Genomic DNA, 55,476 nt, shown 5'->3' with positions numbered 1-55,476 from the left:
AATCGTACTGGTGCTTGGTCGGCTCCTGCGGCTTGGGTTCGATCAGCAGGTCACCGGTGAAACCGATCTTGTGCTTGTGCTCGACCACCATGCGCATGAAGCGCCCGAGTTGTTCGCGCTCACGTTTCAGGTCGGTATTGAGCAGGGTTTCGTAGCCTTCGCGACCGCCCCATAGCACGTAGTTGGAGCCCTTGAGGCGATGGGTTGCGTTCATTGCGCTGAACACTTGCGCGGCGGCGCAGGCGAACACTTCCGGATCGGGATTGCTCGCAGCGCCGGCGGCGAAACGCGGATTGCTGAAGCAGTTGGCGGTGCCCCAGAGCAACTTGATGCCGCTTTGTTCCTGATGCTGTTCGAGGCGGTCGACCATGTGCGCGAAGTGTTCGCGGTACTCCTTCAGCGAATTGCCTTCGGGGGCGACGTCCGTGTCGTGAAAGCAGTAGTAATCGATGCCCAGTTTGCTGAAGAACTCGAATGCGGCTTGAGCCTTGCCGATAGCCAGTTCCATCGGTTCGCCACTGCGTTGCCACGGGCGTTTGAAGGTGCCGGCACCGAACACATCGGAGCCCGGCCAGACGAAGGTGTGCCAGTAGCAGGCGGCCATGCGCAGGTGTTCGCGCATGGGTTTGCCGAGGATCAGTTTGTCGGCGTCGTAGTGACGGAATGCGAGGGGCGAATCACTGTTCGGGCCTTCGTAGCGAACCGGCTCGATATTGGGGAAGTACTGCATGGACCTTGTCCTTGTTGTTCTTGGCGGTGTCTCGATACTAGCAACGCCCCCGTGCCCGCTGATTATGAAAAGCCTCAACTGCGAGTGCGATTTTGCGTATTGAGCTTCAGCGCGCGCAGGCCTAGTCTGTGTCCATCGTCGCCGCGACGAAGCGACCCGGAACAGCATAAAAATAATGAAGAGCCTACCGCCCGTGCACCGCATCGCCCTGTTGTTCAACGGCAGCAAGATCTACGACCGTGGCATCATCAGCGGCATCGGCAACTACCTGAGCAGCACCCGCGCTTCCTGGGACCTGTTTCTGGAAGAGGATTTTCTCTGCCGCCTGAAAGGCATCGAGCGCTGGCAGGGTGACGGGATCATTGCCGACTTCGACGATCCGCTGATTGGCGAGGCGCTGGCCGACATTCATTTGCCGGTGGTGGCGGTGGGCGGTTCCTACGAGGATGCACGCGCTTATCCAAAAGCGATTCCCTACGTTGCCACTGACAACAACGCATTGATCACGCTGGCTTACTCGCATCTGGTCGAGGCGGGGTTGCAGCGCTTTGCCTGTTTCAGCCTGCCGGAAGCGCAGGCCAATCGCTGGGCGCAGGAGCGGGAAAAAGCCTTTCGCAAACTGATGCAGCGCGACGGTCTGCACGCCGAGATCTATCGCGGCATGGGCACCAGCGCGCCGCTGTGGGACAGCGCCGTCGAGCAACTGATCGCCTGGCTGCACAGCCTGCCCAAACCGATCGGCATTATCGCCGTCAGCGACGCCCGTGCCCGGCAGTTGCTGCAAGCCTGCCTGACCGCCGGCATCGCCGTGCCGGAGCAGGTCGCGCTGATCGGCATCGACAACGACCCGCTGACCCGCAGCCTGACGCGTGTACCGCTGAGTTCGGTGATTCAGGGCACCGAAACCATGGGCCGCACCGCTGCGCAATTGCTGCACCAGATGCTCCACGGCATGCCGTCCACCGGCACGCAGATTCTGATTCCGCCGGACGCGGTCAACGTGCAGGTGTCGAGCCTGCACCAACCGCTGGGCAATCCCTACGTCATGCAAGCGCTGCTGTTCATCCGCCAATATGCCTGCCAGGGCATCAAGACCGCACAGGTGGCTGCGTATGTCGGGGTGTCGCGTTCATCACTGGAAGCGCATTTCCGCGCTGAGCGCGGTTGCAGCGTGCATGACGAGATTCTGCGTTTCAAACTGGCGGCGGCTACCAGCGGTTTGAAGAACACCGATGCGGCGATTGCCGACATTGCCCAGGCCTGCGGCTTCAAGTCTGCGCAGTATCTGCACACGGTGTTCCGTCGCGAGTTCGGCTGCACGCCCCGCGAATATCAGCAGGGCGGGGCGTAGCGCTGCGAAGACTTACGCCAGCGCAGCGGCACCGGCTCTGGAGCGCCAGGCGAACGTCAGCACCATCAGCAGGCCCAGACCAGCCATCGCCGCGCCGGCCAGGGAAATCGCCGGATAACCCAGCCCGGCATTGATCACCGCGCCACCCAGCGCCGCGCCGATCGCGTTGCCGAAATTGAACGCACCGATGTTCACCGCCGAAGCCAGATTCGGCGCGTCTTGGGCAGCTTCCATCACGCGCATCTGCAGCGGCGGCACCAGAGCGAAGCTGGCGATACCCCAGATCAGAATGGCCACGGCGGCCGGCAGCGGCCAGCGCATCAGCACCGTGAACGCCAGCAACACCACAATCAATGCGCTCAGCGACACGATCAGGGTGCGGTCGATCGAACGGTCGGCAGCCTTGCCGCCCCACATGTTGCCCAGCGTCAACCCGATCCCGAACAACACCAGCATGGCGGTGATGAACGCGGCGGATGCGTGGGTTTCGCTGCTGAGAATCGGCGCGATGTAGGTGAACACGGTGAACATCGCACTCGAGCCGACCACGGTCAGGGCCAGTGCGGCCAGCACCGGACCTCGGCCTAGCACACGAATTTCCGCCAGCGCACCCGCGCCTTGCTCTGCTTTCAGATTGGGCAGGGCGAACCACAAGGCGATCATGGTCAGCACGCCGAGGCCGGTAATGCCCCAGAACGCGGTGCGCCAGCCAAACAGGTCACCAAACCAGGCTGCCAGCGGCACACCGCCGATAGTCGCCAACGTCAGGCCCATGAACATCGCCGCCACGGCGCCGGCACGTTTCTCTGGCGCGACCACGCTGGCGGCAACCACCGAGCCAACCCCGAAGAACGCACCGTGATTGAGCGAGGTGATCACCCGGGCGACCATCAGGCTGGAGTAATCGGTGGCCAGCGCTGACATCAGGTTACCCAAGGTGAAAATCGCCATCAGCCCGATCAGCAGATAGCGCCGGGGGATCTTGCCAGTGGTCAGGGTCATCAGCGGCGCGCCGAGCAGCACGCCCAAGGCGTAGGCACTGACCAACAACCCCGCAGCGGGAATGGAAACGCCGAGATCGGCGGCGATGCCGGGCAACATGCCCATCGGCGCGAACTCGGTCACGCCGATGCCAAAGGCGCCGACGGCGAGTGCAACAAGTGGTGGATTGATACGCATGGAAAGTCTCCTCATCTATGCCGCCAATGCTACGATCCATCGTTTTCAGGCGGTAGATGGCGATTTTGGCAATCACCTTTGCGTAAGAGGCACGAATGGACTTCAACGGCAGATCAGGGGAAATGAGCGTGTTCGTCACCGTGGCGCAGGAGGGCAGCCTCTCAGCAGCTGCGCGCGCGCTGGGGCTGACGCCTTCGGCGGTCAGTCGGATCATCGCCCGCGCTGAACAGCGACTCGGCACTCGTCTGTTGCTGCGCACGACCCGCGCGCTGACGTTTACCGCCGAGGGCGAGGCCTTCCTGCGCGGTGCCCGGCGAATTCTCGCCGACATGGACGAAGTGGAAGGGGCCATTACCGACCAAGGCGTACCCAAGGGCCGCTTGCGTGTCAGTGCCGCCCTTGGCCATGGACGGCTGACCATTGTGCCGCTGGTCGCAGCCTTCACCGCCCGCTACCCGAACATCGTCGTCGACCTCAGCCTTGGCGACGAAGTCGTCGACATCCTCGCCGGCCAGGCGGACGTCGCCATACGCTTCGGCCATCTGCCCGACAGCCCGTTGACCGCACGCCGGCTCGGCCACACCGGCCAAGTCGTGGTCGCATCGTCCGACTATCTGAAACGTCACGGCACACCTCTCGAACCGGAAGACCTGCTCAAGCACAACTGCCTGCGCTTCAACTTCCGCCGCGCCGAAGCCAACTGGCCGTTCATCCGCGACGGCAAGGAGTTCTCGCTGAAAGTCAGCGGCAACATCGAATGCAGCAGCGGCGAAGCACTGGCCCAGTTCGCCAGACTCGGCGCAGGCGTTGCACGGATTGGCGAGTTCACCGTCAGGGAAGACTTGCAGCGCGGCACGCTGATCCCGCTGCTCCAAGCGTTTAACCCGGGCGATGAGGAACCGATTCATGCGGTGTTCGTCGGCGGCGCGGCGATGCCGGTGCGGGTGCGCTTGTTTGTGGATTTTTTGCTGGAGCAGCATCGGATGTAAGCGTGCCGGTCGGATTCAGCGAGTCATCCTTGACCCGCAGGCTGGCGGCTAAATGGTCGGGATGGTGCCGCCGTCGATCACAAATTCACTCCCGGTGATCGATGCCGCTCGCGGCGATGCCAGGAACCCGATCAGCTCAGCCACTTCAACTGGCGTCGACGGGCGGCCGAGCGGGATACCGCCCAGGGCCTGCATGATGATGTCCTTGCCACCTTGATAGTCAGTACCTGCCTCCTGCGCGAGTCGCTCGGCGAATGCCACCGACGCTTCGGTTTCAACCCAGCCCGGCGATACCCGCACGACGCGAACCCCCTTGGGTGACACTTCTTTCGACAGGCTTTTGCTGTAGGTCGACAGCGCAGCCTTGGCCGCCGCGTACGCTGTGGTGGATTCCGGCAGTGGCAGCCGACTCTGGATGGATGTGACATGGATCACCACGCCATTACGACGCTCGAGCATGTCCGGGAGCAGGGCGCGATCAAGGCGCACCGCCGGCAGCAGATTCAGGTTGAGCTCGCGTTGCCACTGTTCCTCGTCCAGCGCTGCAAAACCACCACCGGGGGCCGACGAGCCACCCAGGACATGAACCACTATGTCGACGCCGCCCAGTTGCTGTTGGACCGCTGCGATGAGTGCGTCACAACCTTCCCGTGTCGAAAGATCAGCCGCGACCAGCAGTGCGCCCGGCATTTCGACGTCCACTTGCCGAGCCGAGGTGATGACCTTTGCGTCCTCGGCCAGGAACCACTCGACCACTGCTTTGCCGATTCCCTTGGTGCCGCCAGTGACGAGCACCCGTTTGCCAGTCAATCCTGAATTCAGCATGGCGAGATCTCCGAAGCACGGAATCGATCGATTGCGTCGTAGATTTTGTTCGCATTGTTAACCGTGACATACGTCTGCACGGAGGCGGGAAGTTGAAGGTTCATTGGCTGACTCCTGATTGATGAACTGGAGTCATCTTGCTGCGCCGCAGATAGTTTGTTCAACTGGGACAAACCTTAATGACCTATCCCGAAAAACAGGACAATCCATGGTTCAGGATCGCTTGGCCCTCAATGAACTGGACGCCGTCATAGCCGTGGCGCGAAGGGGGTCGTTTCGCCAGGCCGCCATTGATCTCGACGTCTCCACTACCGCGCTGAGCAACACCATTGCGCAACTGGAAGCGCGCCTCGAATCGCGACTGTTCAACCGCACGACCCGTAGCGTCGCGATCACCGAAGCGGGGAGAGTGTTTCTCGAACAGGTGGGGCCAGCCTTGCAGGATTTGCGTGCGGCACTCGATGCAGTGCGCTCGCAAAACGCCGGACCCTCGGGCACGTTGCGTATCAACGCCTTCGCCAGCGCTGCGCGTTCGGCGCTGCTGCCACTGGTGATCGAGTTTTTGCAGCAGCATCCGAAAGTCCACATTGACCTTGTGACCGAAGGCCGGCTGGTGGATATCGTGGCTGACGGCTTCGATTTCGGCGTGCGCTCGGCAGGCCTGGTGCCCAACGATGTGATTGTGGTGCCTGTCGGCCCGCCGCAACGTTACGCGGTGGTCGGTTCGCCGGGGTATTTTGCACAACACGGCAAACCGCGCACGCCGTCCGAGCTGCTCGGGCATCAATGTATCCGTGTGCGACTACCGAACGGGGCTATTTTCCCCTGGTATTTCGAGCGGGACGGAGAAGTTACCCGTCTTGATGTGAACGGTCCGCTTACGCTGGATGAATCGAGCGTGGTCAAGGTCGCGGTGCAGGCGGGCATGGGGCTGGGCTTTTTCATGGAGCAGGACGTTCGTGACGAAATCCGCACCGGCGAGTTCGTACAGGTACTCAAGGACTGGACCCCGCCCCGAGACAGGTTGTGCCTGTACTACCCGAACCGCCGCAATCCCTCTGCGGCCGCCAGGGCATTCATTGAGTTGGCGCGCGCCAGTCAGGCTTGACCCCGGCACGGTATTCAGGCGATCAAGCCCATCGTCAGCCCCTTCAGAGTGGCGGCTGCACGGGTCGAGCATTGCAATTTGCGAAAGATGCTTTCCATGTGCGTGCGTACCGTGCTCGGACTGATAGCCAACAGTTGCGCGACTTGTTTGTTGCTGGCGCCACGGCTGATCTCCAGAAGAATGCGGCACTCACGGGCTGTCAGCAGCGAAGGCTTGGGTTGCCGCAGGCGGCGCTCGCCACTGGCGGCGGCAATGACCGCTTCGCAGACATCGTTGTCGAACAGGCCACGGCCAGCATCCTGTCTGAGTAGCGTGGCTGCTGCGGCTTCGTCGTGGGCTGTTCGCCATGGCCGGGCTTGCCTCAACGCTACCCAGGCGACCGAGGTGGCGAACAGCCGATGTTCGGCATTCAGTGCATCACCCGCCACGCCGCGAAAATAGCCGCTGCCATCGAGCCGTTCATAAGCGTGGGTGGCTATCTCGGCGGGCGCGGCCAGTTCCATTAACGGCCGGAGCGCCTGTTGCGTCCAGTAAGGCACCAGGCGCACTCGCTCTGCCGCACCGTAGGGCAGCGGCCCTGGGCTATTCCATAGGTGATTGGAAACGGCTGCGCGGCCGAGACCGTAAATCAGCGCGGACTTGCCAATGTTTGCCAAAGTCGGTTCACCCAGCCCCCACAGGCGTGCCGCTTCCACGGCAACATGCGCGACCTGACGTGAATGCCCGGCCAGCCATGGCAGCTTCAAGTCAATGATGTCTCCGACCAAAGTCAGTGAGACATGACGCTGCTCAGGCGCGGCTTCAACTTTTGTGCAAAGCGTTTCCAGATCCGCCAGCCAGGTCTTGGCATTGGCCACCAGCAACGACACCAGCGATGCGGGATAGCGCCGATCCGACTGCTCGCTGATCCAGCGCAGCGCCGCGTCCAGGCCATGGGCGCGGGTGAGAATGTCCAGATCACCGGCCATGACCACCTGATAGGCGACTTCCGGGATATGTTCATGCGCCACGCCGAGCGGTCGGCCAGTGCCGTCGTAGGTTTCGAACACCCGACACAGGCCCGCTTCGACGGCGGTTCCGAGCTGGAGGGTTTTGGCGATTGCACCGGACACTTCACAGTGCACCACGGCCAGCGGGGTTGCCTGATGCACCGCGTTCATCTGCTCACTGCCCAGGGTCAGATCGAGCATTGCGCGGCGACCATCGACGTCGTCGCCCAGCAGGTCGGCAAAGCCTTCGGCGTTGGCTGTGCACCCAGACCAGCGCAGCAAGGCAATCTGCTCTGCAACCTGCAGATGCTCACCGTCGCCGTGGCGTGCCTGCGCGAGCATCCGCGCCAAAGCGGCAACGCGCCGGGAGTGACCGAGCGGTTGCCCCATGCTGAGGTCACCGACCTGGGCGATGGTTGCCAATGCGCCGTCCAGTGAGATGTCCAGTTGCAAGCCACTATCCATGAAAAATGCCCCGGGGTCGGATAATTGACCGATGCCCACATCGCAGGCCGGCCAGCACACTCTGAACTCCCGAACAGGAGCTCATCCAATGAAAACAATCAAATCGAAATTCGCAACCGTCGCCTTTGCCCTGGCCAGTACGTTCATGGCTGGCGCCAGCCACGCGCAGGATACAACGCCTTCGGTGGTGATCGTACACGGCGCCTTCGCCGACGGTTCCGACTGGGCCAAAGTGGTGCCACTGCTGCAAGCCAAAGGCGTGGCCGTTACCGTTGTGCAAAACCCGCTCACCTCGCTGGCCGACGACGTTGCCGCCACGCGCCGCGCGCTGAACAACCAGCAGGGCAAGGTGGTGCTGGTCGGTCACTCCTGGGGTGGCACGGTGATCACCGAGGCTGGCAGCGACCAGAAAGTCAGCGCTCTGGTGTACGTCGCCGCCTTCGCGCCAGAGGCCGGGCAAACCAGTGGCGAACAGGGCAAAGGTGCGCCGACGCCGCCGGGCATCAGTCAGATCAAGGCCGACGGTAACGGCTTCCTCTATCTCACCGCTGAAGGCATGGCCAAGGACTTCGCTCAGGATCTGCCGGCCGCGCAGACCGCCGTCATGACCGCCACGCAAGGGCCGATCAAGGCCTCGGCTTTCGAAGATAAAACCACCGCTTCGGCCTGGAAAACCAAGCCGTCCTGGTACCTGCTCGCTACCGAAGACCGGATGATTCATCCCGACGTCCAGCGGTCTGCCGCCAAGCGCATCGGTGCGACCCTTGCAGAGGTGCACGCCAGCCATGTCCCGCAGCAGTCGCAGCCGGCGCAAGTCGCGGCGGTGATTCTCAAAGCCGTGCACAGCGTTGCTGAACAGTGATCGCGGCATCGAAGGGGAGCGGGCGTATGGACCCTCGAAGCGATCACGACTATGACTTCATTGTCTGTGGTGCCGGCACGTCGGGCTGCGTGGTCGCTGCGCGGCTTGCCGATGAGTCAGGCGCACGGGTTCTGCTGATTGAGGCCGGCGAAGACTATTCGGGCCCCGAGGTGACCGAACCGGCGCAATGGCCGCTGAACCTCGGCTCCACGCGCGACTGGGCATTCGAGGGGCAAGCCGATCCACGCCTCAACGGTCGACGGCTCCCGCTGAGCATGGGCAAGGGGCTCGGCGGAGGTTCGAGCATCAACGTGATGGTCTGGTCGCGCGGCCATCGCGCCGATTGGGAGCATTTTGCTGCCGAGTCTGGCGACCCGGCCTGGGGCTACGCATCGGTGCTCGATTACTACCGCAGGATCGAAAACTGGCAAGGCAGCCCGGACGCCACCCGGCGTGGTTCAGGTGGGCCGGTACATGTCGAACAGCCGGCCACGCCTCAACCCCTTGCGTGGGCAACGCTGGAGGCGGCCAGCGATCTGGGCATCCCCCGATTCGACAGTCCCAATGGCGAGATGATGGAAGGCGCAGGTGGGATCGCTGTCACCGACCTGCGCATCAAACAGGGCAAGCGCGAATCGGTTTACGACGCCTACATCCAGCCAAGGTTGCATTGTCCCGACCTGACGGTGCTGACCGGAGCCTTAGTGACCCGCGTGTTGCTGGTCGGCACCCGGGCCGTCGGTGTCGAAGTGTTGATCGCCGGCGAGCGGCGGCGCTTTCATGCCGCAGCTGAAGTCATCCTGTCCATGGGCGCGGTGCAATCACCGAAAGTGCTCATGCAGTCGGGCATCGGCCCGGCGGATGAACTGCGAAAACACGGCATCGCACCGGTCGTTCATTTACCCGGTGTCGGCGAGAATTTGCAGGATCACCTGGCTTTCGGCTGCACGTGGGAATACCAACAACCCCAAGCGGTCGCTGGCAGCGGATGCGAAACCACCTTGTACTGGAAAAGCGACAGTCGCCTGGAAGCCCCGGATCTGTTGCAGTGCCAGTTGGCATTCGCGGTACCGTCTCCGCCAGAGGTCGCCATCGAGCCGCCGGAGCATGGCTGGACCATGTTCGCCGGGCTGGCCAGACCTGCCAGTCGCGGACGCTTGCGGTTGTCGGGTGCTGGGCCGCTGGATGCACCGATCATTGAGCCGAACTCCCTGAGCGAGCCCGAGGACATGGCCGCAGCCCATGCGTCGATCGAACTGTGCCGCGCACTCGGCAACAGCCAGGCCTTCAATGGGCTGATCAAGCGCGAAGTGGTGCCCGGGCCGAGAGAACACCGCGCTATGGAACAGTTCATCCGCAACTCGGCGATGACCTACTGGCACCTGTCGTGTACGGCAAAAATGGGCCGCGATGCGCTGTCGGTGGTTGACCATCAATTGCGCGTGTACGGGATCGATGGGCTGCGCGTTGCAGATGCCTCGATCATGCCGCGCATTACCGTTGGCAACACGATGGCGCCGTGTGTCGTTATTGGTGAGCGGGCGGCGGATATGCTTCTGGCTGCGTATGGGGTGACGATGGCGAACACAATGCCTTGAAGGTAATGACCGTGCGGGCGGGGCGGCAAATCCCGGCCTGCCGTCCAGCTGGGTCGATGAGTCGAGTCAGTCGATTCAATTCATCGGCACGGCGAACACGGCACTGGCTCGCGCGACCGTTCGCTCACCGACGTGCAGACTGACGCCAGCAAACGCCAGTTGGCGGCCCTTTTTGGAGTGTTCAAGACGCACTTCGAGCCACTCGTTGATTTGCACCGCACCGAGATAATCCAGGGTCATGCTCGCGGTGATCAACGGCTGCGGCGGATCGCTGGAAAAGGCCATGGCGTAGCCCATGCCGACATCGGCCAAAGTCGCCAATACACCACCATGCAAAGTGCCGCGACCATTGGCATGGCGGGAGTCGGTCAGTAGGCCCAACTCCAATTGCAGGCCGTGGCCTCTGGCGTAGATCGGGCCGAGCAGATCCAGCAATGGGCTGCTGCGGGTGAATGGAGTGAAACCTTCGGGAATGGCCGTGGTGTTCATGATCCCATCCTGATGCAGGTGGCTGACCTGTCGTTTCAGCCTGCCGAATGTCGCATCCATCGCTGCTCGGTCATGGTCGAGCAGCCAGGCATAGTGTCGTTGATAAAGCTGCGAAAGCAGTTCGGTATTGGTCCCAACCACATCCATGCCTCGGTCGTCATAGGGAAAGACCATGACTCGCTTGGGCAGATTGAACAGGTAGACAGCACAGTTCGCACGCGGTTGGATAGCACCGAAGTCCTTGGCCAATGCGCACCAGAGTAATGCTTGAATGCTCGCCATAGACGCTTCGAAGGCGACGTTGACCCAATATTCCGGCTCTTCCTCGGTGAACCATTCCTCGTTATCTATTTCTTCGCTCCAGATGCACAGCGCTGATGGAGTATCGATGCCAGCAGATTTAAGGGCGCGAAGAGTGCTGCGGTGGGCGAATCGATTGCGACCGGAATGAATACGCAGACACGCTACAAACGATGCATCCCCTTGGAAAATGTCGCCGCAGATGGTGATGGATTTGCGCATAGCGGTCAGGAATTGCTCGATCATTCCGCCCGTTTCGGAGAGTTCGAAACGCAATCCTCCCGGCCAGGAATAGAAAAGCGGACGGGCGAATGCCTGGGGTCCAAATGCGTTTTCGATCTCAGCTCTCAGATTCACTTTCTTCCCTTCAATGTGGATTTCTGTTTGTTCAAGACGCGGGTGAAGTCAGTGCGAAGACACAAACGGCGAAGCACTCGTCGGTGCCGGAAGCGCATAGGCCTGTTTCATCCACGCCACTTCCGCTAGCGGTGTGCGGCCGAAGAGGCGTTTGAAGTCGCGGCTGAATTGCGAGGCGCTTTCGTAGCCGACCAGAAATGCAGTTTTTGCCGCGGTCAGGTCGTTACGCAGCATCAGCAATCGCGCCTGGTGCAAACGCGTCGATTTCAGGTACTGCATCGGCGAGGAATCGGTAACCTTGCGAAAGTGCAGATGAAAATTCGGCACGCTCATTTGCGCTTCCTCTGCCAGGGTTTCTACGTCGAGATGTTGCTGATAGCAACTGTGGATCTTGTGGATGGCTCGGGTCACTTTGCCGAACTGGCCTTGTTGGGCGATGGCGGCGCGCAGGGTGCCACCTTGTTCGCCGGTGAGGATGCGGTAGTAGAGCTCGCGCAGCATCGCCGGGCCGAGGATTTGCGCGTCGGCATCGTCGCTCATCACTTCAAGAAAACGCAGGGTTGACCGGCGCAGCGGTTCGTCGAGAGGCGAGGCGTACATGCCCATCGGTTGCGCTGTGGGAAATTCCCACCGCTCATCCACTTGCTGAATCAGCTCGCCGGCCAGGGCGAAATCCAGACGCACGTACACCGCGAGCATTGGCTCGGTTTCGCTGGCATCGGTTTCCATGGTGAAGGGTACCGGCACCGACACCACCAGATAATGCTGAGCGTCGTAGACGTAGACTTCATCGCCGAGATAACCGCGTTTACGCCCCTGACAAAGGATCACGATGCCCGGTTCGTACAACACCGGCGTGCGGGTCAGCGGTCGGTTGGAACGCAGGAACCGCACATCGCCCAGCGGGCTCAGGTTGTAACCTTCCAGCGGGGCGAGCTGGCTCATTAGCTGGACCATGCGCGTTGTGAGCGGGTCTTTCGGTTTCGGCATGGGCTGTGGGTTTCCTTGTGAAAAGGCGGGTTTGAACCTGTCTGGCTGATTGGCGGGGTGTCAGACAGAGCCCTCACCCTAGCCCTCTCCCAGAGGGAGAGGGGACTGACCGTGGTGCTTTCTGGTACTACGCCGACCTGTAATATCGTGCCGAACGCGGGGGTTGAATCCACCCGCGATCGGCTCCCTCTCCCTCCGGGAGAGGGCTGGGGTGAGGGTGCTTTTGATCTTTCAGCCATCCGTCGAGCGGCTAAGCGCTGCCCATTGCTCAATACTCTCCGCCGTGCGCTGCAACTTGTCACGCACCAGCGCCAGCGCATCACTGCCCAACAGCAGGTGAGCCGGTGGGTTTGGACTGTCGATGATCGTCAGCATGACCCGTGCAGCTTTCTGCGGATCGCCCAACTGATGGCCACTTTTCTCCTCCCGGGCCTTGCGCACCGGATCGAAGCTTGCGTCGTAGTCACTGATACTGCGCGGTGTGCGCTGCATCGAGCGGCCCGCCCAGTCGGTGCGAAATGACCCCGGCGCCACAGCGGTGACAAAAATATTGAAGGGCGCAAGCTCCTTGCTCAAGGTGTCGGAGATGCCCTCCAGAGCGAACTTGCTGCCGCAGTAGTACGCGATCCCGGGCAAGGTGATATGGCCGCCCATCGAAGTGATATTGAGGATATGCCCCGCGCGGCGCTGGCGGAAATACGGGACAAACGCCTTGGTCACCGCCACCGCGCCGAATACGTTGACGTCGAACTGGCGGCGCATTTCCTGCAGCGATGACTCTTCGAAAATCCCCTCATGGCCATAACCTGCGTTATTGACCAGCACGTCCACCGGGCCGTGACGATCCTCCACAGCCGCAACCACCCCATCGATGGCATCGAACTCGGTAACGTCCAAAACCACCCCATGCGCGCGCTCGGGCGACAGCGCTTCGAAGGCTGCCAGAGCGGATTCACTGCGCACTGTGCCGATAATCCTGTGACCTTGAGCGAGCGCTTCTTTGGCCAGCGCCTGGCCGAAGCCGCTGCTGACACCGGTGATGAAAAGAGTCTTCATGGATCTGTACTCCAGCAGGCAATTGGAGAGGCCATGCTAGGGCCGATAACGCTGGCGGACGATGCCGAATCGGATCGAAGTATTGCCTGTTCCTATCCATAGAGTTTTCGATCAGGTCTTGCCTCAAAAGACGGACAAGTCCTGCAGGTCTCAAACCCGCAGGACTTTTCCTGTCTCGGCAACACGCGCTTAAGCTGCGCGACGACCCGGTGTACGGTCCGATCCATCAGCGGCGAGGGCCTCACCCAGTGGGGTGCGGTCTGAGCCGTCGGCAGCGATGGCCTGGCCTTGTGGGGTCTTGTCATAGCCGTCTTCAACCAGGCCTTGTTCCTCGAGGCGGTTGCGGCCGTTTTCCGCCAGAGCCTGGCCCTGCGGCGTACGTTCCGAGCCATCGGCAGCAACAGTCTGCTGTGGTTCGCTGACCTGGGTGAAGAAACGATCTTCCTGATTGCTCGGTACGGCGAATGCGCTGGCGCTGAGGGCGAAGGTGGCGACGGCGATCAGTTGGCTTACAGTTTTCATGGCGGTGACTCCGGTCAAATTTCGATTGAGGTCCGGGTCGTTCAGATCAGTCTCTGGTTAACCCGTTGCAGTGGTGTGTTCTGCATGGGTTCAGATTAGGGGGCAGGGCGGTGTCGGCGTTAAGCGGATACTGTTCGCAATTTGCCTGATTCTGCTCGCTGAGATGGTTTTACAGACCTTCAGGCTTCAAGGCGAGATTCCGACACTGAATACCGATATTGCATTCGTTGATATTGAAAAGTGGCTTGGAAAAGCTAAGGTTCAGGCTTCCTCTCAAGGACGACCCTCCATGGCTTTGAATATCCGTACGGCGGCGGCAACCGATGCAGATGCCATCCAGCGCATTTATGCCCCAATCGTTCTGAATACTGCGATCTCTTTCGAAGAAACACCGCCGAGCATTACGGAAATTGCGCATAGGATAACTAAGACGCTTCAGACTTATCCCTATCTGGTGGCTGAAGAGCAGGGCGAGATCAAAGGCTATGCATACGCAAGTCAGCATCGCGCACGTCCGGCCTACCGATGGGCCGTTGATGTGACCGTGTACATCGCAGAATCAGTTCGTCGTCAGGGCGTCGGCCGAGAACTTTACGGGACCTTGCTTTCGATTCTCGAAAAGCAGGGATTTCACTCAGCCTACGCTGGGATCGCGCAACCAAATGAAGGCAGCGTGGGCCTGCATGAGTCACTAGGATTCACCCAAATCGGCATGTACCCGGAGGTAGGGTTCAAGCTTGGAAAATGGCACGATGTCGGCTACTGGCGACTCGGCCTGAACCAGGCGACTCCACCGCTGGAGCCAATCATCTTCCCCGAGCTTGAAGTCGCATCACAGTAAGTTCGCGCGAATTTGTCGGCGCGAGCAATCAGGTTCCGCCAGTGAGATAGCTTTGCACTTGCCTGACTACATCCCGGGCGGTGCGGGTTACGCCGATCAATGTGGCAGAAGCGAGCCCCGTCCAGTCGCCGTAACCCACCAGCCACAGATCGGGTACCGCAACGCTTCGGCTTTCGTCCACAATCACTTTGCCATCCCGGCCTACAATGTTCAGGTTGTTCAGGTGATCGAGCGCCGGAGCAAATCCCGTGCACCAGATGACAGCGTCCACCTTTGTCTCGATCCCCGATGACCACACAACCCCTGTCGAAGTAAAGCGCGTGAACGGCCGTACCGCGCTCAACACACCGCGCTCGCGAGCCTCCTTGACTGGTGGCACCATGACAATGTCGCCCAGTCCTCCAACGGGCTGTTGAGGCTCCACGCCATCCTGCTGCGCCTTCAGTCGAGCAGTAGCGCGTTCGAACAGGACGCGTCCATCCACCTCATCAGGTAGGAACGTTGGGGCCTGTTGCGTGACCCAGGTTGCCTGCGCCACTTTGGAGACCTCGGCGTAAATCTGGGCGCCGGAGTTGCCGCCACCGACGACAAGGACGGTTTTACCCGCAAACTCGTTCGGCCCGACGTAATGAGCGGAATGAAGCTGCCTGCCTGCAAACAATGCCTGGCCGGGATAGTCTGGTACGAACGGGCAGCTCCAGGTGCCTGTTGCACTGATAACCGCTTTGGCGTCCCAGTGGTTGTCCTTTGAGATAACACGCAAGCCGCCTTCGATCTTCTCGACACGGGTCACCCGCGTGGAGCGGATGATGGGGAAGTCATACCGGCGCTCGTACTGAGTCAGATATTCGACAACGTCGTCCCGCCCGGGCGTCCCCTCGGACAGGGCCGGCATCGGCCAGCCTGCAATCGAACTCCATGCCGACGGCGAGAAGAGCCGCAGCGAATCCCAGCCATGCCGCCAGGCGCCTCCTGGTCCCGGCTCGGCATCCAGCAGTACGTAAGACAAGCCTGTGCGCTTCAAAAAATAAGCGACAGTCAGCGCGGATTGGCCACCACCAATGACCACGACATCAAGTTTCGAATTCTGACTCACCAGCATCCTCCCGGCGCAAAGGCCTCAACGTGTGAAAGATCGTGGCGCGGCTCATACCGGTTCCGCACACGGGCATCAAATGGAACGCTGGTTGACTCGTCTGGACAGCTCTTCGGCGGATTCCTTGCGCTCGGAATAACGGTCGACCAGGTAATCCTGACGATCGCGCAAGAGCAGCGTGAACTTCATCAATTCTTCCATCACGTCCACCAGGCGGTCGTAGTACGAAGAAGGCTTCATACGTCCGGCCTCATCGAACTCGGTGAACGCCTTGGCCACAGAAGACTGGTTCGGGATGGTGAACATCCGCATCCAGCGGCCAAGTACCCGCAACTGATTGACCACGTTGAAGGACTGCGAGCCGCCGCAGACCTGCATCACAGCAAGGGTTTTGCCTTGCGTAGGTCGTACAGCGCCCAGCGCCAGCGGAACCCAGTCGATCTGCGCTTTGAACACGGCACTCATGGAGCCGTGACGCTCAGGAGAGCACCACACCTGACCCTCTGACCATTGCATCAGCTCGCGCAGTTCCACGACTTTGGGATGCGTGTCGGGTGCGTCATCAGGCAGCGGCAGACCCGCAGGGTCAAAAATCCTGGTTTCGGCGCCAAACTCCTTCAGCAGGCGTGCCGCTTCTTGCGTGACCAGGCGGCTGAATGAGCGCTCTCGCGTCGATCCGTATAGCAGCAGAATGCGAGGCTTATGCTCCGAAGGATTACGAGGCGACAGTTGCTCCAGCGAAGGAATGTCGATCAGTTCGGCATGGACGTTCGGCAATGTGTCTTGCATATAAGCTCCTACGGCGGCGCCTGGTTGGGTGCCGCCTCGGTTGATCTTCAAAGCGAACCGATGCGGTTCAGTTCAGCTTTCAACTGTTCAGCGCTGATGGTCTTCAGTGGCAGCGCAAGAAATGCGCTCACGCGCTCGTGGATTTTGGCGAGTGTGGTTTCAAATGCAGCGGTGATCTCGGCTTCCGACCCGCTAGCCTCAGACGGGTCGGCCAGCCCCCAATGCGCCTTCAGGGCTGGGCCGAAGAAGATCGGGCATGCTTCTCCAGCAGCGCGATCACAGACGGTAATGACGATGTCGGGAGGCGAGCCCTCAAAAGCATCCGAAGCCTTGCTGCTCAAGCCCGCCGTAGAGATGCCCGCCGCCTCCAGCGTTTGCAGTGCCCGTTGATTCACCCGGCCACTGGGAAAGCTTCCCGAGCTGATGGCTTCTAGACCCTCGGGCGCCAAGTGGTTGAAAAGCGCCTCGGACAGAATGCTGCGGCAGCTGTTGTGGGTGCACATGAACAAGATTTTCATCAGACGATTCCTTGATTCAGAAACTTAGGCGCAGTGCCAGGGCGGACAATGTGGCGACGAGGATGGGCAAGGTCAGCACGATCCCGGTCTTGAAGTAGTAACCCCAGCTGATCGTTATGTTTTTCCGGGCGAGCACGTGCAGCCACAACAGCGTGGCCAGGCTCCCGATCGGGGTGATCTTCGGGCCCAGGTCGCAGCCGATGATGTTGGCGTAAACCATCGCTTGCTGGACTACACCGTCGACTTCGGCGGCATGAATGGATAAGGCGCCTACCAGAACGGTGGGCATGTTGTTCATGATCGAAGACAGCAATGCGGTCAGCAGCCCTGTACCAAGGGACGCGCCCCAAACGCCATAACCGGCGAACTCGTTCAGGATCTGCGCGATGTGGTCGGTCAGGCCGGCGTTCTTCAGGCCATAAACAACCAGGTACATACCCAAAGAAAAAATCACCACCTGCCATGGCGCCTCTTTGAGCACCTTGCTTGTGTTGATGGCATGACCACGAGCCGCGATGACATAGAGAATGCAGGCACAGACCGCTGCGATGGCGCTGATTGGCACCCCCAATGGCTCAATGACAAAGAAGCCGATCAGGAGTAGTGCCAGCACCCACCAGCCGGCTACGAAAGTGGCACGGTCATGGATTGCCTCGTCCGGATTGTCCAGTTGGTTGAGGTCATAGGTCTTTGGTAAATCTTTGCGGAAAAACCACAGCAGCATGGCTAATGTCGCCGCCACGCTGACGATGTTTACCGGCACCATGATCGAAGCATATTCGTTGAAGCCGATATTGAAGTAGTCGGCAGAAACAATGTTGACCAGGTTTGAAACCACAAATGGCAAGCTCGCCGTATCTGCGATAAATCCAGCGGCCATGACGAACGCCAACGTCGCGGCGGGAGAAAAACGCAGCGCCAGCAACATCGCGATTACGATGGGAGTGAGGATCAATGCCGCTCCGTCGTTGGCGAACAGCGCCGACACAGCCGCACCCAGCAGGACGATAAATGCGAACAGCCTGCGGGTGCTTCCGCCTCCCCACCGAGCCACGTGCAATGCGGCCCACTTGAAAAAGCCTGCCTCATCAAGCAGCAAACTGATGATGATGACCGCGATGAATGTCCCAGTGGCATTCCAGACGATGCGCCAGACCTCGGGTATGTCTGCAAGGGTAACGACGCCTGCCAGCAGCGCCACGACGGCACCGAGCGTCGCACTCCAGCCAACCCCGAGTCCCTTGGGCTGCCAGATGACAAGGACGATGGTGGCGATAAAGATCAATACGGCAATCAGCATTTCATTAATCCGGTTGGGCGTGAATCAGTTGCACACGGCTTGGTTGATCGGACGGTCGCTCATGCCGCAAAGGCGCTTGGCCTCGGTTTCCAGCCATTGCTGATTGGCGTCTACCACTTCCTTCAAAACTGCAGCCACCCACGCGGGCAAATCAGGATTCACCCGGTAGTACACCCATTGGCCTTGGCGACGATCCAAGAGCAAACCGGCAGAGCGCAGCAGCGCCAGATGACGAGAAATCTTCGGCTGACTCAGGTCGAGCGCTGCCGTCAGCTCGCATACACAGAGTTCACCTTGGCTCACGACAAGCAGGGAAATTTTGGCTCGGGTGTCGTCGGCCAAGCACTTGAACAAGGTGGTGGGGGTCATGGGTTCTGTCATACGTCCTCCAGAAGCTTCTGTCTTGACCAAAACGAAGTGCCTGATGCGCTTGCGGATGTCGTGACGCGTAATGGTGAAAGGCGGCGGCATGATTGCCGAGCAATGGATACGGATAACCGAATATACGCATAGTCATATATCTGGTAAAGCGAATATAACAGCGGTTGAACCGTCGAGACTGATAGCGACGGACCGCGCGGATAGTGCCCGCGGTTTGTCTGATTCCAACTGATTGAAAATAGCCATTGACTTAGAGCGCGCTCAAACCTTTACGGTGATGACATGAATCCAGAACTGACAATTTCAAAGTTGGCCAAGCGCCTTGATTTGAGCGCTCACACGATCCGCTATTACGAGCGCATCGGGCTGTTCGACCCGGTTGGGCGCGGTGGCAATGGCCACCGGGTATACGCCGAGAAGGATGTGCTGTGGGCCGAGTTTCTGCTCCGGCTGAAGGCGACCGGAATGCCGATCCAGCAAATGCTGCGGTATGCCGAATTGCGTCGATCAGGCGACTCGACCCTGGCAGAACGCCGCGAGCTTCTCGAGCAGCATCGCCGGGACGTGCAAGCGCAGATCAGCCAGTTGAGCCAGTCCCTGGAGGTTCTGGATAACAAGATTCAGATCTATCACCAACTCGAGCAAAAGGAGCATCACCATGATCCGTAAACTTCCCGGTCTCAATCGTTTGCTGTCCGCCACATTGATCGGCGCCAGCGTGACCAGTGTGGCAGCGCCGGTGGAGATGACTGATCGTCGAGCGCGCGGAGAAGCCGCTCTGACGCAGATTACTGGCGGACCTGGTCAGGCAGTGGTTGATTCATTGAAGGATACTGCTCCAGAGCTTGCGGACTGGATTCTGAGTTTTGCCTACGGCGATGTCTTCGCCCGCCCCGGCCTCGACCACTGCACTCGTGAGCTGGCAACCGTTGCGGCACTGACCGCACTGGGCAACGCACAGCCACAACTGAAAGTGCATATCGGCGGCGCCCTGAACGTCGGGTGCACACCGGAGGCGGTGGTCGATGTGATCTTGCAAATGACCGTATACGCAGGGTTTCCCAGCGCCTTGAACGGTATAACGGCTGCGCGTGAAGTCTTTGCTGCTCGCGGGATCAGTGTTAAATCCTAGGTGCGCACGCTGCAGAAACTGCGCGATAAAGCCAGATTCAACCTTCCACCCACCCCGCATACAACTGCACAAACCGCACCTGCAGCCATTCGATAAACACCTGCACCTGCGCCGGCAAATGCGTGCGGCTCGGGTACAGCAGCGATACCGGCCGAGGCGTCGGGCGCAGCGGTTGCAGAATTTCCACCAGAGCACCGCTAGCCAAATGCTCGGCGACCGCGATGCCCGGCGCCTGGATAATGCCGAAGCCCGACACGCCACACTGCACGTAAGCGTTCGACTCGGTGACGGTAATGCCTTTGCGGCTGACGTAGCTTTTCTGTTTGCCCTCAACTGAAAACTGCCAGGGCAAGGCGCGGTTGTTCTGGCCCGAGAGAAAGTTCACGCCTTGATGGTTCGCCAGATCTCCAAGCGTTTCCGGCGTGCCGTGCTCGCGCAGGTATTCGGGCGCGGCGCAGGTGACCATGGTCGCCAGGGCGATAGGGCGGGCGATCAGGGTTGAATCGGGTAGCTCTCCGATGCGCAGCGCGCAGTCGATGCCTTCGCCGACCAGATCAACCGCACGATCGGTGACGCCCAGCACCATGTCGATGCCGGGGTAGGTGGCGGTGAATTCGCGCAGGCTCTTGATGAATTCCAGCTGCGCGAACGCAGTGGGTATGTCGATGCGCAGGCGGCCGGACAGCGTGGCTCCGGTGCGATCGAACATTGTGGTGGCGGCGGTGATCTCGGCCAGAATTTCCTGGACCCGCTGATAGAAAAGTTCACCCTCGGCGGTGGGTGCCACTTTCCTCGTAGTGCGCTGGAACAGGCGCACGCCCAGCGATGTTTCCAGTTCCTGAATATAGCGAGTGACCTGCGGCCGGCCGATGTCCAGCGACTCAGCGGCTTTGGTGAAGCTGCCCAGTTCCGCCAGTCGGGCGAACAGGCGCATCGATTGCAGTAATTCCATGACTTCTCGGCAAGTTTCAGCGTATGGATTTATTGCCTGAGGATAGAACAATCATGTCTTTTTCCAAGCATTTATTGCGCTGCTGTAAAAGCCAATCATGGCCCCAAGGCAAACCTGCTGAGGGTTTGCGGCCAATAACGCATTTGGAGACTCACCATGAAAGCGTGGTTACTGAAAGATTTCGGGCTCGACAATCTGCAACTCGGCGAGACGCCAACGCCGCAGCCCAAGGCTGGCGAGCTGTTGGTCAAGGTCGGCGCGGTCTCGCTGAATTTCCGCGACAAGGCCATCGTTGACGGCATCTATGAGCCGCACATGGTGCCAAAACCGTTGATTCCGGTCAGCGATGCCGCCGGCACGGTGGTTGCGATCGGCGACGGCGTGACACGCCTCAAGGTCGGCGACCGGGTCAATTCGCATCTGTACTCGCGCTGGCTTGACGGCGAGCCGGGGCCGAACGAGCCGGATTATTGCTTCGGTTCGCCGCTGCCCGGTGGCCTCGCCGAGTACATGATCATTCACGAGGACAGCGCCGTCGGCGCGCCGGCCAACATGAGCGATGAAGAGGCGGCGACGCTGCCCATCGCCGCACTCACCGCGTGGTACGCACTGGTGGATTTCGGCGCTATTCAACCGGGCCAGACCGTGTTGGTACAGGGCACCGGCGGCGTATCGATCTTCGCCGTGCAGATCGCCACCGCGCTGGGCGCCAAAGTCATCGCAACCTCAAGCAGCGATGACAATCTGCACGCGGTAAAGCGTCTGGGCGCGATCGCCGGTATCAACTACCGCAGCACGCCGAACTGGGCGGACGAGGTGCTGAAACTCACCGAGGGCAAGGGTGTGGATCTGCTCCTTGATGTGGCGGGAGGCAATGGCATCAATCAGTCGGTAGCAGCGACCAAGGCCTCGGGGCGGATTGCGCAGATTGGCTTTCTGACAGGGCAGACCGTCGAGCTGAACCTGATGCCGCTGATCTTCCGCCAGACCACCATTCGCGGCATTGCGGTGGCACCGCGTTCATCTTTCGACCGGATGAACGTGTTCCTCGCCGAGCACGACATTCGCCCGGTGATCGACCATGTCTATCCGTTCGAACAGGCGCGCGAGGCCTATGAGCATCTGGCGAAAGGGGCGTTTGGCAAGGTTGTGATCAAGGTAGGCTGACAACGAAAAAGGCGCCGATCAAGGCGCCTTTTTTGCTGGTCTGGTTTTTTACGGCTCGCCTCGCTCAACCATCGCGCGCCATTGCTGCACACTCGGACGTTGCTGCATGCGCGCGTGCCATTCGCGCAGTGCCGTGCAGTCTTCCGGGACTTCCAGCTCAACCAGCGCCGAGAAGATCATCCCGCCCAACACGGCGATGTCCGCCATGGAAAAACTGGTGCCGGCCACGAACGGCTGCTGACGCAGCAAGTAGTCGAAATAGCGCATGCCGCGCACAGCCTTGTCCCGCATGCGCATGCCCCATTCAGCGTTCTGGTACAGCTCCACTTCCGGGCCGAGTCCCGGGGTTGCATGGTGGAAATACACGCTGACGGCATCGAGAAATTCAATCTCGGCACGCTTGGTCAGCATGTGGATCCGTCCTTGCTCAACCGGTGTGCGGCCCGTGAGCAGGGGGTTGCCGTCGAGGACGTCCAGGTATTGCGTGATGGCCGTGCATTCGGCGAGCAGCGTGCCGTCTTCCAGCTCCAGCACTGGTAGCGTTCCGGAGTAGTTCAAGCGCAAAAACTCGGGGTTCTTGTGTTCGCCTTTCCACAGATTTACCGAGACGAATTCGGTGCGGGCCAATAGCGATTTTTCCGCCAGGGCGATGCGCACGCGGGCCGGGTAGGGGCCGTTGTACCAGTCGTAGATTTTCAATGCGGAAATGGAGTGAGCGTCGTTTTGAGTCGAGTTAGCGGTCATTTCAGTTGCCCTGCCTGTCAGTTGGTAGGCAAAGACTGCGGCCAGAATTTATTCCTGTCAATCCCCTACCTGCCAATTGGCAGGTAAATCTTTCGCGGGTACACTTCGCCCCATTGACCGATAGTCATCGAGGACACAGACATGAGCGTGAACGCACGCGAAGCGATTCTGGACGCCGCCAAAACAGCGGCGCAGACCCACGGCTACAACGGCATCAACTTCCGTAGCATTGGTGAAGTGGTGGGTATCAAGAACGCCAGCATCTACTACCACTTTCCCAGCAAGGCCGACCTCGGCGCGGCAGTCGCCGAGCGTTACTGGCAAGACGCGGCCAAGGCGCTGGACGACATTCGTGAGGCCAATCCCGAGCCGCAACAATCCCTGAAGTTGTACCCGTCGATCTTCCGCACTTCGCTGGAAAGCGGTAATCGGCTGTGTCTCGTCAGCTTCATGGCTGCCGAATATCAGGATCTGCCAGACCCGGTGAAGGACCAGGTGAAGAAGTTCGCAGAGGTCAATATCGAGTGGCTGACCCAGGTGTTGATCGCTGCAGGAGCTGCCGACGAAGACAGCTGCGAGGCGCGGGCGCGGGCGATTTACGCTGCGGTGGCTGGTGCGCAGTTGATTGCACGCAGCCGAGGGGATATTGCGTTGTTTGATGAGTTGATCGGCAGCTACGAAAGCGCCGGGCTGATTTCGGCGGATTTCGCTGAGTAGCTTGCCACTTGCGCTGAAATCCACTTGCGGCTGTAAGCCAGCACATGGTCAGCAGTGGCGGTGGGGAAGTGGATGAAGCCATGCGGACACTCCGGCAGCACGTACATCTCCACCGGCGCCGCGTGTTGCCAGTGCTCAGCAATGAGCCGCGTGTCATCCAGCAGCGGATCGAGGTCGCCGGCAAACAGCAGCGCTGGTGGCAGTCCGCTGAAATCGCCGTATAGCGGCGACAGCGGTGGCTGGCGTCGTTGTTCGTCGCTGATATCCGGCGTGAGCAGGCGCAACGCTTCGACCATGCCGGGGCCGTCGAGCACCAGAGTATCGGCGGGCGCGGTGCGCACGCTGGGTGTGCCGGTCAGGTCGTAGACGCCGTAATACAGCAGCGCGCCGCAGATCCGTTGCAGCCGTTGCGGCGAAGATTTGAGCGCGAGGAGGGTGGCCGCCGCCAGATGTCCGCCGGCCGATTCACCGACGACGACCACGGGCAGTCCGGCAAATTCGCCATCGTTCAAGATGCCGCGAGTCGCGCGCAGACAGTCGTCCAGCAAGCCCTCGATTGGCGTCGACACGGCCAGCCGATAATCAACCGACACCACCGCCACGTCGCAGGCGTTGACGATGGCGATGTTGAAGTTGTCGTTCATCTGCGCATTGCCGATCACCCAGCCGCCACCATGGAAATCCAGCACCACGCCTCTGGCTTTGCCCTTGGGGCGGATGATGCGCACGGGCACCGTGTCGATGATCTTCCGTTCGGCGGTCAGCCCATGCTGGCGCAGCTTGCCGTCGCCGCCGAGCTGACCCGCCCGCAGCAACGCCTGAATCAGCCGTGGGGTGAGGCGATTGCGGATCTTGAAACGCGGCAGCCAGGCGAGCTTTTTGTTGAACGCGCGAACCTGTGCCAGCTCGCGCTCGCCTTGCGGCCATGGGAAGTCGCTCACAGACGATTCTTCATCAGGATCGAGCAGTTCAATGCCGCCGCGACGCATAGCCACGCCAGATACGGGAACAGAATCAGCCCGGTGACCACGTCCAGTTGCAGGGCGAGCACGACCATCACCGCGACCACCACCCACAACACCGCCAGAATCACCAGCGCCGCCAGCACCTGATGCGCGCCGAAGAACACCGGCGTCCACAGCGTGTTGAGGGCGATTTGCGCAGCCCACAAGGCCAGCACCGTTTGGCTGCCGGGGATCAGGCTCAAGCGATAACCGGCCCAGGCCAGCAGCAGGTAGATGATCGTCCACGCTACGGGAAAGGCCCAGTTAGGCGGGGTGAAAGAGGGTTTGGTCAGCGATTCGTACCACGGGCCGGGTTTGAACATCACGCCAGTGGTTGCCGCCGCCGCGCAGGCCAGAAGGAAGATGAAAAAGGTCATTGCCAGTCCTTAGCTGTGATCAGCTGTTATGGAGAGTTAAGAAGAGGACGCTTCGCTGCGCAAAAAGTTTGTTTGCAAACGCAAAATGGCAGTCAGGTTGAACTAAAAGCTGACCGTCGCGTCAGGATAAACACTGCCTTTTCTCACCGACGCGGACGACAACATGTACACCTATCACATCGAATACCGTTTCAATGGCGAGCCTCGTACTTATCTGCTCGAACTCAAGGAAGCGCAACTGGCCGAGCACGACGCGGCGATGCATCTGCTGGAACTGCATCTGGGCGATGCGGAAAACAGCCTGGTCATGCCCACGGCGGATTCGACGCCAGAGCAGACTCTCGAGCAGGCCGAGCGGGTAGGGATTACACATATCCGGGTGGTCAGCCGGACCAATTGACGCCCGCATGCGGCGCAGGCGTTAGCAGAATGTGCTCTGAATTCAGGCCATGCGCCGCAATACCAGCACCATCCCCGCGCCCACGAGGCCCATGCAGGCGATCAGCACGGGAAAGGACATCCACCAGGGAACGCCGGACGTCATCATGCTGAACTCCGACATGCCACCGATGCTGGCGATCAGGTTCAAGGGAAGGAATACGACGTTGATCAGCGTCAGCTTGCGCAGCGCCCGGTTCATGCTGTTGTTGGCAAGGTTGCCGTGGGATTCGATGAGGTTGGCGAACACCTTGGCGTGAATTCTGGCCTGCTGGAAGCTTTGTTCGTTTTCCACGATCAGGTCATTCAGCGCAGCCAGTTGACCGTCGCTGAAGCCCTGACGCTGACCGTGGTTGCGCAGCAGGGTCAGCACCGCTCCGTTACTTTGAATCGCATTGACGTAGTACACGAGGCTTTCGCTCAGGTTGTACATCTGCGCCAATTGCTGATTGTCCATCGCCCGGGTGAACTGCTGTTGGATCTCCCGAGCGATCTGTTTGACCACGCGCAAATGCCCGAGATAGTGATGAACGCTTTCAGCGAGTAACGCCATCAGCACGTCCAGTGGCCCGGTCATTTGCGCATCGTGCTCAAGACCCGAGAGCAGCGAGTTGCTCGCACAAATGACCACCAAGCGTTTTTCGCTCAGCACCACGCCGAAGGACGAAACGTTGAATGCGCGCCCGTCGAAGCTTTCCGGGCGCTTCCAGATCATAAACAGGTGATCTGGCTTGACCTCGATGCGGGCCACTTCGTCAGGGTCCAGCGACGACTCTATCGCTTGTGGGCCAATGCCCAGGAGTCTGTGCAGATCCAGTTGCTCGGCTGCGTCCGGGGCGACACACAGCCAGACAGTCGCCTGTTCTCCAGATGTACTGTGCAGGGCGCCGCAATCAATGCAATAGCCTTCAATCATTGCTCACCACGCTTGGCCACGGTGTTTGAGCTCGAGCCTTTGCGTGAACGCTTGCAGCACGCGCCGATAAAGTTCGTCGCCCAGCACCGCGTCTTCGATACCCGCATCGAGGTTGGGGTTGTCGTTCACTTCGATGACCAGGACCCGATCGCCCGCCTGCTTGAGGTCGACGCCGTAGAGGCCGTCGCCGATCAGTCGAGCCGTCTGTACGGCGAGCTGCACGACTGCCGGCGGAGCTTGCTCGACGGGCACCGCCTCGCACATCCCGTTGATCTCGCCGGGCAGCGCCTTGTGGTTGTAAATCTGCCAATGCCCCTTGGACATGAAGTATCTGCAGGCATACAGCGCCTCGCCATTGAGCACGCCGACGCGCCAGTCGTATTCGGTGTAGCAGTACTCCTGCGCGAGCAGCAGCACCGAGTGTTCGAATAACTCCTGCGCGGCAGTGGCCAGCGCTTGTGCATCGGCGACTTTGATCACACCCCGTGAAAAGCAGCCATCGGGGATTTTCAGTACCAACGGGAAACCTAGGCGACGCCCTGCGTTTTCGAGTTCCTGCGGACGATCCTTATAGAGGATTTCCGTTGCCGGCATGCCCAGCCCGCGACGCTTGAGCAGGTCGGCCAGATAGACCTTGTTGGTGCAGCGCAGGATCGACGACGGATCGTCAATCACCACAAGGCCTTCGCTTTCAGCCTTCTTGGCAAACCGATAGGTGTGATCATCCACTCGCGTGGTTTCGCGGATGAACAGCGCGTCGAATTCGGCGAGACGCGCGTAGTCCTTTTTCTCGATCAGTTCGACATCGATACCCAGCTGTTCGCCTGCCGCGATGAAGCGCTGCAATGCCTCGGGGTTAGACGGCGGCAGGGCTTCGTCAGGATCATGCAGGATGGCCAGGTCGTAGCGGGCCACGCGTTTGGAAGCGGGCTGACGCCACGTTCTGCGATTGAAGGCATCCAGTGCGTCAGCGAAGACATGCTGCTGTTCGTCGCGAAGCTTGTGCAGCGCTCCGGCTTTGATGCCTGCGATCTGCCAGCTCTCACCACGGCGGAATTCCACCAGCAGGATAGGGCAGGGGAACGCCTCGAACAGTTGACGGCCGATCTCTTGCAGCGGCTCGATCGAGGCCTTGCCGAAGTACAGCGACAGCGTGAACGCCTCGGTTTCGCCGTATGGATGATTAGCCAGCGCCCGCTCCAGGGTGCGTTGCAGATCATTCAGCCCGACCCCGTAAAGCGCTTTGCGCGCCAGCTCGCTGACGGTGCGCACCGACGGAAAAACCTTGTGCCCGCGCGCCTCGGCGAGCAATGAGCAGTAATAGCCCTGACCGAGGTATTTGTAATTGCGGCAGAGGTTGATGACCTGGGTGCGATGAGGAAAATCATCGCTGTGTTCAAGGTAATCCTGAGCGAGCATCAGGCTCTCGCTGGGCAGGTAATCGGCCCAGTCATCTTTGCGTTCGACCAGTATGAGCAATCGACTTCCCGAGGGCTTGATACTGGGAGGTTCCTCGCTGAGGGAGATTGTCGAATGCTCAGTTTTGTCTAATACTTCGTTCACGTTGGCTTGCACCGCTGACATGAGTAATGAATCCCTGTTGAAGAAGACGCCGCTTCAATAAATCACGGGCCTTTCGGTCTGTCCCGGTTCGTTACTCAAACTTTACGGTGCGGTCATGTCTTTTGATTTTCGCTTTGCATCCACTGACGATATCGACGATCTGGTCGAATTGGAGCGGGTGTGTTTTACCCTCGACCGGTTGAATCAGCGCAACTTCAGCTGGATGCTCAGTCGAGCCAATGCCGCGTTGATTGTCGTCACCTCGGGCGCAATCCTCTGCGGTTATGCACTGGTGCTTTTTCACCGTGGCACCTCACTTGGACGCCTGTATTCGATTGCCGTCAGCCCCGCGTGGCGCGGACATGAGCTTGGCCAGCGTCTGCTGGAAGAGGCCCAGGCCTGTGCATTGGCGCGCAACTGCGCATGGCTGCGTCTGGAGGTGCGCGCTGACAACAGCGCTGCCATCCGCCTCTACGAAGCCAACGGCTACCAGCGCTTTGCCAGCGTCGAGGACTACTACGAGGACCACTGCGAGGCGTTGCGCTACGAGAAACGCATCCTGCGCGAAACACCGGCGCCCGCGCGCCAAGTGCCGTATTACCAGCAGACCACCGAGTTCACCTGCGGCGCCGCGTGCTTGCTGATGGCCATGTCTGCCATCGATCCGAGCCGCGCAATGACCCGAGCGGAGGAAATCCAGCTATGGCGCGAGGCAACCACCATTTTCATGACGGCGGGGCACGGTGGCTGTAGTCCTCAGGGTCTGGCATTGGCGGCCTGGCGGCGCGGTTTCGATGTGCGCCTTGAGGTCAGTCACGCGGGCTCGCTTTTTCTTCACGGCGTACGCAGCACGGAGAAGAAGTCGATCATGAAACTGGTCGAGGACGGCTTTGCCCAAGACCTGGCGGCCACGCAAGTCGAGCAGGTGCTGGGTGAATATCTGCAGATCGGCGAGGCGTTGGCGGCCGGATACAAACCGCTGGTGCTGATCAGCAGCTACCGATTCACCCGCTTGAAAGCGCCGCATTGGGTCATCATCACCGGGTGTGACGAGGACTTCGTTTACTTGCATGATCCTGATGTCGACCACAGCAAACTCAAGCGCGGCCTGGACTGCCAGCACTTGCCGGTCAGTCACCAGGAATTTCTGCGCATGACGGTGTTTGGCGTCCAGCGGGTTCGCGCTGCCGTGATGCTGCGCTGCCGTTGAGGAACGGTGGCTAGGCGCCGAGCACTTCCTCGCCGATACAGTAGCGATCCCTGCCTTTCTGCTTCGCGGCATACAGCAGTTTGTCAGCCGACTCGATAAGAGTGGCGGGGCTCACTTCATGTTCGGCCGGCTTGCCAACCGCAATACCTGCGCTGGCGGTGACGTGACCCAGCGGATGGGCTTTGTGCTCCATCCGCAAGGATCGAATGGCCTCGAGTATTTCCTCAGCCACAAGCGCCGCCCCGCGAATATCGGTGTTGGGCAGCAGCACGGAAAACTCCTCGCCGCCATAGCGCACGGCCAGATCACCCGGCCGTTTTACTGCTTGCGCAATCGCTTGGCCGACGGCGCTCAGGCAATCGTCACCCGCCGCGTGCCCGTAGCTGTCGTTGTAGAGCTTGAAGTGATCGACATCGATCATGATCAGTGAGATCGACGAACCCTGGCGTCTGGCCAGGCGAATTTCGTCAACCAAGGCAGTGTCCAGTCGCCGACGGTTGGCCAGTCCGGTCAGGCTGTCGGTCAAGGCCATGTCCTTCATGGCCTGATGTGCACGGCGCAAGTCCTTTTCCATCACCATGCGTTGACGCAGTTGCCTCAAGACAATCAATCCGAAGACCGTGAACGCAGTAATCACCGACATCAACACGAAACCGGTTTTGATCAGGTCCCAGCGCCACGGCGCAATGATCGATTCGCGGGAAAGGCCGGTTTCGACCACCAGCGGATAGGTGCTCAAAGCTCTGTAACCATACAGACGCTGGGTGCCGTCGACGACCGCTCGGACCTCGGCGATCCCTTGACTGGAAAAGGGCAGGTAGTTCTTGAACACCTCACTGTCGGCGAGGCTCTGACCGATGACCGAAGCGATGAAGGGACGACGCACGAGGATGGTGCCGTTGCGCAACGCCAGCACCAGGGCACCCTTGTCGTCGATCTTGAAATCGCCGTAATAGTCGACGAAATAACTGACCTTGATCGTCCCCAGCAGCACGCCGGCGAAGGAGCCGTCCGGGTTATTCAAGCGGCGGGAAATCGGGATGATCAGGTCGTCTGTGGATTTGCTCTTGACGACATCACCGATACGCACGTTTCGATCAGTGTTGGCGCGGTGATATTGGAAGTAGTCGCGGTCGGCGTTGTTCGCCGGGTCCGGGATCATTTCCTTGTCGGTGACGATCCATTTGCCGTCCGGGCCGTAGATAAACAGCCCATGCAACTGCGGCATCAAACTGGCTTGCTGGACCAGCAAGTTGTGGATGCGCGGCACGTCGATGTTTTGCAAGCCATCACCTTCGACGCGCTCGCCCAGGGCGGCGGTCAGCACATCGACCTGGCGGATGGCATCTTCGGCATGTTGCGCGGTTGCCCGCGCGAGGTTGGTGACCGAATCACGCGCCGACGAGAAGGCTGCATGATAGTCACGCCAGGTTCGCCAGCCCTCCACGCCGAGAAACGTCAGAATGACCGTCAGCATGAAGATGACTGTCAGGCGGAAAGCGGCGATCTCGCTGGCAGCTTTGATGGGAGCGGTTTGTGCGGCGTCATGCCCCCGGGTTTTGGGCATCTTACGACCGAGCATTTGAGGGTCCTTATGCTTGTCATCTCTCATCTCTTGAAAGATGACCATCCTTTTCCACCTGGAATTCAATTTACTGCCTTGGCCAGGCGGTCGCGATTGGATCGTTCCAAGCCGTGTCGGGTCAACATCTGTAATTGACGCGCGCCTTGAGGTGAGACTTGTGAGCGAAATCATCACCGCCGGTGACTTGAACATCGACCTGCACAATGCCAACGAAGCCGGCCTGTTCAAATGGCTGCTGGCGAGTTTTCTGATGGGCAAAAGGATTCAGGGCGCCATCGCCGCCAAGGCGTATCAGGTCATAGTAGAGCAGCATCACAACGACACCCCGCTAAAGCTCGCGCAGTGCACACACCGTCAATTGGTGTCGATGCTGGGGCAGGCGCGTTACGTTCGTTACGATGAAAGCACGGCGTCGCGACTGCTCGCGCTGGCCAACAAGCTCAACAGCGAGTACGCCGGTAAGGTGAGTAACATCGTGGCGGCGAGCGCGGATCGTAAGGCGCTGGAGAAGCGCCTGTCCGAGTTCGAGGGGATAGGGCCGAAGACCGTTGAGATCTTCATGAGGGAAGCGGCTGCGGTGCTGTTTTGAACGCCCGATAGCAAACCAGGGTTCACATCGCAAAGAAGGTTCCCGCCAGTTCGCTCATCAGGATCAGCGTTCCGCCGGCGAATATCGCACAGCCCAGCAGAAACTGGAGTCCCGGGGCGACACCCAGGCTTGAGGGTAAACTCAGGTTTTTATAAGTTCTCATATCGCGCTCCTGTTACCGATGAAAACTTTCCGCCCCGTCGATGGAACGGTTGCGCTGCGCCAATACGCGCTTGGCGACCACCGGCATCGTGGGCAAGGCGTCGTCGACGGCTGGATGTGTGTCCGCTGGCGGAAAGGCAGTCTCCTCAGCGAAATTATTCGGCAGCAGGGTGCCCAGGCCAAATACATTCACCGCCATGCTGACTTTCAATCCCCGACAGGCCTGTTTGCAGTCCAGCTCAAAACCGGCGTATGCGTGCTCCATCAAACGTTGAAAATGTTCAGAGGTCAGTGCCGAGACTTTGCTGTTTTTCATGTTGATCACCTTGAGCAAGTGGCGACCCCGATCCGGGGCCGCCGGACGGGGTTCAGACATCTTTGCCTTGCACGTAACCGGAGCCCAGATCAGCACCGGTCACCGGTTCGCTGAGTGGGTCAGACGCCGTGCGGATCTTCATCGCCTCCAGCACCTGTTGGTCTTCAGCCGGCAGGGTGACGGTCGCCAGACCATCGCCGCCGTCCACCGCAGGTTCTGGGTTTTCCACGTACTCCCACGCGCCGCCCTCGTTCCACGGACCACGAACGTTGGGCTCGCCAGACATGTTGAAGTACTTGTTGGTGAACTCCGGCATGCCCGGCAGTTTGCCCTGCGGGAAGTTCGGCTGGATCGAATGCAGGGCTTTTTCGAAGGACTGTTGATGGGCGATTTCCCGCGTCATCAAAAAGCCCAGCGCCTCTTTGACGCCCGGATCATCGGTGATGTTGATCAAGCGTTCGTAGAGAATTTTCGCCCGCGCTTCGGCTGCGATGTTCGAACGGAAGTCGGCGGTCGGCTCGGTGATCGAGTCAACGTAGGCCGCCGTCCACGGCACACCAGCCGAATTGACCAGAGGCGCGCCGGCACCATAGAGCAGGCTGGTGATGTGCGAGTCATTGCCGGCGCCATTCAGCGCGCGGTACAGCTCGCCTTCCTCTTGAACGCCCTCTGCCAGTTGACCTTTGGCGCCTTTGTTGAGCATGACGATGATCGAGCCGACCACCTCCAGGTGACTCAATTCCTCGGTGGCAATGTCCAGCAGAAGGTCTTTGCGCCCCGGATCTTCCTCAGCCAAGGCTTGGGTGAAATAGCGCGCTGCCGCGGCCAGTTCGCCATTGGCGCCCCCGAATTGTTCCAGCAACAGATTGGCCAGACCCGGGTTGGGCTCGGCCACGCGAACGGTGTACTGAAGTCGCTTGTTATGTATGAACATTCAAATTTTCCTCAGACCAGGCTATCGCGCCTTGCCCTTTTGGGCGTTGGCGCATGCATAGTTTGTGAGGAGGGCGCGCAGCAGAAATTTCGTTTTTTGCCGAGTGGCAGGACGGGCGGCAGAGCGCGGAAAGTTCCGCAAACAGGACGGTTGGCTGGGGTCAGGGTTTGCTTGTGATAGCTGAAATCAAAAGCCCCTCACCCCAGCCCTCTCCCGGAGGGAGAGGGAGCCGACCGGGTCGTTCTGTGAAGATAAAGACACCCGAACTGAAGCGTTAGGCGATCTTCAACGCCCTCAGCACCACCAGCGTTTGCTCGGCGAACACCTGCGCCTGTGCGGTCAGCGCGGCGATGTTGGCTTCAGCGGTGAGCAGCGGCTGGCCATTGTCGACCAGCACTTCACCTTGTTCGCTGATCACCCCCCACGCCAGTTGCGCCCATTCGGCCGGCTGCTGTTTGCCTTGCTTGATCGAGATCAGGAACAACTGCTGGAAGCGGCTGACCGTCACGCCACCACCGGTGACCGGGCTGGCCAGGGTCTGGATGTTGGCGCCGTACAGCGAGCGTTTGCACAGTTGCAGATTGAGCGCGGCGCAGCGACCGCTGACCTGCGACTCGGCGGCCTCGCTCTGGCACGGAGCGACAGCGCCCATACCGATCAGCACGGCCAGGGCTTGTTCGAGGTCGTCGTAAGCCAGCGCAGCCTCGGACAACAATTGGCGCATCGATTTGGCCGCATAGTTCTGTGCCGCCAGTGCATCGAGCACCGGTCCGTAAATCTCCGGTTGCAGCGTCGCTTCGCCGGCAGGACCACTGACCGAGCCCGCCACGGTTTCCCAGGGTTGCAGCAGCACGAAACGGCTGTGCAGCATTCTCGCCCGGCGTTCGGCAGCGGACAGGCGCGTCGCGCCACGCACGTACAGGTCGCGGCGGAAGTGCTGGTTGACGAAGTAGTCCCGCGCTTGCTCGCGCATGATCGGGTGTTCGATGGTTTCCAGAAAGTCCATGCCTTCGGCGCTCAGGTTGAGCGGGTCGACCGAGTCCAGCGGCACTGCCGTGGTGGCGTAGTCGAGTTTGGCCGGGGCCAACGCGTCGACCATGTCGGCGAAGTACATGCAGTTCCAGTCACGGTTGAAATATTCGTGGGCGACGTAGTGACGATCCTGGCCCTTGATGCTCTGCAGCCGCGCGCCGAGGCTCGGTGCCGCAGCGGCATACTTCGGATTGGCCGCGAGCAACGCTTCGGAAAACTCCAGTGCGGCGTCAATACGCTCATCGGAGCGCGCCGAGGCGTTGGCGAAACGGTCATGCAGGCTGAACAGATTGCGCAGCGGCGCCGACGGCGACCAGCCGGGGAAGCAGTTGTAGCTGACGTAAAGCATGCCGCCCGGTTTCAAGTGACGGCGGGCGAATTCGACGATCAGTTTCTGATTGTCGCGGCTGACCCAGGTCCAGATGCCATGCAGGCTGATGCTGTCGAACTGTGGCAGGTCATTGCGCGCCAGCAGCTGTTCGAAACTGTCGTCGTACAGACGGGCGCCGTTGTTGGCGGCAGTCGCGAGGTCGATGGCATGGGCCGCCATACCCGGGTGAAAGTCGGTACCGACAAACGAACCCGGGTTGGCGGTGGCGTGGATGTTGATCGACACGCCCTGACCGAAGCCCAGTTCGCAGTGCACGCCGTCGTTGCTTTCCAGCGTGGCGAACCCGCGCAACAACAGGCAGTAACGCAGGAACACCGGATTGATCTCCCGGCTATAGCTGTAGGTGTAGCCTTCGTCGGTGAAATAACCTTCGTTCCAGGCGTTGCTCATGGGTACAGCCTCTTGTTCTTGAAAGTGATGGCAGTCTTATAAGGGGTTGGCATTGCGCGCGACAAATTGAAAAAACGGATACTTCCCCAAACCCTGTGGGAGCGAGCCTGCTCGCGAAAGCTTTTTTTCAGTTTGAATATAATCGGCTGACACGCCGCTTTCATGAGCAGGCTCGCTGCCACAGGGATCTTCAACACATTCAAGCAGGATTGATGGACCGATCACGCACCCCACGGCCCATTCGCGCAGGCATTTTGTTGTGCGCCAAAACTGTCATATTCCCTCCCACTCGCCTGCCCATAGTGACCAGCCCAACGCTGATTTCATGAGGCTGCACTGTGTTCCAACGTCTTCTGTGTTCGCTGTCCGTTCTGAGCCTTTCCATCGCCGCTGCCCATGGGGCCGAGCCTGTCACCCTCGACACGCCGCGCTTGTCCGGCATCGACAACTTTCGCGACATCGCCGGCATCACCACCGCGTACTCCACCGCCCACGACGGCGTTATGCGCAGCGGCGTGTTCTACCGCTCCAACGCATTGACGCCGTCGGCGGCGGATCTGACGACGCTCAATGGTCTCGGCATCAAAGCCATTTACGACTTGCGCACGCCCAGCGAAATTGCCGCCACGCCTGACACGATGATCACGGGCGCGGTCTATCGCAACATCGACATCATCGGCAGCACCACCTCCGGTTCGAACATCACCAGCATCTCGTTCCATAGCGCCGCCGAGGCCGTGGCGATGATGGAGGAAACCAACCGCGCTTTCGTCAGCGATGCCGGCATGCGCGGGCAGTTCGGCCAGTTGTTCAATGAGCTGGCCAGTGTCGACGCCGCGCAACTGTTCCACTGCACCGCTGGCAAGGACCGCACCGGCTGGACCGCCGCCGTGTTGCAGAGCATCGCTGGCGTTGATGAGGCGACGATCATGGCCAATTATCTGGCGACCAACGACTACACCGCCGCCCGCGTCGCCGCGACCTTGAAAGCGCTGCCGCCGAGTATGGCCGCTGTCTACGAGCCGCTGCTCGGCGTTCAGGCCAGTTACTTGCAGGCCGGTCTCGACCAGGTCGCCGCCGAGTACGGCAGCATGGACAACTACCTCAAGCAGGGCCTCGGTCTGTCCCAGGAAACCATTTACGTATTGCGCGGCAAACTGGTCGAGTACAACAGCTTGCCGGGGCAGGCCGGGCTGATAGGCAATGCCGCCGCTGGTGCCGAGTTGCTGCGGCAGTTGCAGAACTCCGAGCTGTCCGGCACCTACAGCGCCTACAACTACTACCTGCAATCGGCGATCGACGCCGGCACTCTGGGCGGTGTCGAATCTCAAGTTGGCGGACAGGTCCACGCTGATGCGGCCAGCTACCTGCTGCGGCAGAACGCGATGATCGAACAAGCCGCCGCACCGTTCGCCAGCGGCAGCGATCTGAAGATCGGCCAATACCGCCTCTGGAGTACCGCGCTCGCCAGCTACCTCGGCACGGACGGCTCGGCCCACGCCGACAGCAGCAACGAGCACAGCCAGGGCCTGATGCTCGGCATCACCCAGCGCTTCAGCGAACAACTCAGCGCACGCGGCGGCTTTGGCTACAGCAAGGGCAGCGTGGGCGGCGCGGGTGGCGAGGCCGATACGAACTTCACCTTCCTCAACCTCGGTGCGCGTTACGGCCTCATCAGCCTTGAGCGCGGCATGTTTGTCGATGCCAACGCCAGCGCCGGATATGTCGACTACGACAGCAAACGCGAGCTTGGCGGTGGCCTCGGCACTGCCAAGGGCGACACTCACGGCAATCTCACTGGCGCGACCGTGGCGTTGGGGTATCGCCTGCCGCTGAGCAGCGTGATTGTCGAACCGAGCCTGGGCTTTCGCGTCAGTCATCTCGACTTGCAAGGTTTCAAAGAGAAGGGCAGTGAGCTGGCGCTCGACGTCGACGGCATCAAGCAAACCCGCCGCAGCGCGGTGGCCAGTCTCGACCTGTCATTCGCGCCGGTGGCAATGGGTGCGTGGCAGTTGGTCCCGGGCGTTCGCGTGGGCTATGAACGTGCGCTTGGCGATCAGCAAGTCGACAGCGAAGGCCACCTGCTGGGGCTGGATATCGAGCAGCGCGCGGCGTTCGACAATCGCGACCAGTTCAGCGGCGGCGTTAGCTTGATGGCCAACCTCAGCGCCCTGAGTGTGGGCGCTGAGGTCGGCGCCAACGGTAGCGGTGACAGCCATGGTTTCAATGGCGGACTCAAGGCCAGTTACGCGTTTTGAACACAGAGAGCCCGGCAAATTGCCGGGCTCTTGCGCTCAAGCATGCTGCGCACGCGAAGGTTGCGGTGTGCGTGCCGGCTGCGCGCTGGGTTCGGGCAGCGAGGCGACATGCACGGTGCGCGCCGGGAAGGCGAACGTCGCGTCCAGCTCGGCCACCGCTTCCATGATTGCCAGATTGATGCGTTGCTGCACGTCCATGTAGACGTTGTAGCTGGCGTCCAGAACGATATATACCGTCTCGAATTCCAGCGCACTCTCACCAAAACTGCGGAAATGGCAGCGGTCGAAGCGCGCCTGTTTTTCGTTCTTGATGATGCTTTCAACGCGTTGAGTGATCTGGCGGATCTGTTCGCTGGTGCACTCGTAAGTCAGACGAAACTCGAACACCACTCGACGCTCCTGCAAGCGTTTGTAGTTCTGAATGGTGCTGCCGATCATGTCGGCGTTGGCCATGACAATCTGCTCACCGCCGAGACTGCGGATGCGCGTGGTCTTCAGGCCGACGTGCTCGACCGTACCGGCCAGCGTGCCGACGACGATGAAATCGCCCACCTCAAACGGTTTGTCGACGGCAATCGACAGCGAGGCGAACACGTCGCCGAGAATGTTCTGCACCGCCAGCGCCACCGCGATACCGCCGACACCCAGGCTGGCGACGAATGCAGTGATGTTGACGCCCAGGTTCGACAGCATCGCCAGCAGAATCACCGCCCACAGCAACACCTTGACGCCCCACAGGCTCAGGGTCGCCAGGGCGCTCGCCTGAAAAGTGCCGGTCGCGTTATGCCGCGAGAAATACCGATGCAACCCCAGCGCCAGCGCGCGGTTGGTCCACAGGCCGACCTGCAACGCCGCCACCACGAACCATAAACTGCTGACCCGCCCGAGCCAGCGCTCCGGCAAATCCAGCAACCCGATGCCGACCAGAATCGACGCCAACAGCAGCAACGTGGTGCTGGTCGCCGCCAGCACTTCGCTGGCCATGTAGGTCAGATGTCCATTGCCGGCACTGGCCCGCGCCTGCACCTTGCGGAACACGAAACGGATCGCCGTGGTGGTCAGCAGATAACTGAGTGTCGCGGCGAGGAACGCCAGGACCCAGTTCGCCAGTGAAATTCCTAAAATCGTGTGAGCCGTGAAAAAGCCGATGAAATCCTCGGTCATGGAAACCCCCTTGCGAAGCCTGCACCGACGCGCGCAGAAACGCACCGTCGGTCGCAGCCAGGTAAACGCCGCTTGAATCGGCGATGCCGTCAAACGACCTGTCTGGGGTTAGTCGCCCTGAGATTCCTGCTGTTCAATCAAATGCAGGTTTCGCCGGACCGAATGGTCAACGCCTGGCCTTCAACTCCGCTGGGCTTACGCCGTAAGCGCTTTGAAAATACTGACAAAAGCGCCCGACATTGCTGAAGCCGAAACGCAACGCCACCTCCGTCACAGAGCCTGCATGCCCTCGCGCCAACGCCTCATAGGCGCGCTGCAAACGCACCTGCCGCTGATAAGCGACGATCGACATCCCGACAAAACGTCGAAAGCCTTCCTGCAAGGCGCGCTGGCTGACATGGCTCAACCGCGCCAGATCCACGCCACTGACCAACTGCTGCGGATGCGCCTGAATAAACTCCATCGCCACCTTCACATGTCGCGGCGCCACACACGGCGCCGGCCCCCGTAATGCCTCGGTGAAATTGTGCGGCCACGCCTCCAGCACCGCATCGATCAACATCTCGCGTAAGCGCGACGGCATCAGCGTGCCGCTGTTGATCAAGGCATCGAACTCAGTGCCCGTGGCCAGATCAATCAACGCCTTCAGGCCCTGAAATGCCGGGGTATTCAGATCCACGCTTGGCTCAAACACGATCTTCTGCACGACCGGTTTCTCCAGCAGCGCCGACAACCGCTCGGTGAGTTGCTGACGATTGATCGAAATGCCGTGATGCGCGTGATCGTCAACAAAACGCATCGAACGGATATCCGCCTTGTCGATCGCCAGACCGACATGCTCCATGCCTATGGACTCGGTGGCGTGGTTGAAAACGATCTTGCCGGCGGTGGGGATGACGAAGGTGATTTCGTTCTGCGGGTCGGGAAGGGTGACGCTGAAATCGCCGTGGTAATGCATACGCCGAAAACTCACCCCGTCGTGCCGCCCGTAGACCCCGCCGATGATGATGTTGGAAGGTGGCGGCGGAGTATCGGCGTAGCGGTTGCCGAAGAGCCTGGAGAAGAGCGCGCCGAAGTCGGAAGAGGTGAGGTTGTCGGAGCGCAGGATGATCTTTTGGCGGGCTGCGGAGGTGGCGGTGATGGGCGGCATTTTGGAATGCGAGCTCTTGGGGCGACGGGAGGGATGAAGATTAGGAAATTGGCGTGACTTTCTGGTGACAACGCTTTAGAGCATCGTTTGCTTTCGACTTCAGCGGTCATTTCTGATGGCTCGCTATGGGCGGAAATCGCCAATTGGGCGCCAGCACTTCATCGTTAAGTTGAATGGTCTGAGTTCGCAAAATTAAATGGCGGCGACGCTACCAAACTAAATCGAATTGTGTCCGATTGCTTTACAGTTTGGGGGTGTATAGGTGGGAGTGCTATTGGCTTTATAGTAATCGAATATATTGTCGATCCGTTTCGTGTCTAATATAAGTCCGGTACTTCTATAGTGCCTCAATAAGCGAAAGGGTGATAGTTATGAAAAAGCTCCTTTTTTATGCGGTTGCCGTTCTATTTTTGATTGGCTGCGCTTCGTCCGGTAATCAAGCTGCGCTCGACGCCCATGCGGACGCACCGGCGACCGCAAAGCAGCTAACGGGCAGCGAAATAAAAACTACGGTCATAGGCCGAAAACATTCCAGCGTAACGTCCACTGGCTATCCTTTTTCTCAAGTATTAAGCGCTGACGGAACTGCACAGATTCAGATTTCCAGCGAGTCCATGCAGTCAGGAAGTTGGGTGATTACGGGGGATGTGATCTGCGTTGCCTATCAAAAATACGGCAAGGAATGCAGCAGGGTTTTAACAGACGGGGGCGCGATTTGGTTTGTTGACAGTACGACGAATAAAACCAACAACAAATTTACCGTTAATTAAATAAGAGGCTATATGGGCGTCCAAAGCCTGATTGCCGCTTGTTGCTAAAAGAAGACTTTCCCGCTTCGACTCGCCGCGGCGTGCACGCCTGTGCATTTTGGCTGATTGCTATTGATCGTAAGCAAACTGATCAATCAATCCCAAGCGAGGAACACGCGTATCGGGCCGCAACAAAGCGCCAGGAGCAATCACAGCGTTTGCGCCAATCTTGCAGCCGTCACCCACCAGCGCTCCGAATTTGCTGACGCCTGTTTCGATCACCTGATTTTCGTGGCGGATCTTGATATCGGCTCCGTCCAGTTCGTTACGGTAGTTGGCGATGATCGCGCCGGCTTCAATATTGACCGCTTCGCCAATCAATGAGTCGCCGACGAAGTTGAAGTGGGCAAGCTTGCTGCCATCGAGCATGAAGGTACTTTTCAGCTCACAGCTGGGGCCAACGATGCAGTTTCTGCCGAGGTATACACCTCCACGTAGATAAGCCCCCGCCGCGACGAAGCAGCCTTCGCCGATGATGATTGCGCCTTTGAGAACGGCGCCTTGCTCAACGATGGCGGTTTCATGAATCGCACAATTGTTGTGGCGCCGGTACCCCGGGCCGAGCGTTTCAAGCAATTCCAGAATCCGGCTCTCGCAATCCTGAACCACCGCCCAAGGGGCAGCGGAGTCCACGCCCAGTAATGGCCATTGAACGATGTAATCTTCGATTTTTGGCGATTTCATAAGAATCTTCCGAACAAGTGAGAGTGGGGCGTGGGTGGACTGTCGACGACTTGAACGACTCGCTATGCCTGCCAGTCGTACCTGTACAAGCATTTTCAAGGTACGGCGCAATGGATAAGACAATCACCGTGGATCAACTGGCAACCACTGATCTTGGATCAATCAACGAGATATGGCTCGGCGGGACCCATACCCAGTTATGCCTATGGCGTGCTGAACAAGTCTTCACCCACGAAATGCTCAGCGAGGGGACCCATGACCAAAATGTGCGACGCCTGTGCTTGCAGTTGGTTGACCCTGACGATCGAGACGCAGTGGCCCGTGTTGAGGCGGTAGCGCGCGAACGACTCGAAGAAATGGGCAAGCAGGGCGAGTTTTACCCGGCCGAGGCGGCGGACACTCGTCAATAGTTACTGCGCATCTGATGAAAAGCGCTGCTGCTAAAGCAGCGCCTCAAGCGGGCTCCTCAACCCTGCGTACATCCCCCAACGAATCACGCTGCATCGATTGCAAATTCTTTTCGATGGTTTCGCACAGCGCTTCCATTTGAATCTGGTGTTCGCTGTGGCGGAACGGACTCTGCAGATCGGTGCCGATTCGTTCGATGGCCAGCAGCATGAACCCGACCACGGTCGACGCCAGCGGCGTGAACCAACCGAGGGATTCGACCAGTCCTATCGGCACGATCAGGCAGAACAGCGAAATGAACAGCCGTGGGAAATACACATAAGGATAGGGCAGCGGGGTATTGGCGATCCGCTCCATGCCGCCTTGGCTGTTGGACAAGTCCACCAGGGTCGATTCAAGCCGCGCCAGGCGAATACTGTCCAGATGCCCGGCCTTGTATTCGCGAGCGAGCAAAGTCGCCGAGCCGGTGAGGATATCGTTGGCAAAGTTATTGGTTGTGCCACTGCGGGCGAATTCTTCGGCGGGAATAAACGCCCGCACCTCGTCGGGACACGGCTGACCTTGCAGGTGCGCGGCGAGGCAATTCACGTAGGCGACGTGGCGGCGCAACAGCGTGGATTTGACCGGATTCACCTCGCCACCAGCGTCGTCCAGCAGCGTCAGCACCTGCCGGGCGAAGCTGCGGGAATTGTTGATCATCGATCCCCACAGCGTCCGCGCCTCCCACCAACGGTTGTAAGCGCTGCTGTTGCGAAAACTGATCAACACGATCAACGCCGAACCGAGCAAGGTCAGCGGCATCAACGGCAGGTTCAGCTTGGCGTTGAGAAACAGCATGAAGTCGACGGTGACGGCGATGTCCCAGAGCAGCAACCAGAACAAAGACCAGCCCACGTAACCCAGGGTCTTGATGATCAGACGGTATTTTTTGACGATGGCAGCTTTCAAACGGAAACCTCGTGGCGAGCAGTTTGCTTAAACGCTTAAGCTCGGACGATGCCTGGCACCGGCAGTTCCCTGGTGGAGCGGTCAGCCGTCAGTCAGTCTGCAAAGTCTGGCCCTGTGCATGGCGAATGCTTTCAAGAAATATCCTCGTCTCTCGATTGGATCGCAGATGAACCACCCGGCAAGCCGATGGCGCCGTTAACACGAATTGGCGCATTTTGGCTCGCGAGGTTTTTCTCGTCCGCCACATGAACTTTAGAAACTCCGGCAGATGCGCCAGCTGTTCGGAGCAGTTTTCCGGCAAGTCAGGCCGAGACTGACCGTGGTTGAGCAGCGTTCTACGCAGGACGCGCAAGAATCGAAGCGGTGGCGAACGATCGATCCAGATCAGCAGATCTGCACGGGCGATGCGATTTTCCCAAGTGGTCGAATGGCCACCTTCGAATATCCAGCGATCACGCGCCTCGACCTCCAGGCAGAGTCGGGTCTTCTCATCCGGGCTTCGCTCGATCCAGCCTGGCTGCCAATGGATCGTGTCGATATGCACGACTGGCAACCCCGTGCGCTCACCAAGCCTGCGCGCCAACGTACTTTTGCCAGACCCAGGCTGACCAACAATCATCACCCGTTGCATCGAAGCTCCTTCTCGCTCTGCAAGCTGATTTTTTGGGCGGGCGATTCTACGGCAATGCCTGTCTCCGTCAATGACCCTTGAACGCTAGGCGGGGTTTTGCCGCGCCGCCGACAAACTGGCTCGGCGGTCCGCCCGCTCGCCGAGCCGCCATCCCAGCAGACCCCACAGCAATGCACACAACGCGCCGACCAGCGCTGCCATGCCTGCACCCTGGCCGAAGGCGTCCAGCGCGCTTTTCGCCCAGGCACTGATGGCATCGCCGGCGCGGTAGACCACGGTGTCGATGAAGTTCTTTGCCTTGTACTTGCTTTCGGCATCGAGCGGGGCAAACAGCATCTCTCGGCCTGGGCGCACGAAGGCGTACTCACCGATGCGGCGCACGATCATCAGCGCGGCGATCAGACCAAAGCCGGGGGCGAAGATCAGCCCGATAAATCCCGCGCACATGACCAGCGGCACCATGGCCAACAGCACGCCGACGCCGAGCCTTTGCGCGAGGCGTCCAGTGATGAACAGCTGACAGAGCAGGGCGCCCGCCTGCACGACAAAGTCGATGATGCCGAACACGCGCACCTGCGCCTCGCGGTCCGGGAAGTGTTCGGCGACGACGCGTGCCTGCTCGAAGTAAAGGAAGGTGGAGACTGTCGCCAGCAGCACCACAAAGCCGCAGATGCCGAGCAGGTAGGGTGATTTCAGAACGGCCGTCATACCGCTGAACGGATTGCCCGGCAACGGCCTGCGAGGGCTTTCGCTCGGCGCGGCATCGGGGCGTCCTGCGCCACCCCGTTCACGCCAGCGCATCAACTGGCGCTTGAACCACATCGCAGCGGCCAGCAGAACAGCGGCCAGCAGCATCAGGCCGGACTCACCCAGCGGACCGATCAGCAAGGCGCTCAGCGCAGGGCCACTCAGGCCGCCGACGCTGGCGCCCGCCGCGATGAACGCGAACAGACGTTTGGCCTGGGCACTGTCGAATACATCGGCCATCAGGCTCCAGGCGACCGATACGACAAACAGGTTGTAGACCGATATCCACACGTAAAACACGCGCGCCAGCCACGGGCTTTCCTCACCCAGGAACAAGGCGGCGAACAACAGCAGATTGGTGCAGAAGAACCCGTATACCCAGTCCACGAAATGCAGGCGCGGTACGTGTGCGCTGAGCCAGGCGAACAGCGGAACGGCCGCCAGCATGACCAGGAAGGTCGCGGTGAACAGCCACTGCAAGTTCTCGACGCCGGCAGTGATGCCCATCGATTCGCGGATCGGACGGAGCATGAAATAGCCGGCGAACAGGCAAACGAACAGCAGAAAGCCATTGAGCGCAGGGCGCAGCTCGTGAGCCTCGGCATTGATGATGGCGCCGGCGCGGTGGGCGAGAAGAGACGTATCCATGTTGCGCTCCTGTGGGAGTGGCGGGGCAATGGCACGGGGCCTGCCCGTGCCGGGCGGTCAGCGGTAGGTGACACCGGTCAGTCGCTCGGAGAGTTGCCACAGTGTGGCCGAATTCGAGCGATCGGCAGCGGCCGGCGGCATCTTGGCGAAGCCCAGCGGCCCGCGCTTCTCGTTATCACCGGTAGGCCCGTAGTAGGCGCCGCCAACCGCCTCCAGCGCCGTCGCTGCATACAGCGTCGGCAGCGCGCCCTGCGCTGCGGAATGATACAGGTCCCGCTCTACAGCCCATTGTTTGCCGAATTCACTGTCCAGGCCAGGCCCCCGGGCGATCAGCTCCGTAACGGCAACGCCGGGGTGCGCGGCGATGCTGCGTATCCCCCAACCGGCGGCATCGCTGCGCTGCTGCAGCTCGATACTCCACTTCAGAACCGCCAGTTTCGACTGGCTGTAGCTGGCGAAAGGGTCGTAACTGCGCTCAGCCTGCAGGTCATCGAAGTTCAGGCTTGCGCGCCCGGCGGCGATGCTCGACAGGCTGACCACCCGACCATCGTCGCTTTTGCGTAGCAGGGGCATCAGCAGGCCGGTCAGGGCGAAATGCCCCAGGTAATTGGTCGCCAATTGCATCTCGTAGCCATCGGCGGAAACGCCTCGAACAGGCGGCGACATGATCGCGGCATTGTTGATCAGCACGTCGAGCCTCGGCAGGCGCCCTTGCAGACGATTGGCGAGGTCGCGCACCGATTGCAGATTGGCAAGGTCCAGCGTTTCGAATTGCACGCGCGCCTCGGGCACGGCTTGCTTGATGTTTGCGATCGCCTCGCGGCCGCGCTCGGCGTTGCGTGCGGCGATGATCACCTCGGCACCGGCTCGCGTCAGGGCCAGCGCGTCTTCATAGCCCATGCCGCTGGTCCCTCCGGTCACCAGCACAATGCGGCCTTTCTGGCTGGGCATATCGTGGGTTGACCAGTCCGGCTTCGGCTCCGTTCGGGAAGTCGCCTGCGCAGCCAGTGTGCCGGCCATCGCGGAAATGGCGAACAGCATTCGGGTGGCCTTGAGAAGGCGTTGGGTCGCGGTATTGCTCGGCGTAGCGGGTGAATGGCTCATCGGGGGATTCTCATTCGCGTGACAGGTTCCCGCTTGGCGGGGCGAGTGAGCAGTATCGGTGTACGAGTGCGCGAGGATAAGTCGGGCATTGGTGGATGACCCGTACGGTATAGCGTACAGTCAGGCGCCTGCGGAGGAAGCATTCATGCGTAAACCAAACCTTACCGATGTGTCGATATTTGCTGCGGTGGTCGAGGCGGGGGGATTTCGTGCTGCCGCGCAAAAGCGCGGGCTGTCCGCCTCGTCGTTGAGCGACTGCATGCGCCGGCTGGAAAGCGACCTGGGTGTGCGCCTGCTCAATCGAACCACGCGCAGCGTCACGCCGACGGCCGCCGGCGAGCGATTGCTCGAGCGCCTGCGCCCGGCCTTGCAAGAAATCGACGCCGCTTTCAACGATCTGGACGACGACGCTCAGCGCCCGGTCGGCACGCTCAAGCTCAATGTGCCAGTGCCGGTGGCACGCTTTCTGTTGCCCGACCTGCTGGCGCGTTTTCTGCGCCTTTATCCAGGGGTCAGTGTCGAAGTCGTCATGGACAACACCTTCGTCGATGTCAACGCTGGCGGGTATGACGCCGGCGTGCGCTATGAAGAGAGCCTGGCCAAAGACATGATCGCCGTGCCCATCGGCCCGCGTCGCCAACGCTTCGTTGCAGCCGCCGCCCCGGGCTATCTGGCTGAACGCGGTACGCCCACTCACCCCGAAGAACTGCCGAGCCATGACCTGCTTGGCCATCGGTTCGAGAGTGGCAAAGTCGGCGTATTCGAGTTCCATCGAGACGGCCGTATCGTGCGTATCCCGCCTCAGGGGCAACTGCTGACGTCGTCGCACGATCTGAAAATTCGCTCGGCCATCAACGGGCTGGGCATCGTCTATACCTTCGAGGACTTCCTGCGCGAGCCGCTCTCCGATGGTCGACTGGTGCCGATTCTCGAGGACTGGTGGCAGGCCTTCGACGGCCCGTTTCTGTATTACCACGGCCGCCGCCACATGCCTTCGCCGCTGAGGGCGTTTGTGGATTTTTTGCGGGCTGAGGGGCAGATTGGAGAGAGTTCAGGTGTTTTCAGCACCATGTCCTGAGGACTGCATCAATGCGACGATGAGTTGGCCGGCGTGGAATCGATCCAGCAATAGCGCTGCTTGCTATAGGGGGTAAGCCCTGGCGGGGTCGTAGTTCGACGTATTTCCATCGTGGCAGGCCTTCAAGTCGGCCCGAGTTTTAGCGAAGCGAACGCTTGAAAGGCCTAAGTGCTCAAGACGCGTCGGCGGATGGCCTCTTCAAGCGCCAGCTCAGTGAGCTGTTCAATAAGCTGGCAGGCGATGTGAATGGAGAATGGAGAATGGCGAGGATTAGGGCAGATCAAGCCCCTTGACAGCCTCATAACCCGTCCGATAAGCCAGGGTGTCAAGCCATCGATTCGTCAAAAATGTCAGTAAAGCCAATGCTGAGCGCAATTGCCATTGCGACGGGAAGCAATCGGCCAAAAGCAGACACTCACAGATAGAGCACTTAATTCATACCGGACCATAGACACACGACCCAACGATTACGTACCCTCGGAGCAGATCTTGTCGCTTCTGCTCCATTGCACATCGCTTCCTTTTAAGCGTTCAAAGCAATGCAGTCAGGGGGTTATAGCATGGGCGGGGTACGTTAGGCGGAGGAGCGACGCGCTAGATGTCTACATACAAATTTTCGACAGCCGAGCGCGCCGCAATCTATTCGACCCACGGCGAGAAGTGCTATCTCTGCAACCTGCCTCTTAATCTGAAGACTATGGAAGTCGACCACGTCATTCCTGAGTCGTTGATCGAAAAGCCGAAGGAGCTACAAGCTACTCTGAACGCTTTTGGTCTTCCTTCCAACTTTGATCTAAACTCCTTTGCCAATTGGCTGCCAGCATGTAGGCCATGCAACGGCACAAAGAACGATCTTGTCTTTGAGCCGACCCCAATAATCCAAGTTCGTCTTCAGCGAGCCATTGCGAAGGCGGCTGACGCGCAAGCGCTTGCAGCAGAGACTGTTTCAAAGCGAAAAATTACAAACGCACTTATTGTTTTGGAGCGCGCGCGGGATGATGGGATTCTAGACGACGAAGTAATTCAGACTCTTAGCGAGTTCATATCTCAGCATCGGCAACCTGACCTCTCTGGACAACCGATTCTCCTGACACCGCTGTACGAAATTATCACTGAACAAAGCGGAATTCAGCTTGTTCGTGGGCCTTATGGCGTTGGTGGAAGATCTGCTATTCGAAATCCGGACTCTAGCTTCTGTTGCCCCTGCTGTGGCTCCATTGCCGCATGGAATGGATCTCGCTGTGTGATCTGCGGGCAATTGAACGACGAATGACATCATTCCGCCAAACCATCATTCCACCAGACTTTCGCGAAAACCGCGCAGGACGGGGAATTCAAACGTTAGCGAACTCAGGAAAACATCACTGATGACCCTCGACGAAGCAAAGGAAAAATTCAAGAAAGAGTACGCTCGCCCGTGGATTGAGGTAGTCGACGAGCATAAGGATGAACTATATTTCAAGACGCGTGGAGGAACTAAGTTTAAAGTCTCTTCCGAAGACTTAAATGCATACCTCGACTTCGAAAGTAGAAAAGCAACTTTCGAGAATAAGCCATTCGAAACCTGCCTGTGTAGCCCCGTTTACTACGAACAGATGATTACTAGCGCAAACCGCTTCTCTCCATTGCTTGGGAATCCTCGCGGAGAAGTAATTCAATTTGGCACCGCGGAAACCGGTCCTTTGGTCGTCGAAATCGGAGATGCAAGTTCTGACTTCAAGAACTACTATCGGTTTCACGAATACTCAGTCATGAGGACAGTTGAAAGAATTCGCATGCGGCGAACAGACCGTGAGAGTTCTACCCTAAGTGACTTCCTGTATGCGCCATTGACTATAAAGGTTATTGGCCTATCCGAGGCATCGGCAGAAATTGCAGCTAAGAAGGCTCTCGATTTAATTGAGGGCTGCCTGTTCAATCTTTCATATCTAAAAGGCATGTCGCTCGTACTCGAAGAAGAGCTACCGAAAAGGCAGGCGATTGGAGAGAGCTTTCAGTTTGAGGAGAACGATTTCGGAAAGCAGTTGCCTTTGCCGAAGGCAAAAATCAATAGGGATGTTGCGCGTTTCTATCAACGTGGCATGGCGGTCGAAGATCCCGTAAATCAATTCTTATCGTTCTACCAAGTTTTGGAATATTTTTTTCTGTCAGTTTCTGACGAAGAGCTTTATCGAAAGTTGACAACCCTGATCAATGATCCATTGTTTTCTACCAAGCCAAGACATCTCGATAAAGTTATTCAGGCAACAATTAATCATAAGCGCGAATCCGACGAGACAGAAATGCTCAGGCTCGTCCTGAGCAAGCATGTGGATGAGTCGGAACTCATTGCATTCATCGACGCCTATGAGAGCCATCTCGGTGATAGATGGTTCACAAAGAAGCGGAAACTATTCGGCGAAGAAAACGAAGTCAGAGCCTTTACCGGCCACATAGTTGGCAACGTGGCTAAGCGCGTGAAGTTGATTCGCAATGCTTTGGTACACTCGTCTGATCGCTATAATCGTCAAGAAAACTTTATTCCAACCCGAGCTGCTGAAGCCGAAATACGCAAGGAAGTACCGCTCGTAAAGTACTTGGCCGAGAAGGTAATCATTGCCTCCTCGACGTAGTTTGCCAACCGATCAAACACCAGGCGTTGCGCGACAAAGCCGCTGCCGGTGACTTTAGCCAATTAGAAGGACATGATGAGCACGGCCAAAGTTTCTGAACCAATTTCTGGAGATAAGGCGTATCAGGTGAGGGCTCGCGCTGCGCTCCCATTACTTGTCCGTCAAGCGGAGGCAGGCGCGCCGATCTTCTACTCCGATCTTGCCGAAGAGTTGGGAATGCCCAACCCACGCAACCTGAACTACGTCCTTGGGAGCATTGGACAGTCTCTGGAGCTACTTTCAAAGACATGGAAATCCAAGGTCCCACCAATACAATGTCTTGTCGTCAACAAGAACACGGGACTGCCCGGAGAAGGTATCGGCGGGTTTCTTGTGAAGAAAGAGGATTTTGCATCACTTCCGCTTCGACAGAAGAGGGCAATCGTTGAGGCAGAACTTCAGCATGTATTTTCGTACGCCCGATGGCGGGAGGTTCTTGAAGCTCTAGAGCTTGAAGCAACAACGTCCGATTTCACTGCTTTCGTGAGGAAAGCCGCCGGTGGAGTCAGTGGTGGCGAGAGCGAACAGCACAAGACTCTCAAAATGTATGTCGCTCAAAACCCAAAAGTCGTCGGTCTTGGCCCCAATAGTTCAAAGGGCGCCACCGAGTATCCATTACCGTCCGGGGACTGTCTGGACGTCTCTTTCGGCGGTAACAAAGTTTGGGTAGCGGCAGAGGTTAAATCTTCGATATCGACTGAAGGCGATATCGTCCGGGGTCTCTTCCAGTGTGTTAAATACCGGGCAGTCATGGAGGCGGTATTGCTCTCGAAGTCACGCCCACAAAACGCACGAGCAGTGCTCGTCTTGGGATCAAAGTTGCCATCGTCCCTCATTCCCCTGCGAAACATGCTTGGTGTTGAAGTGGTTGAGGATGTTTCACCAACAAATAGCTAACAATCGCATGCACTCGGGCAGCAAAAAGCGACGCTCGTTCTTCACTCTGCTTTGCCGCTGGTGATGCGAAGCGTCAGTGTCCGCTATTAGCCGTAACCCGACATTCGGTGACATGTCCACCTGCGTAATATCTCGCAGCTTCCTGCAGGCAGTTCCTCCAATCGATCTCGGCGGGCTTATCTATTCACCGTCGCCCGCTTTAAGCGGAATTCGCCTGATAACGTCGTCATAAGCCACTAGGTCGAGAAAGGCAATGACTTCAACTGCCTGCAGATTTCGCATGCGCATGATCCATACGTAGCTGTTGCGATAAGGCGCGCCATCGGCTGCCGTCGCAACGCCGTCCCAGTGCACAACGACGTCATCGCCCTCAGCCCAGATATCCGTCACCGTCGGGCGAACGGGCGAGGCGAGCCGTTTTGCGAAGGGTTGGACTGCGCGTTTCAGGAAGTCGTCTCGGCCCCGATAAGTACCTGCCGAAGGGCTCGTCCCCTTGATTGTCCAGATCACATCGGCAGCCAGCACATCTGTGAAGAACGTCCGGCCGCCCTGAGCCCACTGGTTGAACGCTTGCGCAATGAATTGGCGGTTGCGTTCCGTAGTCGGTTCGCTGGCCACGGCGGGCGCCGGCCCTGCAATGAGTGTGGTGAAGACTAATGCTAGCGCTGTAGAGAGGCGGTGAACAAACGTCATTTCCTGTGCTCCTTAATCTGTCCCGAGTTGGATGGGCCGTTGTTGTTATCTGTAAGCCGCTAGTTGCGTTCCCTCACGCCGTTGCTCTATATGGGGCTTTGGCAAAGAATCGGCGCGGGTGTGGCCGGCAGTACCTCTGGGCTTCATCTGAAGTGTGACTTATGAGCGGAGGAGGGCTGTTGCAGGATCGTCCTGATTTCTTGCTTGATCATCCGATAGGCCAGATGTTTAACCGCCGCATCCCCACGTTATGGAGTTGTGTTTGAATTCCCTTTCAAAGCTTGTCGATATCGTTGGTCGTCACGTCCTGGATGACGGCATTCACAGCACCGCGATCCCGGGTGTCAGCCTTATTCGCTCGGCTACGCCCACGATGCCCATGCCGGTGGTGTACGAGCCAACACTCTGCCTGGTCGCCCAAGGACGTAAACAAGCGATGCTGGGCACTACCGCCTATGTTTACGATCCGGCCAAGTACCTGATTGCATCGGTAGACCTTCCGGTGATGGGCTCGGTCATCGAGGCGAGTGAGGCTGTTCCCTATCTGTGCCTGGCGCTGGATCTCGATACCGCTGTGTTGAGTGAACTTGCGCTGCGCCATCCGCTAAGAGAAGAGAGCGTCAGTGCACCGCCGGCAGGCATTACGCTCAACGATACGACTCCAGAACTGCTGGATGCTGCGGTTCGGCTGGCCGGGCTGCTCGACAGGCCTCGGGATATCGAAGCGCTCGCTCCGCTGGTGATTCGCGAAATTCTTTATCGCCTTCTCACCGAGAACGGCAACAGCATCATCAGGCAGATGGCGCAGGCAGACAGCCGCTTGAACCAGATCGCCAAGGTCATTGCCTGGCTACGCAGCCACTACAACGAAGCGTGTCGGATAGATGAACTCGTCGAAATCGCCGGCATGAGCCGTTCTTCTTTTCATACGCATTTCAAGGCGATCACCTCGATGAGCCCGCTGGAATTTCGTAACCAGTTGCGGCTACAGGAAGCACGCAGGCTGATGGTCACCGAAGCGGTCGATGCCGCAGAGGCGGGATATGCAGTCGGTTATGAAAGTCCCTCGCAGTTCAGTCGAGACTACGCCCGTCTGTTCGGCATGCCACCGGCGAAAGACGCCTGGCGGCTGCGCACGGACATTTGCGGGATTTGAATCCAGCGCTTTTCGTCGCGCAGAAAAAAACGAGGCCGCATTTGCGGCCTCGTTTGCAATGTGTTCCGGACTACTGTTTGACGCTCAGGTAATCGCCGGTCGTGGCTGGATGACGACTCTTCGCCGTGAGCATGATGGACGTCCTGAGCGATCTCCCAGGCTGGCTGCCCCGAGGTGACTGACAACGAATAGGTATGCCCGGCCCAGGCCATGAACATGGCGAGAGCAAGCGCGATTACTACCGTTGTAGTCAGTGTTTTGCTGTACATGGCGTTAAAGGTTTAACTCGTTGACAGGGCGTTCAAGCGATTTGCCCAATCCCCCCTGGGGGGATAGGATGCCAGCGATTCATCGAGCCCTGAGACTCAACTCATGAGTGAGCACGAACACGATCACAACCATCCCCACACCCACCAAAGTCATGAGGCGATCATCAAACGCCTCAAACGGGCGGACGGGCATTTGCGCGGCATCATCACCATGATCGAAGAAGGGCGTCAGTGCGTGGATATCGCCCAGCAGCTTCATGCGGTCGAGAAAGCGATCTGCCAGGCCAAACGCACGCTCATCCAGGATCACATCGACCACTGCCTCGAAGATACCGTTTCGGCGCTAGGCAATGGCGAGCGCGCACCGCTGGAAGCCTTCAAACAAATCACCAAGTACCTTTAGGTCTGACATGCCCGATTTCGCTGAACTGTTGCAGCAAGGCGGGGCTCACGCCTGGCTGTATTTCCCGAGCGCGATTCTGCTCGGCGCCTTGCATGGCCTGGAGCCAGGTCATTCGAAAACCATGATGGCGGCCTTCATCGTGGCCATCCGTGGCTCGGTCAAACAGGCTGTTTTGTTGGGGTTGGCCGCAACGCTTTCGCACACCGCCATGGTGTGGCTGGTCGCCATCGGCGGCATGTACCTGGGCAAAGGTCTGGACGCTGAAACCACTGAGCCGTATTTCCAGCTTGCTTCCTCTGCACTGATCATCGCGATTGCCCTGTGGATGCTCTGGCGTACCTGGCGCGGTGAGCAGATGTTCAAGTTCGAGCAAAGCGATGATCACCATCACGGCGAACACGACCATGGTCATCATGATGAAACGCACCGAATAGATACCGGCCATGGTCGTGTTGAACTGTCGATCTTCGAGGAGGGCATGCCACCGCACTGGCGCCTGAAGACCTTGAGCGGACACGCCTGGGCAGCCTCGGATGTTCGCCTGACCACGACGCGTCCGGACGGCAGCAGCCAATCGTTCGCGTTCGTCGAGCGTGAAGGCTTTCTGCAGTCGACGGTGGATATTCCGGAACCGCACGAGTTCAGCGCTCGCTTGAGCCTTGGACATGCCGGGCATTCGCATGATTACGATCTCATGTTCCAGGAGCATGATCACGGCCATGCGCATTCCGAACTGGAAGGCCTGGAGCTGTCGATCGATGGCTATCAGGATGCGCACGAACGTGCTCATGCCAACGATATCCGTAAACGCTTCACCAACCGTGAAGTCACCACGGGCCAGATCGTCATGTTCGGGCTGACTGGCGGCCTGATTCCCTGTCCGGCTGCCATCACTGTCCTGTTGCTGTGCCTGCAAGTCAAAGAGGTCGCGCTCGGCGGCATGCTCGTCCTGTGTTTCAGTATCGGCCTGGCGCTGACTCTGGTCACTGTCGGTGCCGCTGCGGCCATTGGTGCCAGACAGGCCTCCAATCGCTGGCCGTGGCTGGGAACCGTGGCGCGCCGCGCTCCTTACCTGTCCAGCGTGCTGATCATTGGCGTTGGCCTGTATGTCGGCTTCCATGGCTGGATCGGCCTGAGCGCATAAGACCCTTTGCGCACAGCGGTGGCACTGATGCAAAGGGTTGCCATCGCAACCATAAAGCCAACGACTACCACTGCCACTGACGAGCAAAAAGCCCAGCGCAAGGCTGGGCTATCGAGGCGCGCGCGATGAGCGCGAGGCATTAGCGAACGCCTGCATCCGCAGGATTACTCGACCGGCACGACGTTATCCAACGCTTGATTGACCGCCAGTTCGCCAAGCATGACGACCTGCGCGATACCTTGCAGTGTCTTGCGAGCAGATCCTTCAACCATCCCAATCACGTCACTCAGCATCACCGAGGCCGAGCCCAGCGATTCGCTGGCGTTGACCAGCAATTCTTCAGTCGCGGTTTTCGGGTTGGCGAGGAACATGCTGCTGGTTTGGTAGGGCGTGGTTTTGAGGGTGTCGGTGGGTTTGAGGTAGTGGTCGAGGGCGCGGTCGGCGGCTTTGTGGAGTTTGTTTGAGTCGAGGGATTCGTAGGGCGATGTTGCGTCTGACTGTGGCGGGTTTGGCGTGACTTTGAACATGGTGAAGCTCCATATGTGACCAAGGGAGCCATCACTCTCGCTACCAAACGAAGGGTGGTGGCCATACGAAGGTTGGTAGACCGGCCCACATGGAAAAACCGGCGCGCTCGAAAACGCCCTGCGCATGGCCACCATAAAACCGATGCGAAAGCATCTGCATACGATGACGTTATGCGCCATGTGGAAAGCGGGCTACCAAACCCGATCACTGTTTTCAGTGACCGGCCAACGATAGAACCACGGCCCGAGGCGCACAAGCCGGCGGATTCTGGCGTAGTCGTAGGCAATGGCGCAAGGCGTTGTAGTTTGCTGGAACAGTCTGGATGTCGGTTTTAAACAGGGTGTTTAGGGAATTGGTTTTGGCTGATGTTTTGTGTTGATCGGGCTGGGGTCTTCGCGAGCAGGCTCGCTCTTACAGGTGTCGAGTTGGCAATGTTTATAGCGTCGTGCCGACAAGCCCCATCACAGATTTTGAACTTTGCTTTCGGCGCCATTTCCATTGTTTGAGGTGACAACCCTCCAGCTCCTCCACACCTGAACCAAGGAATGACCGTGACGGCTCCCACTCATAAACCTGCTCTGCGCCGAGCAATCACTTTCCCGATGCTGTTTCTGTTTATTCTCGGCGATGTACTCGGCGCGGGTGTTTACGCACTCGCCGGAACGATCGCGGGGGAAGTGGGCGGCGCGATTTGGGTGCCGCTGCTGATCGCATTGTTCTTCGCCATGTTGACGGCAGGTTCCTACGCGGAGTTGGTGACCAAATATCCCCACGCCGGCGCGGCTTCGGTGTTCGCGGAAAAGGCCTTCAAGTCGCCGCTCATTTCCTTCCTGGTCGGTTTCTGCATGCTGGCGGCTGCGGTCACCAGCGCTGCGGGTTTGTCGCTGGCGTTTGCCGGTGATTACCTCAACGCCTTCGTTGACGTATCGCCGCAGATTGCAGCGCTGGTGTTTCTTCTGGCTATCGGCCTGCTCAACGCGCGGGGGATCAAGGAGTCGCTTGGGGCAAATCTGGTGATGACCGTGATTGAACTGTCCGGGCTGATTTTGGTGATCGTCGCCGCTGTCTGGTATTTCCGCACAGGCGATGCGGATCTGGGACGGACGCTCACGTTCAAGCCGGGCGTCAGTCCCATGCTGGCGGTGTTGGGGGCGGCATTGTTGGCTTTCTATTCCTTCGTAGGCTTCGAAACCTCGGCCAATCTTGCGGAGGAGATCAAAGACGTGCGCAAGGTCTACCCGCGCGCCTTGTTCGCCGCTTTGCTCACCGCTGGCGTGGTTTACATGGCGGTGGGTGTGGCGGCTTCTTCGGTGTTGCCTACCGAGAAGTTGGTGGCAACATCAGCGCCTTTGCTCGAAGTTGTCCGCGCATCGACCCTCGCAATCCCGCCGGCGCTGTTCTCCTTTATTGCGCTGATCGCTGTGGCCAACGGTGCGTTGTTAACCATGATCATGGCCAGTCGATTGACTTATGGCATGGCCAACTTGGGGCTGTTGCCGGGTGTTTTGGGTGCGGTGCTGCCTCAACGCAAAACTCCGTGGGCTGCCATTGTCGCAACGACCTTGGTCGCTATTGCCCTGACACTCACAGGCACGCTGGCAACGCTGGCAGAGACGGTGGTGTTGCTGTTGCTGTTCGTTTTTCTGAGTACCAATGTGGCGGTGCTGGTTCTTCGTCGTGACAGGGTAGAGGAGGACCATTTTCGCGTGCCGACCTTTGTCCCGGTGCTTGCGATCGTGTCGTGTCTGGTGC

The 55,476-nt window shown here is 59.3% G+C and carries 58 protein-coding genes and 1 pseudogene (1 of these 59 only partly in view); 25 read left to right on the top strand and 34 right to left on the bottom strand.

The features are described 5' to 3' along the window. Window positions 1-730: the 5' portion of a xylose isomerase gene (gene xylA, locus D8U70_RS25500; RefSeq protein WP_130930044.1), read on the bottom strand. 587 nt of this gene lie to the left of the window's left edge; 730 of the gene's 1,317 nt are visible here — the first part of the coding sequence; the start codon lies at window positions 728-730; its stop codon lies beyond the left edge, outside the window. 175 nt (window positions 731-905) lie between these two features. Between xylA and D8U70_RS25495 the strand changes: the two genes are divergently transcribed. Further along, window positions 906-2,081 (top strand): DNA-binding transcriptional regulator, encoded by a 1,176-nt coding sequence (locus D8U70_RS25495; protein ID WP_016774329.1) that lies wholly within the window; start codon window positions 906-908, stop codon window positions 2,079-2,081. Between the two features lie 12 nt (window positions 2,082-2,093). On the opposite strand, the gene D8U70_RS25490 is transcribed toward D8U70_RS25495, so the two are convergent. Continuing rightward, a complete protein-coding gene (locus D8U70_RS25490) occupies window positions 2,094-3,260 on the bottom strand; it encodes an MFS transporter (protein ID WP_130930043.1) in 1,167 nt (388 codons plus the stop codon). 95 nt (window positions 3,261-3,355) lie between these two features. On the opposite strand from D8U70_RS25490, the gene D8U70_RS25485 reads away from it, so the two are divergent. Next, entirely contained in the window at window positions 3,356-4,249 is an 894-nt protein-coding gene (locus D8U70_RS25485; protein WP_130930042.1) for a LysR family transcriptional regulator, read from the top strand. Window positions 4,250-4,297: 48 nt separating this feature from the next. On the opposite strand, the gene D8U70_RS25480 is transcribed toward D8U70_RS25485, so the two are convergent. Then, window positions 4,298-5,074, bottom strand: a complete 777-nt coding sequence (locus D8U70_RS25480) for an SDR family oxidoreductase (protein WP_130930041.1) — start codon at window positions 5,072-5,074, stop codon at window positions 4,298-4,300. Between the two features lie 208 nt (window positions 5,075-5,282). Between D8U70_RS25480 and D8U70_RS25475 the strand changes: the two genes are divergently transcribed. Beyond that, window positions 5,283-6,182 (top strand): LysR family transcriptional regulator, encoded by a 900-nt coding sequence (locus D8U70_RS25475; protein WP_110645760.1) that lies wholly within the window; start codon window positions 5,283-5,285, stop codon window positions 6,180-6,182. Window positions 6,183-6,196: 14 nt separating this feature from the next. Here the strand turns inward: D8U70_RS25475 and D8U70_RS25470 are convergent, their stop codons facing one another. Then, complete coding sequence (locus D8U70_RS25470) at window positions 6,197-7,636, bottom strand: HD domain-containing phosphohydrolase (RefSeq protein ID WP_130930040.1); 1,440 nt, start codon at window positions 7,634-7,636, stop codon at window positions 6,197-6,199. Window positions 7,637-7,724: 88 nt separating this feature from the next. Between D8U70_RS25470 and D8U70_RS25465 the strand changes: the two genes are divergently transcribed. Together D8U70_RS25465 and D8U70_RS25460 are read left to right on the top strand one after the other, a co-directional pair. Continuing rightward, a complete protein-coding gene (locus tag D8U70_RS25465; RefSeq protein ID WP_130930039.1) occupies window positions 7,725-8,498 on the top strand; it encodes an alpha/beta hydrolase in 774 nt (257 codons plus the stop codon). A gap of 26 nt (window positions 8,499-8,524) precedes the next feature. Further along, on the top strand, window positions 8,525-10,096 hold the full coding sequence (locus D8U70_RS25460) for a GMC family oxidoreductase N-terminal domain-containing protein (RefSeq protein WP_130930038.1): 1,572 nt from the start codon (window positions 8,525-8,527) through the stop codon (window positions 10,094-10,096). A gap of 75 nt (window positions 10,097-10,171) precedes the next feature. Here D8U70_RS25460 and D8U70_RS25455 read toward each other — a convergent pair whose 3' ends face one another. The 5 genes and pseudogenes from D8U70_RS25455 to D8U70_RS25435 form a co-directional block, all read right to left on the bottom strand. Then, window positions 10,172-10,585 (bottom strand): PaaI family thioesterase, encoded by a 414-nt coding sequence (locus D8U70_RS25455; protein WP_130930068.1) that lies wholly within the window; start codon window positions 10,583-10,585, stop codon window positions 10,172-10,174. Between the two features lie 69 nt (window positions 10,586-10,654). Beyond that, a pseudogene (locus D8U70_RS28160) lies at window positions 10,655-10,759 on the bottom strand (DUF3885 domain-containing protein); the annotation flags it as partial. A gap of 531 nt (window positions 10,760-11,290) precedes the next feature. After that, entirely contained in the window at window positions 11,291-12,232 is a 942-nt protein-coding gene (locus D8U70_RS25445) for an AraC family transcriptional regulator (protein ID WP_130930037.1), read from the bottom strand. A gap of 231 nt (window positions 12,233-12,463) precedes the next feature. After that, complete coding sequence (locus D8U70_RS25440; RefSeq protein ID WP_130930036.1) at window positions 12,464-13,288, bottom strand: oxidoreductase; 825 nt, start codon at window positions 13,286-13,288, stop codon at window positions 12,464-12,466. A 189-nt stretch (window positions 13,289-13,477) separates the two neighbouring features. Next, entirely contained in the window at window positions 13,478-13,810 is a 333-nt protein-coding gene (locus D8U70_RS25435) for a hypothetical protein (RefSeq protein ID WP_125916013.1), read from the bottom strand. 289 nt (window positions 13,811-14,099) lie between these two features. On the opposite strand from D8U70_RS25435, the gene D8U70_RS25430 reads away from it, so the two are divergent. Continuing rightward, entirely contained in the window at window positions 14,100-14,651 is a 552-nt protein-coding gene (locus tag D8U70_RS25430; RefSeq protein ID WP_073475408.1) for an arsinothricin resistance N-acetyltransferase ArsN1 family B, read from the top strand. A gap of 28 nt (window positions 14,652-14,679) precedes the next feature. On the opposite strand, the gene D8U70_RS25425 is transcribed toward D8U70_RS25430, so the two are convergent. The 5 genes from D8U70_RS25425 to D8U70_RS25405 form a co-directional block, all read right to left on the bottom strand. Beyond that, entirely contained in the window at window positions 14,680-15,753 is a 1,074-nt protein-coding gene (locus tag D8U70_RS25425; protein WP_073475048.1) for an ArsO family NAD(P)H-dependent flavin-containing monooxygenase, read from the bottom strand. A gap of 69 nt (window positions 15,754-15,822) precedes the next feature. Next, the gene (arsH, locus tag D8U70_RS25420; RefSeq protein ID WP_073475046.1) at window positions 15,823-16,536 is read right to left on the bottom strand and encodes an arsenical resistance protein ArsH; all 714 of its coding nucleotides are present in this window, start codon (window positions 16,534-16,536) and stop codon (window positions 15,823-15,825) included. A gap of 47 nt (window positions 16,537-16,583) precedes the next feature. Continuing rightward, the gene (locus D8U70_RS25415) at window positions 16,584-17,054 is read right to left on the bottom strand and encodes an arsenate reductase ArsC (RefSeq protein WP_073475044.1); all 471 of its coding nucleotides are present in this window, start codon (window positions 17,052-17,054) and stop codon (window positions 16,584-16,586) included. Window positions 17,055-17,070: 16 nt separating this feature from the next. Further along, window positions 17,071-18,354: an arsenic transporter gene (locus tag D8U70_RS25410; RefSeq protein ID WP_073475042.1), complete on the bottom strand. Its 1,284-nt coding sequence runs from the start codon at window positions 18,352-18,354 to the stop codon at window positions 17,071-17,073. Between the two features lie 24 nt (window positions 18,355-18,378). Then, entirely contained in the window at window positions 18,379-18,735 is a 357-nt protein-coding gene (locus D8U70_RS25405; protein ID WP_122610110.1) for a metalloregulator ArsR/SmtB family transcription factor, read from the bottom strand. A gap of 282 nt (window positions 18,736-19,017) precedes the next feature. Between D8U70_RS25405 and D8U70_RS25400 the strand changes: the two genes are divergently transcribed. Together D8U70_RS25400 and D8U70_RS25395 are read left to right on the top strand one after the other, a co-directional pair. Further along, window positions 19,018-19,404, top strand: coding sequence for a MerR family transcriptional regulator (locus D8U70_RS25400; protein ID WP_016774345.1), 387 nt, complete (start codon window positions 19,018-19,020; stop codon window positions 19,402-19,404). A 76-nt stretch (window positions 19,405-19,480) separates the two neighbouring features. Continuing rightward, on the top strand, window positions 19,481-19,867 hold the full coding sequence (locus D8U70_RS25395; RefSeq protein WP_038861560.1) for a carboxymuconolactone decarboxylase family protein: 387 nt from the start codon (window positions 19,481-19,483) through the stop codon (window positions 19,865-19,867). A 37-nt stretch (window positions 19,868-19,904) separates the two neighbouring features. Here the strand turns inward: D8U70_RS25395 and D8U70_RS25390 are convergent, their stop codons facing one another. Further along, on the bottom strand, window positions 19,905-20,819 hold the full coding sequence (locus tag D8U70_RS25390) for a LysR family transcriptional regulator (protein ID WP_130930035.1): 915 nt from the start codon (window positions 20,817-20,819) through the stop codon (window positions 19,905-19,907). A gap of 156 nt (window positions 20,820-20,975) precedes the next feature. Here D8U70_RS25390 and D8U70_RS25385 point away from each other — a divergent pair, with 156 nt between their 5' ends. Then, on the top strand, window positions 20,976-21,986 hold the full coding sequence (locus tag D8U70_RS25385) for an NAD(P)-dependent alcohol dehydrogenase (RefSeq protein ID WP_130930034.1): 1,011 nt from the start codon (window positions 20,976-20,978) through the stop codon (window positions 21,984-21,986). Between the two features lie 48 nt (window positions 21,987-22,034). Here D8U70_RS25385 and D8U70_RS25380 read toward each other — a convergent pair whose 3' ends face one another. Next, the gene (locus D8U70_RS25380) at window positions 22,035-22,730 is read right to left on the bottom strand and encodes a glutathione S-transferase (protein WP_130930033.1); all 696 of its coding nucleotides are present in this window, start codon (window positions 22,728-22,730) and stop codon (window positions 22,035-22,037) included. A gap of 141 nt (window positions 22,731-22,871) precedes the next feature. Between D8U70_RS25380 and D8U70_RS25375 the strand changes: the two genes are divergently transcribed. Then, entirely contained in the window at window positions 22,872-23,447 is a 576-nt protein-coding gene (locus D8U70_RS25375; RefSeq protein WP_110645749.1) for a TetR/AcrR family transcriptional regulator, read from the top strand. Here the strand turns inward: D8U70_RS25375 and D8U70_RS25370 are convergent. Both D8U70_RS25370 and D8U70_RS25365 read right to left on the bottom strand, forming a co-directional pair. Next, a complete protein-coding gene (locus D8U70_RS25370) occupies window positions 23,405-24,388 on the bottom strand; it encodes an alpha/beta hydrolase fold domain-containing protein (RefSeq protein WP_241664694.1) in 984 nt (327 codons plus the stop codon). The genes D8U70_RS25375 and D8U70_RS25370 overlap by 43 nt on opposite strands. After that, complete coding sequence (locus tag D8U70_RS25365) at window positions 24,385-24,828, bottom strand: TspO/MBR family protein (RefSeq protein WP_041480509.1); 444 nt, start codon at window positions 24,826-24,828, stop codon at window positions 24,385-24,387. Before D8U70_RS25365 ends, D8U70_RS25370 begins: the two co-directional genes overlap by 4 nt. 163 nt (window positions 24,829-24,991) lie before the next feature. Between D8U70_RS25365 and D8U70_RS25360 the strand changes: the two genes are divergently transcribed. Continuing rightward, window positions 24,992-25,228, top strand: a complete 237-nt coding sequence (locus D8U70_RS25360) for a hypothetical protein (RefSeq protein ID WP_177433999.1) — start codon at window positions 24,992-24,994, stop codon at window positions 25,226-25,228. Between the two features lie 42 nt (window positions 25,229-25,270). On the opposite strand, the gene D8U70_RS25355 is transcribed toward D8U70_RS25360, so the two are convergent. Then, window positions 25,271-26,182 (bottom strand): magnesium transporter CorA family protein, encoded by a 912-nt coding sequence (locus tag D8U70_RS25355; RefSeq protein ID WP_130930031.1) that lies wholly within the window; start codon window positions 26,180-26,182, stop codon window positions 25,271-25,273. Window positions 26,183-26,185: 3 nt separating this feature from the next. Next, window positions 26,186-27,766 (bottom strand): RimK family protein, encoded by a 1,581-nt coding sequence (locus tag D8U70_RS25350; RefSeq protein ID WP_071171957.1) that lies wholly within the window; start codon window positions 27,764-27,766, stop codon window positions 26,186-26,188. 94 nt (window positions 27,767-27,860) lie between these two features. Here D8U70_RS25350 and D8U70_RS25345 point away from each other — a divergent pair, with 94 nt between their 5' ends. Continuing rightward, window positions 27,861-28,955: a GNAT family N-acetyltransferase/peptidase C39 family protein gene (locus D8U70_RS25345; protein ID WP_130930030.1), complete on the top strand. Its 1,095-nt coding sequence runs from the start codon at window positions 27,861-27,863 to the stop codon at window positions 28,953-28,955. A gap of 10 nt (window positions 28,956-28,965) precedes the next feature. Here D8U70_RS25345 and D8U70_RS25340 read toward each other — a convergent pair whose 3' ends face one another. Continuing rightward, on the bottom strand, window positions 28,966-30,537 hold the full coding sequence (locus D8U70_RS25340) for a sensor domain-containing diguanylate cyclase (RefSeq protein ID WP_130930029.1): 1,572 nt from the start codon (window positions 30,535-30,537) through the stop codon (window positions 28,966-28,968). A gap of 160 nt (window positions 30,538-30,697) precedes the next feature. Here D8U70_RS25340 and D8U70_RS25335 point away from each other — a divergent pair, with 160 nt between their 5' ends. Further along, complete coding sequence (locus D8U70_RS25335; protein ID WP_130930028.1) at window positions 30,698-31,129, top strand: DNA methylase; 432 nt, start codon at window positions 30,698-30,700, stop codon at window positions 31,127-31,129. 22 nt (window positions 31,130-31,151) lie between these two features. Here the strand turns inward: D8U70_RS25335 and D8U70_RS27835 are convergent, their stop codons facing one another. From D8U70_RS27835 to D8U70_RS25320, 4 genes are all read right to left on the bottom strand, one after another. After that, entirely contained in the window at window positions 31,152-31,292 is a 141-nt protein-coding gene (locus D8U70_RS27835) for a hypothetical protein (protein WP_177433998.1), read from the bottom strand. Between the two features lie 12 nt (window positions 31,293-31,304). Further along, on the bottom strand, window positions 31,305-31,625 hold the full coding sequence (locus D8U70_RS25330) for a hypothetical protein (protein WP_130930027.1): 321 nt from the start codon (window positions 31,623-31,625) through the stop codon (window positions 31,305-31,307). A 34-nt stretch (window positions 31,626-31,659) separates the two neighbouring features. Continuing rightward, entirely contained in the window at window positions 31,660-32,541 is an 882-nt protein-coding gene (locus tag D8U70_RS25325) for a manganese catalase family protein (protein WP_122750710.1), read from the bottom strand. A 274-nt stretch (window positions 32,542-32,815) separates the two neighbouring features. Continuing rightward, complete coding sequence (locus D8U70_RS25320; protein ID WP_130930026.1) at window positions 32,816-34,354, bottom strand: class I SAM-dependent methyltransferase; 1,539 nt, start codon at window positions 34,352-34,354, stop codon at window positions 32,816-32,818. 338 nt (window positions 34,355-34,692) lie between these two features. Between D8U70_RS25320 and D8U70_RS25315 the strand changes: the two genes are divergently transcribed. Beyond that, window positions 34,693-36,612, top strand: a complete 1,920-nt coding sequence (locus D8U70_RS25315) for a tyrosine-protein phosphatase (RefSeq protein WP_130930025.1) — start codon at window positions 34,693-34,695, stop codon at window positions 36,610-36,612. Window positions 36,613-36,648: 36 nt separating this feature from the next. Here D8U70_RS25315 and D8U70_RS25310 read toward each other — a convergent pair whose 3' ends face one another. Continuing rightward, the gene (locus D8U70_RS25310; protein WP_051600421.1) at window positions 36,649-37,776 is read right to left on the bottom strand and encodes a mechanosensitive ion channel family protein; all 1,128 of its coding nucleotides are present in this window, start codon (window positions 37,774-37,776) and stop codon (window positions 36,649-36,651) included. 166 nt (window positions 37,777-37,942) lie between these two features. After that, window positions 37,943-38,926: a helix-turn-helix domain-containing protein gene (locus tag D8U70_RS25305; protein ID WP_130930024.1), complete on the bottom strand. Its 984-nt coding sequence runs from the start codon at window positions 38,924-38,926 to the stop codon at window positions 37,943-37,945. 371 nt (window positions 38,927-39,297) lie between these two features. On the opposite strand from D8U70_RS25305, the gene D8U70_RS25300 reads away from it, so the two are divergent. Then, on the top strand, window positions 39,298-39,696 hold the full coding sequence (locus D8U70_RS25300) for a hypothetical protein (RefSeq protein WP_110645738.1): 399 nt from the start codon (window positions 39,298-39,300) through the stop codon (window positions 39,694-39,696). A 108-nt stretch (window positions 39,697-39,804) separates the two neighbouring features. Here D8U70_RS25300 and D8U70_RS25295 read toward each other — a convergent pair whose 3' ends face one another. Continuing rightward, entirely contained in the window at window positions 39,805-40,419 is a 615-nt protein-coding gene (locus tag D8U70_RS25295; protein ID WP_110645737.1) for a transferase, read from the bottom strand. A gap of 110 nt (window positions 40,420-40,529) precedes the next feature. Here D8U70_RS25295 and D8U70_RS25290 point away from each other — a divergent pair, with 110 nt between their 5' ends. Beyond that, window positions 40,530-40,829, top strand: coding sequence for a hypothetical protein (locus tag D8U70_RS25290; protein WP_016774369.1), 300 nt, complete (start codon window positions 40,530-40,532; stop codon window positions 40,827-40,829). 43 nt (window positions 40,830-40,872) lie between these two features. On the opposite strand, the gene D8U70_RS25285 is transcribed toward D8U70_RS25290, so the two are convergent. From D8U70_RS25285 to D8U70_RS25270, 4 genes are all read right to left on the bottom strand, one after another. Continuing rightward, on the bottom strand, window positions 40,873-41,775 hold the full coding sequence (locus tag D8U70_RS25285) for a bestrophin family ion channel (RefSeq protein ID WP_024012629.1): 903 nt from the start codon (window positions 41,773-41,775) through the stop codon (window positions 40,873-40,875). A gap of 88 nt (window positions 41,776-41,863) precedes the next feature. Continuing rightward, the gene (locus D8U70_RS25280; protein WP_130930023.1) at window positions 41,864-42,406 is read right to left on the bottom strand and encodes an AAA family ATPase; all 543 of its coding nucleotides are present in this window, start codon (window positions 42,404-42,406) and stop codon (window positions 41,864-41,866) included. An 84-nt stretch (window positions 42,407-42,490) separates the two neighbouring features. Next, the gene (locus D8U70_RS25275; protein ID WP_130930022.1) at window positions 42,491-43,801 is read right to left on the bottom strand and encodes an MFS transporter; all 1,311 of its coding nucleotides are present in this window, start codon (window positions 43,799-43,801) and stop codon (window positions 42,491-42,493) included. Between the two features lie 57 nt (window positions 43,802-43,858). Next, window positions 43,859-44,905 carry an SDR family oxidoreductase gene (locus tag D8U70_RS25270; RefSeq protein ID WP_130930021.1) on the bottom strand — a complete coding sequence of 349 codons (1,047 nt, stop codon included), beginning with the start codon at window positions 44,903-44,905 and terminating at the stop codon, window positions 43,859-43,861. Between the two features lie 145 nt (window positions 44,906-45,050). Here D8U70_RS25270 and D8U70_RS25265 point away from each other — a divergent pair, with 145 nt between their 5' ends. From D8U70_RS25265 to D8U70_RS25250, 4 genes are all read left to right on the top strand, one after another. Next, complete coding sequence (locus tag D8U70_RS25265; RefSeq protein WP_130930020.1) at window positions 45,051-45,983, top strand: LysR family transcriptional regulator; 933 nt, start codon at window positions 45,051-45,053, stop codon at window positions 45,981-45,983. Between the two features lie 598 nt (window positions 45,984-46,581). Continuing rightward, a complete protein-coding gene (locus D8U70_RS25260; RefSeq protein WP_130930019.1) occupies window positions 46,582-47,256 on the top strand; it encodes an HNH endonuclease signature motif containing protein in 675 nt (224 codons plus the stop codon). Between the two features lie 94 nt (window positions 47,257-47,350). Next, window positions 47,351-48,595 carry a hypothetical protein gene (locus D8U70_RS25255; protein WP_130930018.1) on the top strand — a complete coding sequence of 415 codons (1,245 nt, stop codon included), beginning with the start codon at window positions 47,351-47,353 and terminating at the stop codon, window positions 48,593-48,595. Window positions 48,596-48,670: 75 nt separating this feature from the next. Continuing rightward, a complete protein-coding gene (locus D8U70_RS25250) occupies window positions 48,671-49,531 on the top strand; it encodes a hypothetical protein (RefSeq protein WP_130930017.1) in 861 nt (286 codons plus the stop codon). A gap of 180 nt (window positions 49,532-49,711) precedes the next feature. On the opposite strand, the gene D8U70_RS25245 is transcribed toward D8U70_RS25250, so the two are convergent. Further along, window positions 49,712-50,224 carry a nuclear transport factor 2 family protein gene (locus D8U70_RS25245; RefSeq protein ID WP_130930016.1) on the bottom strand — a complete coding sequence of 171 codons (513 nt, stop codon included), beginning with the start codon at window positions 50,222-50,224 and terminating at the stop codon, window positions 49,712-49,714. Window positions 50,225-50,486: 262 nt separating this feature from the next. On the opposite strand from D8U70_RS25245, the gene D8U70_RS25240 reads away from it, so the two are divergent. The 4 genes from D8U70_RS25240 to D8U70_RS25225 all read left to right on the top strand — a co-directional run bounded on the left by D8U70_RS25240 (window position 50,487) and on the right by D8U70_RS25225 (window position 53,276). Then, window positions 50,487-51,380, top strand: coding sequence for an AraC family transcriptional regulator (locus D8U70_RS25240; protein WP_177433997.1), 894 nt, complete (start codon window positions 50,487-50,489; stop codon window positions 51,378-51,380). A gap of 372 nt (window positions 51,381-51,752) precedes the next feature. After that, the gene (locus tag D8U70_RS25235; RefSeq protein WP_130930014.1) at window positions 51,753-52,052 is read left to right on the top strand and encodes a metal-sensing transcriptional repressor; all 300 of its coding nucleotides are present in this window, start codon (window positions 51,753-51,755) and stop codon (window positions 52,050-52,052) included. 7 nt (window positions 52,053-52,059) lie between these two features. Continuing rightward, window positions 52,060-53,196 carry a nickel/cobalt efflux protein RcnA gene (locus tag D8U70_RS25230; RefSeq protein ID WP_130930013.1) on the top strand — a complete coding sequence of 379 codons (1,137 nt, stop codon included), beginning with the start codon at window positions 52,060-52,062 and terminating at the stop codon, window positions 53,194-53,196. Next, complete coding sequence (locus D8U70_RS25225; protein WP_130930066.1) at window positions 53,175-53,276, top strand: YHYH domain-containing protein; 102 nt, start codon at window positions 53,175-53,177, stop codon at window positions 53,274-53,276. The genes D8U70_RS25230 and D8U70_RS25225 overlap by 22 nt, the downstream gene beginning before the upstream one ends. An 84-nt stretch (window positions 53,277-53,360) precedes the next feature. Here the strand turns inward: D8U70_RS25225 and D8U70_RS25220 are convergent, their stop codons facing one another. Beyond that, a complete protein-coding gene (locus D8U70_RS25220; protein ID WP_130888012.1) occupies window positions 53,361-53,723 on the bottom strand; it encodes a DUF6124 family protein in 363 nt (120 codons plus the stop codon). 546 nt (window positions 53,724-54,269) lie between these two features. Here D8U70_RS25220 and D8U70_RS25215 point away from each other — a divergent pair. Next, window positions 54,270-55,476: APC family permease (locus D8U70_RS25215; RefSeq protein ID WP_130930012.1), on the top strand; the 1,207-nt coding region annotated here is incomplete at its 3' end.

Origin of the sequence: Pseudomonas sp. Sample_20 (assembly GCF_004307585.1) — a bacterium.
In the GTDB taxonomy this organism is placed as follows: Bacteria; Pseudomonadota; Gammaproteobacteria; order Pseudomonadales; family Pseudomonadaceae; genus Aquipseudomonas; species Aquipseudomonas atacamensis.
Note: the sequence above shows the minus strand (reverse complement) of the source record. Positions and strands in the feature narration are given on the sequence as shown.

Excerpts from the sequence above, each read along its gene's own strand:
- D8U70_RS25290 (WP_016774369.1), top strand. The coding sequence starts at position 40,530 with ATGGATAAGACAATCACCGTGGATCAACTGGCAACCACTGATCTTGGA.
- D8U70_RS25250 (WP_130930017.1), top strand. The coding sequence starts at position 48,671 with ATGAGCACGGCCAAAGTTTCTGAACCAATTTCTGGAGATAAGGCGTAT.
- D8U70_RS25360 (WP_177433999.1), top strand. The coding sequence starts at position 24,992 with ATGTACACCTATCACATCGAATACCGTTTCAATGGCGAGCCTCGTACT.
- D8U70_RS25460 (WP_130930038.1), top strand. The coding sequence starts at position 8,525 with ATGGACCCTCGAAGCGATCACGACTATGACTTCATTGTCTGTGGTGCC.
- D8U70_RS25470 (WP_130930040.1), bottom strand. The coding sequence starts at position 7,636 with ATGGATAGTGGCTTGCAACTGGACATCTCACTGGACGGCGCATTGGCA.
- D8U70_RS25490 (WP_130930043.1), bottom strand. The coding sequence starts at position 3,260 with ATGCGTATCAATCCACCACTTGTTGCACTCGCCGTCGGCGCCTTTGGC.
- D8U70_RS25275 (WP_130930022.1), bottom strand. The coding sequence starts at position 43,801 with ATGGATACGTCTCTTCTCGCCCACCGCGCCGGCGCCATCATCAATGCC.
- D8U70_RS25465 (WP_130930039.1), top strand. The coding sequence starts at position 7,725 with ATGAAAACAATCAAATCGAAATTCGCAACCGTCGCCTTTGCCCTGGCC.
- D8U70_RS25475 (WP_110645760.1), top strand. The coding sequence starts at position 5,283 with ATGGTTCAGGATCGCTTGGCCCTCAATGAACTGGACGCCGTCATAGCC.
- D8U70_RS25445 (WP_130930037.1), bottom strand. The coding sequence starts at position 12,232 with ATGCCGAAACCGAAAGACCCGCTCACAACGCGCATGGTCCAGCTAATG.
- D8U70_RS25400 (WP_016774345.1), top strand. The coding sequence starts at position 19,018 with ATGAATCCAGAACTGACAATTTCAAAGTTGGCCAAGCGCCTTGATTTG.
- D8U70_RS25410 (WP_073475042.1), bottom strand. The coding sequence starts at position 18,354 with ATGCTGATTGCCGTATTGATCTTTATCGCCACCATCGTCCTTGTCATC.
- D8U70_RS25430 (WP_073475408.1), top strand. The coding sequence starts at position 14,100 with ATGGCTTTGAATATCCGTACGGCGGCGGCAACCGATGCAGATGCCATC.
- D8U70_RS25295 (WP_110645737.1), bottom strand. The coding sequence starts at position 40,419 with ATGAAATCGCCAAAAATCGAAGATTACATCGTTCAATGGCCATTACTG.
- D8U70_RS27835 (WP_177433998.1), bottom strand. The coding sequence starts at position 31,292 with ATGAGAACTTATAAAAACCTGAGTTTACCCTCAAGCCTGGGTGTCGCC.
- D8U70_RS25245 (WP_130930016.1), bottom strand. The coding sequence starts at position 50,224 with ATGACGTTTGTTCACCGCCTCTCTACAGCGCTAGCATTAGTCTTCACC.
- D8U70_RS25355 (WP_130930031.1), bottom strand. The coding sequence starts at position 26,182 with ATGATTGAAGGCTATTGCATTGATTGCGGCGCCCTGCACAGTACATCT.
- D8U70_RS25220 (WP_130888012.1), bottom strand. The coding sequence starts at position 53,723 with ATGTTCAAAGTCACGCCAAACCCGCCACAGTCAGACGCAACATCGCCC.
- D8U70_RS25320 (WP_130930026.1), bottom strand. The coding sequence starts at position 34,354 with ATGAGCAACGCCTGGAACGAAGGTTATTTCACCGACGAAGGCTACACC.
- D8U70_RS25325 (WP_122750710.1), bottom strand. The coding sequence starts at position 32,541 with ATGTTCATACATAACAAGCGACTTCAGTACACCGTTCGCGTGGCCGAG.
- D8U70_RS25495 (WP_016774329.1), top strand. The coding sequence starts at position 906 with ATGAAGAGCCTACCGCCCGTGCACCGCATCGCCCTGTTGTTCAACGGC.
- D8U70_RS25425 (WP_073475048.1), bottom strand. The coding sequence starts at position 15,753 with ATGCTGGTGAGTCAGAATTCGAAACTTGATGTCGTGGTCATTGGTGGT.
- D8U70_RS25365 (WP_041480509.1), bottom strand. The coding sequence starts at position 24,828 with ATGACCTTTTTCATCTTCCTTCTGGCCTGCGCGGCGGCGGCAACCACT.
- D8U70_RS25390 (WP_130930035.1), bottom strand. The coding sequence starts at position 20,819 with ATGGAATTACTGCAATCGATGCGCCTGTTCGCCCGACTGGCGGAACTG.
- D8U70_RS25230 (WP_130930013.1), top strand. The coding sequence starts at position 52,060 with ATGCCCGATTTCGCTGAACTGTTGCAGCAAGGCGGGGCTCACGCCTGG.
- D8U70_RS25305 (WP_130930024.1), bottom strand. The coding sequence starts at position 38,926 with ATGCCGCCCATCACCGCCACCTCCGCAGCCCGCCAAAAGATCATCCTG.
- D8U70_RS25255 (WP_130930018.1), top strand. The coding sequence starts at position 47,351 with ATGACCCTCGACGAAGCAAAGGAAAAATTCAAGAAAGAGTACGCTCGC.
- D8U70_RS25455 (WP_130930068.1), bottom strand. The coding sequence starts at position 10,585 with ATGAACACCACGGCCATTCCCGAAGGTTTCACTCCATTCACCCGCAGC.
- D8U70_RS25405 (WP_122610110.1), bottom strand. The coding sequence starts at position 18,735 with ATGACAGAACCCATGACCCCCACCACCTTGTTCAAGTGCTTGGCCGAC.
- D8U70_RS25280 (WP_130930023.1), bottom strand. The coding sequence starts at position 42,406 with ATGCAACGGGTGATGATTGTTGGTCAGCCTGGGTCTGGCAAAAGTACG.
- D8U70_RS25435 (WP_125916013.1), bottom strand. The coding sequence starts at position 13,810 with ATGAAAACTGTAAGCCAACTGATCGCCGTCGCCACCTTCGCCCTCAGC.
- D8U70_RS25270 (WP_130930021.1), bottom strand. The coding sequence starts at position 44,905 with ATGAGCCATTCACCCGCTACGCCGAGCAATACCGCGACCCAACGCCTT.
- D8U70_RS25310 (WP_051600421.1), bottom strand. The coding sequence starts at position 37,776 with ATGACCGAGGATTTCATCGGCTTTTTCACGGCTCACACGATTTTAGGA.
- D8U70_RS25395 (WP_038861560.1), top strand. The coding sequence starts at position 19,481 with ATGACTGATCGTCGAGCGCGCGGAGAAGCCGCTCTGACGCAGATTACT.
- D8U70_RS25265 (WP_130930020.1), top strand. The coding sequence starts at position 45,051 with ATGCGTAAACCAAACCTTACCGATGTGTCGATATTTGCTGCGGTGGTC.
- D8U70_RS25385 (WP_130930034.1), top strand. The coding sequence starts at position 20,976 with ATGAAAGCGTGGTTACTGAAAGATTTCGGGCTCGACAATCTGCAACTC.
- D8U70_RS25415 (WP_073475044.1), bottom strand. The coding sequence starts at position 17,054 with ATGAAAATCTTGTTCATGTGCACCCACAACAGCTGCCGCAGCATTCTG.
- D8U70_RS25380 (WP_130930033.1), bottom strand. The coding sequence starts at position 22,730 with ATGACCGCTAACTCGACTCAAAACGACGCTCACTCCATTTCCGCATTG.
- D8U70_RS25350 (WP_071171957.1), bottom strand. The coding sequence starts at position 27,766 with ATGTCAGCGGTGCAAGCCAACGTGAACGAAGTATTAGACAAAACTGAG.
- D8U70_RS25340 (WP_130930029.1), bottom strand. The coding sequence starts at position 30,537 with ATGCTCGGTCGTAAGATGCCCAAAACCCGGGGGCATGACGCCGCACAA.
- D8U70_RS25300 (WP_110645738.1), top strand. The coding sequence starts at position 39,298 with ATGAAAAAGCTCCTTTTTTATGCGGTTGCCGTTCTATTTTTGATTGGC.
- D8U70_RS25485 (WP_130930042.1), top strand. The coding sequence starts at position 3,356 with ATGGACTTCAACGGCAGATCAGGGGAAATGAGCGTGTTCGTCACCGTG.
- D8U70_RS25375 (WP_110645749.1), top strand. The coding sequence starts at position 22,872 with ATGAGCGTGAACGCACGCGAAGCGATTCTGGACGCCGCCAAAACAGCG.
- D8U70_RS25480 (WP_130930041.1), bottom strand. The coding sequence starts at position 5,074 with ATGCTGAATTCAGGATTGACTGGCAAACGGGTGCTCGTCACTGGCGGC.
- D8U70_RS25440 (WP_130930036.1), bottom strand. The coding sequence starts at position 13,288 with ATGAAGACTCTTTTCATCACCGGTGTCAGCAGCGGCTTCGGCCAGGCG.
- arsH (WP_073475046.1), bottom strand. The coding sequence starts at position 16,536 with ATGCAAGACACATTGCCGAACGTCCATGCCGAACTGATCGACATTCCT.
- D8U70_RS25260 (WP_130930019.1), top strand. The coding sequence starts at position 46,582 with ATGTCTACATACAAATTTTCGACAGCCGAGCGCGCCGCAATCTATTCG.
- D8U70_RS25345 (WP_130930030.1), top strand. The coding sequence starts at position 27,861 with ATGTCTTTTGATTTTCGCTTTGCATCCACTGACGATATCGACGATCTG.
- D8U70_RS25235 (WP_130930014.1), top strand. The coding sequence starts at position 51,753 with ATGAGTGAGCACGAACACGATCACAACCATCCCCACACCCACCAAAGT.